Source organism: Thiohalorhabdus sp. (genome assembly GCF_046545655.1).
In the GTDB taxonomy this organism is placed as follows: Bacteria; Pseudomonadota; Gammaproteobacteria; order Thiohalorhabdales; family Thiohalorhabdaceae; genus Thiohalorhabdus.
In genome coordinates this window covers 1-56,760 of the sequence record NZ_JBKGZG010000010.1, presented here as the reverse complement: position 1 = coordinate 56,760, position 56,760 = coordinate 1, and the positions used below count along the sequence as shown (strand labels likewise).

Annotated in this window: 52 protein-coding genes (1 of these 52 only partly in view); 33 read left to right on the top strand and 19 right to left on the bottom strand. The window is 69.5% G+C overall.

The features are described from left to right. Positions 1 to 815 carry the 5' portion of a hypothetical protein gene (locus tag ACLFRB_RS03960; protein ID WP_411067702.1) on the bottom strand. The gene continues 238 nt to the left of window position 1, outside the view, so the window shows 815 of its 1,053 coding nt (coding positions 1–815); the start codon lies at positions 813 to 815; the stop codon falls past the left edge of the window. 328 nt (positions 816 to 1,143) lie between these two features. Here ACLFRB_RS03960 and ACLFRB_RS03955 point away from each other — a divergent pair, with 328 nt between their 5' ends. From ACLFRB_RS03955 to ACLFRB_RS03945, 3 genes are all read left to right on the top strand, one after another. After that, on the top strand, positions 1,144 to 1,551 hold the full coding sequence (locus ACLFRB_RS03955; protein WP_411067701.1) for a PA2779 family protein: 408 nt from the start codon (positions 1,144 to 1,146) through the stop codon (positions 1,549 to 1,551). 4 nt (positions 1,552 to 1,555) lie between these two features. Next, the gene (locus ACLFRB_RS03950; RefSeq protein ID WP_411067700.1) at positions 1,556 to 2,497 is read left to right on the top strand and encodes a PA2778 family cysteine peptidase; all 942 of its coding nucleotides are present in this window, start codon (positions 1,556 to 1,558) and stop codon (positions 2,495 to 2,497) included. Positions 2,498 to 2,576: 79 nt separating this feature from the next. Next, positions 2,577 to 3,086 carry a superoxide dismutase family protein gene (locus ACLFRB_RS03945; protein WP_411067699.1) on the top strand — a complete coding sequence of 170 codons (510 nt, stop codon included), beginning with the start codon at positions 2,577 to 2,579 and terminating at the stop codon, positions 3,084 to 3,086. Here ACLFRB_RS03945 and ACLFRB_RS03940 read toward each other — a convergent pair. Next, positions 3,083 to 3,829: an arginyltransferase gene (locus ACLFRB_RS03940; RefSeq protein ID WP_411067698.1), complete on the bottom strand. Its 747-nt coding sequence runs from the start codon at positions 3,827 to 3,829 to the stop codon at positions 3,083 to 3,085. The two genes, ACLFRB_RS03945 and ACLFRB_RS03940, sit on opposite strands and share 4 nt — an antisense overlap. 164 nt (positions 3,830 to 3,993) lie before the next feature. Here ACLFRB_RS03940 and ilvB point away from each other — a divergent pair, with 164 nt between their 5' ends. The 24 genes from ilvB to ACLFRB_RS03820 all read left to right on the top strand — a co-directional run bounded on the left by ilvB (position 3,994) and on the right by ACLFRB_RS03820 (position 31,734). After that, entirely contained in the window at positions 3,994 to 5,682 is a 1,689-nt protein-coding gene (gene ilvB / locus ACLFRB_RS03935) for a biosynthetic-type acetolactate synthase large subunit (RefSeq protein ID WP_411067697.1), read from the top strand. A gap of 10 nt (positions 5,683 to 5,692) precedes the next feature. Then, on the top strand, positions 5,693 to 6,181 hold the full coding sequence (gene ilvN, locus ACLFRB_RS03930) for an acetolactate synthase small subunit (protein ID WP_411067696.1): 489 nt from the start codon (positions 5,693 to 5,695) through the stop codon (positions 6,179 to 6,181). Between the two features lie 140 nt (positions 6,182 to 6,321). Then, positions 6,322 to 7,338 (top strand): ketol-acid reductoisomerase, encoded by a 1,017-nt coding sequence (gene ilvC, locus ACLFRB_RS03925; protein ID WP_411067695.1) that lies wholly within the window; start codon positions 6,322 to 6,324, stop codon positions 7,336 to 7,338. An 88-nt stretch (positions 7,339 to 7,426) separates the two neighbouring features. Further along, a complete protein-coding gene (gene pssA, locus ACLFRB_RS03920; protein ID WP_411067694.1) occupies positions 7,427 to 8,194 on the top strand; it encodes a CDP-diacylglycerol--serine O-phosphatidyltransferase in 768 nt (255 codons plus the stop codon). A 340-nt stretch (positions 8,195 to 8,534) separates the two neighbouring features. Next, positions 8,535 to 10,064 carry a 2-isopropylmalate synthase gene (locus ACLFRB_RS03915; protein ID WP_411067693.1) on the top strand — a complete coding sequence of 510 codons (1,530 nt, stop codon included), beginning with the start codon at positions 8,535 to 8,537 and terminating at the stop codon, positions 10,062 to 10,064. Between the two features lie 212 nt (positions 10,065 to 10,276). After that, a complete protein-coding gene (leuC, locus tag ACLFRB_RS03910; RefSeq protein WP_411067692.1) occupies positions 10,277 to 11,686 on the top strand; it encodes a 3-isopropylmalate dehydratase large subunit in 1,410 nt (469 codons plus the stop codon). 168 nt (positions 11,687 to 11,854) lie between these two features. After that, positions 11,855 to 12,502 carry a 3-isopropylmalate dehydratase small subunit gene (gene leuD, locus ACLFRB_RS03905; RefSeq protein WP_411067691.1) on the top strand — a complete coding sequence of 216 codons (648 nt, stop codon included), beginning with the start codon at positions 11,855 to 11,857 and terminating at the stop codon, positions 12,500 to 12,502. A gap of 234 nt (positions 12,503 to 12,736) precedes the next feature. Beyond that, positions 12,737 to 13,819: a 3-isopropylmalate dehydrogenase gene (gene leuB, locus ACLFRB_RS03900; protein WP_411067690.1), complete on the top strand. Its 1,083-nt coding sequence runs from the start codon at positions 12,737 to 12,739 to the stop codon at positions 13,817 to 13,819. A 191-nt stretch (positions 13,820 to 14,010) separates the two neighbouring features. Next, a complete protein-coding gene (gene asd, locus ACLFRB_RS03895; RefSeq protein WP_411067709.1) occupies positions 14,011 to 15,123 on the top strand; it encodes an aspartate-semialdehyde dehydrogenase in 1,113 nt (370 codons plus the stop codon). Positions 15,124 to 15,671: 548 nt separating this feature from the next. Beyond that, complete coding sequence (locus ACLFRB_RS03890; RefSeq protein WP_411067689.1) at positions 15,672 to 18,587, top strand: FimV/HubP family polar landmark protein; 2,916 nt, start codon at positions 15,672 to 15,674, stop codon at positions 18,585 to 18,587. 74 nt (positions 18,588 to 18,661) lie between these two features. Next, positions 18,662 to 19,411, top strand: coding sequence for a hypothetical protein (locus tag ACLFRB_RS03885; protein ID WP_411067688.1), 750 nt, complete (start codon positions 18,662 to 18,664; stop codon positions 19,409 to 19,411). Between the two features lie 19 nt (positions 19,412 to 19,430). Then, the gene (gene truA / locus ACLFRB_RS03880) at positions 19,431 to 20,234 is read left to right on the top strand and encodes a tRNA pseudouridine(38-40) synthase TruA (protein ID WP_411067687.1); all 804 of its coding nucleotides are present in this window, start codon (positions 19,431 to 19,433) and stop codon (positions 20,232 to 20,234) included. A 9-nt stretch (positions 20,235 to 20,243) separates the two neighbouring features. Continuing rightward, complete coding sequence (locus tag ACLFRB_RS03875; RefSeq protein ID WP_411067686.1) at positions 20,244 to 20,870, top strand: phosphoribosylanthranilate isomerase; 627 nt, start codon at positions 20,244 to 20,246, stop codon at positions 20,868 to 20,870. Beyond that, complete coding sequence (gene trpB, locus ACLFRB_RS03870; protein ID WP_411067685.1) at positions 20,854 to 22,053, top strand: tryptophan synthase subunit beta; 1,200 nt, start codon at positions 20,854 to 20,856, stop codon at positions 22,051 to 22,053. Before ACLFRB_RS03875 ends, trpB begins: the two co-directional genes overlap by 17 nt. Beyond that, complete coding sequence (gene trpA / locus ACLFRB_RS03865; RefSeq protein ID WP_411067684.1) at positions 22,050 to 22,877, top strand: tryptophan synthase subunit alpha; 828 nt, start codon at positions 22,050 to 22,052, stop codon at positions 22,875 to 22,877. The genes trpB and trpA overlap by 4 nt, the downstream gene beginning before the upstream one ends. Positions 22,878 to 23,010: 133 nt before the next feature. Next, positions 23,011 to 23,874, top strand: a complete 864-nt coding sequence (gene accD / locus ACLFRB_RS03860) for an acetyl-CoA carboxylase, carboxyltransferase subunit beta (RefSeq protein ID WP_411067683.1) — start codon at positions 23,011 to 23,013, stop codon at positions 23,872 to 23,874. Positions 23,875 to 23,893: 19 nt separating this feature from the next. Beyond that, on the top strand, positions 23,894 to 25,174 hold the full coding sequence (locus ACLFRB_RS03855) for a bifunctional folylpolyglutamate synthase/dihydrofolate synthase (RefSeq protein WP_411067682.1): 1,281 nt from the start codon (positions 23,894 to 23,896) through the stop codon (positions 25,172 to 25,174). A gap of 26 nt (positions 25,175 to 25,200) precedes the next feature. Beyond that, entirely contained in the window at positions 25,201 to 26,037 is an 837-nt protein-coding gene (locus ACLFRB_RS03850; protein ID WP_411067681.1) for an SPOR domain-containing protein, read from the top strand. Positions 26,038 to 26,079: 42 nt separating this feature from the next. Next, a complete protein-coding gene (locus ACLFRB_RS03845; protein WP_411067680.1) occupies positions 26,080 to 26,679 on the top strand; it encodes a CvpA family protein in 600 nt (199 codons plus the stop codon). 4 nt (positions 26,680 to 26,683) lie between these two features. Then, positions 26,684 to 28,108, top strand: coding sequence for an amidophosphoribosyltransferase (gene purF / locus ACLFRB_RS03840; protein WP_411067708.1), 1,425 nt, complete (start codon positions 26,684 to 26,686; stop codon positions 28,106 to 28,108). Continuing rightward, on the top strand, positions 28,105 to 29,292 hold the full coding sequence (locus ACLFRB_RS03835) for an O-succinylhomoserine sulfhydrylase (RefSeq protein WP_411067679.1): 1,188 nt from the start codon (positions 28,105 to 28,107) through the stop codon (positions 29,290 to 29,292). Before purF ends, ACLFRB_RS03835 begins: the two co-directional genes overlap by 4 nt. Positions 29,293 to 29,349: 57 nt before the next feature. Further along, complete coding sequence (locus ACLFRB_RS03830; RefSeq protein ID WP_411067678.1) at positions 29,350 to 30,663, top strand: glycerate kinase; 1,314 nt, start codon at positions 29,350 to 29,352, stop codon at positions 30,661 to 30,663. Between the two features lie 45 nt (positions 30,664 to 30,708). After that, positions 30,709 to 31,275, top strand: a complete 567-nt coding sequence (locus tag ACLFRB_RS03825) for a hypothetical protein (RefSeq protein ID WP_411067677.1) — start codon at positions 30,709 to 30,711, stop codon at positions 31,273 to 31,275. A gap of 81 nt (positions 31,276 to 31,356) precedes the next feature. Continuing rightward, positions 31,357 to 31,734, top strand: a complete 378-nt coding sequence (locus tag ACLFRB_RS03820; protein ID WP_411067676.1) for a hypothetical protein — start codon at positions 31,357 to 31,359, stop codon at positions 31,732 to 31,734. Here ACLFRB_RS03820 and ACLFRB_RS03815 read toward each other — a convergent pair whose 3' ends face one another. The 6 genes from ACLFRB_RS03815 to ACLFRB_RS03790 all read right to left on the bottom strand — a co-directional run bounded on the left by ACLFRB_RS03815 (position 31,735) and on the right by ACLFRB_RS03790 (position 39,134). After that, entirely contained in the window at positions 31,735 to 31,956 is a 222-nt protein-coding gene (locus tag ACLFRB_RS03815; protein ID WP_411067675.1) for a lipopolysaccharide assembly protein LapA domain-containing protein, read from the bottom strand. 129 nt (positions 31,957 to 32,085) lie between these two features. After that, positions 32,086 to 32,943 (bottom strand): carboxylating nicotinate-nucleotide diphosphorylase, encoded by an 858-nt coding sequence (gene nadC, locus ACLFRB_RS03810; protein ID WP_411067674.1) that lies wholly within the window; start codon positions 32,941 to 32,943, stop codon positions 32,086 to 32,088. A 175-nt stretch (positions 32,944 to 33,118) separates the two neighbouring features. Further along, positions 33,119 to 36,013 (bottom strand): valine--tRNA ligase, encoded by a 2,895-nt coding sequence (locus ACLFRB_RS03805; protein WP_411067707.1) that lies wholly within the window; start codon positions 36,011 to 36,013, stop codon positions 33,119 to 33,121. 166 nt (positions 36,014 to 36,179) lie between these two features. Further along, complete coding sequence (locus ACLFRB_RS03800) at positions 36,180 to 37,139, bottom strand: hypothetical protein (RefSeq protein WP_411067673.1); 960 nt, start codon at positions 37,137 to 37,139, stop codon at positions 36,180 to 36,182. A gap of 67 nt (positions 37,140 to 37,206) precedes the next feature. Continuing rightward, positions 37,207 to 37,647, bottom strand: a complete 441-nt coding sequence (locus ACLFRB_RS03795; RefSeq protein ID WP_411067672.1) for a DNA polymerase III subunit chi — start codon at positions 37,645 to 37,647, stop codon at positions 37,207 to 37,209. Next, complete coding sequence (locus tag ACLFRB_RS03790; RefSeq protein WP_411067671.1) at positions 37,644 to 39,134, bottom strand: leucyl aminopeptidase; 1,491 nt, start codon at positions 39,132 to 39,134, stop codon at positions 37,644 to 37,646. Before ACLFRB_RS03790 ends, ACLFRB_RS03795 begins: the two co-directional genes overlap by 4 nt. A gap of 324 nt (positions 39,135 to 39,458) precedes the next feature. Here ACLFRB_RS03790 and lptF point away from each other — a divergent pair, with 324 nt between their 5' ends. After that, complete coding sequence (gene lptF / locus ACLFRB_RS03785; protein ID WP_411067670.1) at positions 39,459 to 40,595, top strand: LPS export ABC transporter permease LptF; 1,137 nt, start codon at positions 39,459 to 39,461, stop codon at positions 40,593 to 40,595. Further along, positions 40,592 to 41,659 carry an LPS export ABC transporter permease LptG gene (gene lptG / locus ACLFRB_RS03780; protein WP_411067669.1) on the top strand — a complete coding sequence of 356 codons (1,068 nt, stop codon included), beginning with the start codon at positions 40,592 to 40,594 and terminating at the stop codon, positions 41,657 to 41,659. Before lptF ends, lptG begins: the two co-directional genes overlap by 4 nt. On the opposite strand, the gene ACLFRB_RS03775 is transcribed toward lptG, so the two are convergent. After that, positions 41,644 to 42,111 (bottom strand): RDD family protein, encoded by a 468-nt coding sequence (locus ACLFRB_RS03775; RefSeq protein WP_411067668.1) that lies wholly within the window; start codon positions 42,109 to 42,111, stop codon positions 41,644 to 41,646. The genes lptG and ACLFRB_RS03775 overlap by 16 nt on opposite strands. A gap of 48 nt (positions 42,112 to 42,159) precedes the next feature. On the opposite strand from ACLFRB_RS03775, the gene ACLFRB_RS03770 reads away from it, so the two are divergent. Together ACLFRB_RS03770 and smc are read left to right on the top strand one after the other, a co-directional pair. Beyond that, a complete protein-coding gene (locus ACLFRB_RS03770; RefSeq protein ID WP_411067667.1) occupies positions 42,160 to 42,570 on the top strand; it encodes a metallopeptidase family protein in 411 nt (136 codons plus the stop codon). Between the two features lie 80 nt (positions 42,571 to 42,650). Continuing rightward, complete coding sequence (gene smc / locus ACLFRB_RS03765; RefSeq protein ID WP_411067666.1) at positions 42,651 to 46,172, top strand: chromosome segregation protein SMC; 3,522 nt, start codon at positions 42,651 to 42,653, stop codon at positions 46,170 to 46,172. Positions 46,173 to 46,309: 137 nt separating this feature from the next. Here smc and ACLFRB_RS03760 read toward each other — a convergent pair whose 3' ends face one another. The 9 genes from ACLFRB_RS03760 to ACLFRB_RS03720 form a co-directional block, all read right to left on the bottom strand. Next, complete coding sequence (locus ACLFRB_RS03760; protein ID WP_411067665.1) at positions 46,310 to 48,160, bottom strand: nitric oxide reductase activation protein NorD; 1,851 nt, start codon at positions 48,158 to 48,160, stop codon at positions 46,310 to 46,312. Positions 48,161 to 48,168: 8 nt separating this feature from the next. After that, complete coding sequence (locus ACLFRB_RS03755) at positions 48,169 to 49,161, bottom strand: 4Fe-4S binding protein (RefSeq protein WP_411067664.1); 993 nt, start codon at positions 49,159 to 49,161, stop codon at positions 48,169 to 48,171. A 91-nt stretch (positions 49,162 to 49,252) separates the two neighbouring features. Beyond that, positions 49,253 to 49,657: a hypothetical protein gene (locus ACLFRB_RS03750; RefSeq protein WP_411067663.1), complete on the bottom strand. Its 405-nt coding sequence runs from the start codon at positions 49,655 to 49,657 to the stop codon at positions 49,253 to 49,255. Continuing rightward, positions 49,638 to 50,447, bottom strand: a complete 810-nt coding sequence (locus ACLFRB_RS03745) for a CbbQ/NirQ/NorQ/GpvN family protein (protein WP_411067662.1) — start codon at positions 50,445 to 50,447, stop codon at positions 49,638 to 49,640. Before ACLFRB_RS03745 ends, ACLFRB_RS03750 begins: the two co-directional genes overlap by 20 nt. Before the next feature lie 20 nt (positions 50,448 to 50,467). Continuing rightward, positions 50,468 to 50,752 carry a cytochrome C oxidase subunit IV family protein gene (locus tag ACLFRB_RS03740; RefSeq protein WP_411067661.1) on the bottom strand — a complete coding sequence of 95 codons (285 nt, stop codon included), beginning with the start codon at positions 50,750 to 50,752 and terminating at the stop codon, positions 50,468 to 50,470. Positions 50,753 to 50,756: 4 nt separating this feature from the next. Continuing rightward, entirely contained in the window at positions 50,757 to 51,347 is a 591-nt protein-coding gene (locus tag ACLFRB_RS03735; RefSeq protein WP_411067660.1) for a cytochrome c oxidase subunit 3, read from the bottom strand. Positions 51,348 to 51,538: 191 nt separating this feature from the next. Further along, positions 51,539 to 52,939, bottom strand: coding sequence for a cbb3-type cytochrome c oxidase subunit I (locus ACLFRB_RS03730; RefSeq protein ID WP_411067659.1), 1,401 nt, complete (start codon positions 52,937 to 52,939; stop codon positions 51,539 to 51,541). Positions 52,940 to 52,952: 13 nt separating this feature from the next. Further along, positions 52,953 to 53,378, bottom strand: a complete 426-nt coding sequence (locus tag ACLFRB_RS03725; protein ID WP_411067658.1) for a c-type cytochrome — start codon at positions 53,376 to 53,378, stop codon at positions 52,953 to 52,955. A gap of 196 nt (positions 53,379 to 53,574) precedes the next feature. Further along, positions 53,575 to 54,216, bottom strand: a complete 642-nt coding sequence (locus ACLFRB_RS03720) for a DUF4870 domain-containing protein (RefSeq protein ID WP_411067657.1) — start codon at positions 54,214 to 54,216, stop codon at positions 53,575 to 53,577. A gap of 143 nt (positions 54,217 to 54,359) precedes the next feature. Here ACLFRB_RS03720 and ACLFRB_RS03715 point away from each other — a divergent pair, with 143 nt between their 5' ends. After that, positions 54,360 to 55,394 carry a sodium:calcium antiporter gene (locus ACLFRB_RS03715; protein WP_411067656.1) on the top strand — a complete coding sequence of 345 codons (1,035 nt, stop codon included), beginning with the start codon at positions 54,360 to 54,362 and terminating at the stop codon, positions 55,392 to 55,394. Between the two features lie 54 nt (positions 55,395 to 55,448). After that, a complete protein-coding gene (locus ACLFRB_RS03710) occupies positions 55,449 to 56,042 on the top strand; it encodes a DUF938 domain-containing protein (RefSeq protein WP_411067655.1) in 594 nt (197 codons plus the stop codon). 172 nt (positions 56,043 to 56,214) lie between these two features. On the opposite strand, the gene ACLFRB_RS03705 is transcribed toward ACLFRB_RS03710, so the two are convergent. Further along, positions 56,215 to 56,760: hypothetical protein (locus ACLFRB_RS03705; RefSeq protein WP_411067654.1), on the bottom strand; the 546-nt coding region annotated here is incomplete at its 5' end.

The following is a 56,760-nucleotide window of genomic DNA, read 5'->3' as shown; positions in this document are numbered from 1 at the left end:
CCATGGGCGGTGCGCTGCCGATGGAGGGTGGCGTGCTCGAAGAGGAGGTTGCCGAAATCGTGCCTCACGCTACGGTTCAGGGCCAGCTTGTGGGCGAGCACCTGGGAGGAAAGCGAGGGGTTGTGGTGCTCCAGGGCCGGGCTTTTGTCTGAAATTCCCAGGAGCCCGGCAATGGCCCCGGTCAGCTCATAGCCCCGTTCGGTGGTCTTCAGCGAGCCGTCCCGCTCCCGGTATTCCTCCAGGAAGCCGATGCGGAGGTTGGATTCCCCGAAAACGCGGGCATAGGATTCCACCAGCTGGTCGTAGCATAGATCCGGAAAGAAGTTCCGCTCCCGGAACTTGTAGATGTATTCGAGGAACTCGCCCCATCCCATGGGCAGGCCGTGCTTGACGTATTCGTTGTAAAGGGACTGCAGGAGGTGGTCCTGACGGCGCAGCAGGGCGAATACGGTGGTACCGGGTCCGAAGATCTCCCGCAGGCGCCTTGCCAGGGTCCGCGTGTCGGCCATGTCGGGGGTGAACCGGAAGGACAGCCATTCCAGGGACAGGACGAGGGCCTTTTTCCCCGCGCCTGCGGCTCTGTCCGCATGCTCCCGGATCTTTTTTCGGGCAAGATCCCGCTCCTTTTCGAATACCTCTGCCCGGGCGTACAGCAGGAGGTGCTCGAAAATCCGCTCGGTTTCCGTATCCGCATAGCCGATCTCCCCATCCGACCCCACCCCGAGGTACAGGACTTCCGGGTGCTTGGCGAAAAAATCTTTCTGTAGGGAGGTGGTTACGGTTTTGGGTATGCCGATGTGGATCAGGGTGTTCATGGGGCTTCCCGGGGTGTGGGAATCGGGGGGTGCCTTGCCCCTGTCCGCGAAGGGCACGAAATGTCGGCAAGGGTCATGGAAACCATCCCCACAGGAGTCCCGGACGATGTCAAGGAGATGGGTTGGCCGCCGAATACCAAGGGGAACCCAAAACCTGAAGGGGGCTCACCACCTTCTCTGGGGCCAGGGAGTTGACCGGGGCAGGGGAAGGACGCCAGGGCGACTTGTCCCGGTTTCGGTTTGTCCCTAGGGTCATAGAAGAGCCCCTGCAACACGGGGGCATAGAGAGGTACAAAACCTTCTTCTTTCTCATCGGAAAGGGAAGTCAATGCGGCAGATAGCGAAGCTCGGGCGGATCCTGGCGGCTCCCTTGGCGGTTCTGGTCGTCCTGGCCTCCATACCGGCCTCGGCCGGGGCAGGCCTCGTGTCCACGGAGCAGGTGGTCCAGGATTCCCGGATGGAAGCGGAGCGGGCCCGGGTGCAGTCCTTCCTGGAGCGCAAGGATGTCCGCCAGCAGCTGGAACGGCTCGGGGTAAGCGCCGAGGAGGCGTCCAAGCGGGTGGGCAGCCTCACGGATGCCGAGGTGCGCCGAATCGCGGGAGCCCTGGACCGCGAGCCGGCCGGGGCCGATGGTTTGGGGACCCTGGTTGGTGGGGCGATATTCGTCTTCATCGTCCTGCTGATTACGGATATCGCCGGCTTCACCGACGTGTTTCCCTTCGTCAAGAAGCCCTAGGCCCGTGCCCGGCTGGCGGATCGGGGGCATCCTGGCGGCGGTCCTGCTCTCCGCCTGCGCCCACCTGGAAAGCGACCGCCTCCGGGAGGAGGCCGGCAGGCTCCCCGACCGGGCCCAGGTCGCGGAGGTGCCCTTCTACCCGCAGGAAGCCCACTACTGCGGTCCGGCCTCCTTGGCCATGGTCCTGTCCTGGTCGGGCCACGAGGTGGGGCAGGGGGAGGTGGCGCCGGAGGTGTTCACCCCCGACCGGGACGGCAGTTTCCGTAACGACATCCTGGCCGCCGCCAGGCGGCGCGGGCGTCTGGCCATTCCGGTGAAGGATCTGGAAGGGGTGCTGGCCGAGGTGGCCGCCGGCCATCCGGTGCTGGTCTTCCAGAATCTGGGCCTCGACTGGCTGCCCCGGTGGCACTACGCGGTGTTGGTGGGCTACGACCTCGGCAAGGGGCAGGTGGTGCTGCACACCGGCCGCCGGGAAGCCCGGGAGGTGGCCCTTTCCACCTTCGAGCGCACCTGGGAGCGCGGGGGTCGATGGGCCCTGGTGGTCCTCCCGCCGGGGGAAATGCCGGCCACCGCGGGGCCCTTCGCGGTTCTGGAGGGGGGAGTGGGTCTGGAACGGGCCGGCCGCCATGCGGCGGCCGAACGGGCCTACGCCGCCGTTACGCGGCGCTGGCCCGACCGGGTGGAGGGGTGGATCGGACTAGGGAACGTCCGGTATCACCAGGGCGAGCTGGAAGGCGCGGAGTCGGCCTACCGGGAGGCCGTGCGCCTCGAACCCCGGAAGGCGGAGGCCTGGAATAACCTAGCCCTGGTGCTCGGGCGGTCCGGCCGGACCCGGGCGGCGCGGGAGGCTGCCCGGACCGCCGTCCGCCACGCCGGCGGGGAGCGCAAGGAATACCAGGACACCCTGCAAGAACTGGAAGGTGCCCCGGGAGAAGCGCAAAGATAACCTGAGTCGTCGGTTCCTCCCGGGCGCGGGAGACCGTCGTAGGAGATCAACCCGTGTGGCTCCGGCCAAGGAGGTGGATATGCGCATTACGGAAGGAATGGGATGGACCGCGGTGGCCGCAGTGCTGTTGGGAGGACTCGCGGGGCCGGCTCACGCCGGCGACGCTGCCGCCGAGCTGCGGGACGCGGATGGCCAGGAAATGGGGGAGGTGGAGCTGAAGGAGAGCCCCCACGGGATCCTCGTGCACGCGGACTTGGAGGGGATGCCGGAGGGCACCCACGCCTTCCACATCCATGAAACGGGCCAGTGCGAGCCGCCGTTCAAATCCGCCGGCGGGCATTTCAATCCGGAAGGCAAGGCCCACGGGTTCATGAGCGAGGAGGGCTACCACGCCGGGGATATGCCCAACATCCACGTCCCCGGCTCCGGCGACCTGGAGCTGGAATACTTCGCGCCGGGCGTGAAGCTCGATGAGCTCCTCGACGACGATGGTGGCGCCATCTTGGTACACGAAGGCGCCGACGACTACAAGACCGACCCCGCGGGCGACGCCGGGTCCCGCATCGCCTGCGGCGTGATCGAGGACTAGGACTTGCCGGGGGCGCGGCCACCGCCGCCGCGACCCCGTTCCCCGTGCCCCTCCTCCAGCTCCTGCCAGTAGCTTCCCGTCCAGATCTCCGCTGGCCGAAACCGGTCCTTGTAGGCCATCTTGCCGCAGTCCCGGATCCAGTAGCCCAGGTAGACATGGGGGAAGCCTTCCTCCCGGGCGTGGGCGATCTGCCAGAGGATGGCGTAGGTCCCCAGCGAGCGCCGGCCCTCCTCCGGGGCGAAGAAAGTGTACATGGCGGAAAGGCCGGTGGGCAGGAAGTCGGTTATGGCCACCGCCAGCAGGCGCCCCCCGGGCTCCCGGAGCTCCACCAGGCGGGTGTCCACCGGGGAGGTCAGGCAGGCCCGCTCGAACTCCTTCGGCTCCCGGAAATCCATCTCCCCGCCCGGATGGCGGTTTCTCTGATATCGGCGATAGAGTTCGAAGTGCTCCGGGTCGAGCTCCGCCGGGCGGATCCGCGCATGGAGGTCGGCATTGCGCCTCCAGGTCCGCCGCTGGCCGCGGTCCGCCAGGAATCGGTCGGCGGGGATGCGCAGGGATTCGCAGGCGCTGCAGCCCGGGCAATGCGGGCGGTAGAGCCGCGGGCCGCTGCGCCGGAATCCGTACCGGATGAGCTCGCCGTACAGTTGGCTATCCACCGGCACCCCCGGGTCGTAGACCGCGGAAACCGCCGTCCGGTCGGGCAGGTAGGGGCATTCGTAGGGAAAAGTGGCGTATAATGTCATGCCTGGGATTGGCCGATGGGGCTTGGTTGACACCCTGGCGGACCGGACCTAGGGTGCGTAAAATCGGGAATTTCCTGTCTACGAGCCAACCATGATACCGCAGTAGCCGTTTCCGGGTGGCGGCTCCGGCCCGCCGCCTTCAAGCCTATATACAGGAGCGAGCCTTGAAGCTCACTGGCGCAGATATCGTCGTCCGATGCTTGCAGGAAGAGGGAGTGGATACGGTCTTCGGGTACCCCGGAGGGGCCGTGCTCCACGTATACGATGCCCTGTTCAAGCAGGACCGCGTGCGCCATGTATTGGTTCGCCACGAGCAGGCCGCCATCCATGCGGCCGAGGGGTATTCCCAGGCCACCGGCAAGGTGGGCGTGGGCCTGGTGACCTCCGGGCCCGGGGCCACCAACGCCGTTACCGGCTTGGCCACCGCGCACATGGACTCGGTGCCCATGGTGGTGATCACCGGCCAGGTGCCCACCGCCATGATCGGCAACGACGCCTTTCAGGAGGCGGATACCGTCGGCATCACCCGGCCGTGCACCAAGCACAACTTCCTGGTGAAGGACGTCAGCGAGCTGGCCTCCACCATCAAGAAGGCCTTCTACATCGCCTCCACGGGGCGCCCGGGGCCCGTGGTGGTGGACATCCCCAAGGATGTCACCGCCGCGGAGTATGAGTTCGAGTATCCCCAGGAAGTGCATATGCGCTCCTACAACCCCACCATCAAGGGGCACTCCGGGCAGATCAAGAAGGCCGTGGAGCTTATGCGCAACGCCGAGCGCCCCATGGTTTATACCGGCGGCGGCGTGGTGCTCGGGGATGCCGCCGAGGAGCTGACTCAGCTGGTGCGCAAGCTCAACTTCCCCATCACCAACACCCTGATGGGGCTGGGCGGCTATCCCGGCGACGATCCGCAGTTCGTGGGCATGCTGGGCATGCACGGCACCTACGAGGCCAACATGGCCATCACCCACTGCGACGTGCTGGTGGCCATCGGTGCCCGCTTCGACGACCGGGTCACCGGCAAGATCGAGCGCTTCGCGCCGCACGCCAAGATCGTCCACGTGGACATCGACCCCGCCAGCATCTCCAAGAACGTGGAGGTGGACGTGCCCATCGTCGGGCACGTGCAGTCCGTGCTGGAGGAGATGAACCAGATCGTGGACCGGGAGGGCCCCGGGGACACGGCGCGGTTGCAGCCCTGGTGGGATCAGATCAACGAGTGGCGCGGCCGCGACTGCCTGAAGTACGACCGCGACAGCGGCCTGATCAAGCCGCAGTTCGTGCTGGAAAAGCTCTACGAGGTGAGCGAAGGCAACGCCATCATCACCTCCGACGTGGGCCAGCACCAGATGTGGGCGGCGCAGTTCTACCACTTCAAGCGCCCCCGGCAGTGGCTCAACTCGGGCGGCCTCGGCACCATGGGCTATGGCCTGCCCGCGGCCCTCGGCGCGCAGATGGCCTACCCGGATGCGGCGGTGGCCTGCATCACGGGGGAGGGCAGCATCCAGATGAACATCCAGGAGCTGTCCACCGCCAAGCAGTACCGCCTGCCGGTGAAGGTGATCAACCTGAACAACGGCTACCTGGGCATGGTGCGCCAGTGGCAGGAGCTGTTCTACGAGAGCCGCTACGCGGAGTCCTACGTGGACGCCCTGCCGGACTTCGTGGCCCTGGCCGAGTCCTACGGTCACGTGGGCCTGCGCACCGACAAGCCCGGGGACGTGGAAGGCATGCTCCGGGAGGCCCTGACCACGGACCGGCTGGTGTTCCTGGATTTCGTGGTGGACCCGGCCGAGAACGTCTATCCCATGGTTCCGGCCGGTGCCGGCCTGGACGAAATGGTCCTGGTGTGAGGGGCGCCCCATGCGACGCGTGATATCCGTACTGCTGGAGAACGAGGCCGGGGCCCTGTCCCGGGTGGCGGGCCTGTTCTCCGCCCGGGGCTACAACATCGAGGGTCTGTCGGTGGCTCCCACCGACGACGAGGGGGTCTCCCGGATGACCATCGTCACCTGGGGCGACGATCAGATCCTTGAGCAGATCATCAAGCAGCTCCGCAAGCTCGTGGAGGTGATCAAGGTCACCGACCTTACCGAGGGCGCGCACGTGGAGCGCGAGATGGTGCTGCTCAAGGTGCAGGCCGAGTCGGGCGACGAGCGCGCCGAGGTGAAGCGCATCGCCGACATCTACCGCAGCCGCATCATTGACGTGACCGACACCTCCTACACCCTCGAAGTGACCGGCGACGGCCAGAAGGTGCAGTCCCTGGTGGAGCTGTTCGAGCCCTCCCGGGTCGTGGAGGTGGTGCGCACCGGAGCCATTGCCATCGGACGCGGTGCCCGCGGCATGTGAGCCGCCCTCCAGTGAGCTCCTGACGGGGGTGCGAGGCTCGCACCCCCGTCGCGTTCGGTGCTGCGGGCCCCGCACCGGAACCCGAATCCCCATCCGTAATACACCGCATGTGGTCAGGTCTAGGAAAGGACGCGAGTGCCATGAAGGTTTACTACGATCAGGATGCCGACCTCTCTCTGATCCAGGGCAAGGAGGTGGCCATCATCGGCTACGGCTCCCAGGGCCACGCCCACGCCAACAACCTGAAGGATTCCGGGGTCGCCGTGACCGTGGGCCTGCGGGAGGGCTCCGGCTCCTGGGCCAAGGCGGAGAACGCCGGCCTGCAGGTGGCCAGCGTGGAGGACGCCGTGGCCAAGGCCGACGTGGTCATGGTGCTGGCCCCCGACGAGCACCAGAAGGAGCTCTACTACGGCCAGATCGAGCCCAATCTGAAGGAGGGCGCCGGCCTTGCCTTCGCCCACGGCTTCAACATCAACTACGGCCAGGTAATCCCCCGCAAGGATCTGGACGTGTTCATGGTGGCCCCCAAGGGCCCCGGCCACACCGTGCGCGCCACCTTCGAGCAGGGCAGCGGCGTGCCCAGCCTGATCGCTATCGAACAGGACGCTACCGGCAAGGCGCGCGACATCGCGCTGTCCTATGCCTGCGCCAACGGCGGCACCCGCGCCGGCGTCATCGAGACCACCTTCCGCGAGGAGACCGAGACCGACCTGTTCGGCGAGCAGGCGGTGCTGTGCGGCGGCCTTTCGGCGCTGATCCAGTCCGGCTTCGAGACCCTCACCGAGGCCGGCTACGCCCCGGAAATGGCCTACTTCGAGTGCCTGCACGAGATGAAGCTGATCGTGGACCTGCTCTACGAGGGCGGCATCGCCAACATGCGCTACTCCATCTCCAACACCGCGGAATACGGCGACTTCTCCCGCGGCCGGCGCCTCATCAACGAGGACGTCAAGGAAGAGATGCGCAAGATCCTCGGCGAGATCCAGGACGGCACCTTCGCCAAGGAGTACATCCTGGAGAACCAGGCCGGCACCCCCCGGCTGCAGTCCGCCCGGCGCCTGGCGCGGGAGCATCCCATCGAGGAGGTGGGCGAGCGCCTGCGCTCGCAGATGAAGTTCATGAGCGCCGGCAAGCTGGTGGACCGGGACAAGAACTGAGCCCCGCAGCAAGCACTGCAACGGATCCGGGCCCGCTCCGCCGCCTGCGCGGCGGGGCGCGGCCCGGCTTTTGCGAGGAAACGGAGGCATGAGAACCCGCGCCAACCCCCGCAAGGGGGTGTTCGTGCTGCCCAATCTGCTCACCACGGCGGCCATGTTCAGCGGCTTCTTCGCCCTGATCAAATCCGTGGAGGGCGCCTACGTCCTGGCCTCGGTGGCGATCCTGGTGGCACTGGTGTTCGACGGCCTGGACGGCCGGGTGGCCCGGCTGATCAACGCCGAGACGGACTTTGGCGCCGAATACGACAGCATCTCCGACGTCATCGCCTTCGGGCTGGCCCCGGCGGTGCTGGTGCACCAATGGGCCCTCGGGCCCTTCGGCAACATCGGCTGGCTCGGCGGTTTCCTGTTCACCGCCTGTGCCGGTCTGCGTTTGGCCCGCTTCAACACCCAGAGCGCGGTCAAGGACAAGCGGTACTTTCAAGGCCTCCCGGCCCCGGCAGCAGCGGCCACCCTGGCCACCTGGGTGCTGTTCGTGGTGCAGACACCCATAACCGGGGTCTGGGTGAACTTGGCCTCCCTGTTCGGGGTCTATGCCCTGGCATTGCTCATGGTGAGCAATATCCGCTTCCGCAGCTTCAAGGACGCCGACCTCCGGCACCGGGTGCCCTTCTTCGCGGCGGTGCTGATCGTGGGAGGTCTGATCCTGGTGGCCATCCACCCGCCGCTGGTCCTGTTCGGCTTCTTCTTCCTCTACGCCTTGGCCGGGCCGGTGGATACCATGCGCCAGCTCCGGCGCAAGCGTTCGCAACGCCGGAAGCGGGCCGAGGTTGACAGCCACGGCCGGGAGCAATAGGTTCTATAACTGGCGAAAATTCACGCCCGGGGGATTTGCACCAATGGGAGTGTCAGCGATTCAAGGCGCCGCATCCCCGCGATTCCGGGCCGCCCCTCACGGCGGCTGCGGTCCCGTACGTACTGCTGTCGCGATGCCCTTCCTGCGCCTATCCCGCCCCCTTCCCCTGCGGCTACGCCTCCTACGCGGCTGACCGCACCCCCCGATCCCCCATTTGCGGAATCCGGCCGGGTGCGCCGCCCTCGAAGTCGTGCGCACCGCCTACGCCGTCGATTCGCGCCGTTTCCCAATTTGCCCGTAGCCTGCCACTGAGGCCGGTTGGACGAGCGGAGACTGCCCCATGGCCGACCGAGTACTGATATTCGACACCACCCTGCGCGACGGGGAGCAAAGCCCCGGCGCCTCCATGAATGCCGACGAGAAGATGCAGATCGCCCGCGCCCTGGAACGGCTGCGGGTGGACGTGATCGAGGCGGGCTTCCCGTCCGCCTCCAAGGGCGATTTCGCTTCCGTGAAGGCCATCGCCGACGAGATCCGCGATTCCCAGATCTGCGGCCTGGCCCGGGCGCGGGAGGCGGATATCGACGGCGCGGGGGAGGCGCTGGCGGGGGCCTCCGATCCGCGCATCCATACCTTCATCGCCACCAGCGACATCCATCTGCGCGCCAAGCTCAAGATGAGCCGCGACGAGGTGCACGACATGGCGGTGGCGGCGGTGAAGCGTGCCCGGCGGTATACCGACAACGTGGAGTTCTCCGCCGAGGACGCCGGGCGCACCGATCCGGACTTCCTGTGCCGCGTGGTGGAGGCGGCCATCGACGCCGGTGCCACCACCATCAATATCCCGGATACGGTGGGCTACGCCATCCCGAACGAGTTCGGCGACCGCATCCGCATGCTGCGCGAGCGGGTGCCCAACGCGGACCGCGCCACCTTCTCGGTGCACTGCCACAACGACCTCGGTCTGGCCGTGTCCAACTCCCTGGCCGCGGTGGAGAACGGCGCCCGCCAGGTGGAGTGCACGGTGAACGGCCTCGGCGAGCGCGCCGGCAACGCCGCCATGGAGGAGGTGGTCATGGCCCTGCGCACCCGGGCCGACCACTTCGGCGTGGACACCCGCATCGAGACCACCGAGATCGTGCCCACCAGCCGCCTAGTGGCCACCGTCTCCGGCTTCGCGGTGCAGAACAACAAGGCCATCGTCGGCGCCAACGCCTTCGCCCACGAGTCGGGCATCCACCAGGACGGTGTGCTCAAGGAGCGCGAGACCTACGAGATCATGACCGCGGAGAGCGTGGGCTGGTCCCGCAACCGCATGGTCCTGGGCAAGCTCTCCGGGCGCAACGCCTTCCGCACCCGGCTCCAGGAGCTGGGGGTCCACCTGGACGGCGAGCAGTTCGAGGCCACCTTCGAGCGGTTCAAGGCCCTCGCCGACCGCAAGCGGGAGATCTTCGACGAAGACCTCCTGGCGCTGGTGAACGACGAGGTGACCCGGATCGCCGAGCGCTACAAGCTGGCCCGGCTCCACGTCTGCTCCGACACCGGGCAGGCGCCGGAGGCGGAGCTGACCCTGGAGGTGGACGGCACCGAGCGCTCCGCCACCACCTCCGGCGACGGCCCGGTGGACGCCGCCTTCAAGGCGGTGGAGGCCATTACCGAGGTGGATGCCGAGCTCAAGCTGTACTCGGTGAACGCCATCACCGGCGGCACCGACGCCCAGGGCGAGGTGACCGTGCGCCTGGAGCGCGGCGGCCGCATCGTCAACGGCCAGGGGGCGGACACCGACATCGTCACCGCCTCCGTCAAGGCCTACGTGCATGCGCTGAACAAGCTGGTGGGTGAGCCGCCGGCCAAGCATCCGCAGCTCTGAGGCGCGTCCGGGGCCGATAGGCTGGGCTCCGGCTCCGCGGTGCACTTTCGGGAAATTGAGCCGCAGAGGCGCGGAGATCGCAGAGAACGGCGAACAATGATTTTGCGCCTCTTTTTCTCCGTGCCCTCTGCGTACTCTGCGGTAAATTTTCGGCGCCGGTAGCCCGCCTCGCTGCCGGTAGCTCCTGAGCAGTTAGAAAACGGAAAACGAAAATGTCCGGAAAGACCCTTCTCGACAAGCTCTGGGACGCCCACGTGGTGGAGACCGACGACAACGGGGTCTCCCTGCTCTACATCGACCGCCACCTGGTGCACGAGGTGACCAGCCCGCAGGCCTTCGAGGGCCTGCGCCTGGCCGGGCGCCCGGTGCGGCGTCCGGAGCTCACCTACGCGGTGCCCGACCACAACGTGCCCACCACGGACCGCTCGGGCGGCATCAGCGACCCGGTCTCCGCCAAGCAGGTGGCGGCCCTGGACCGCAACTGCGAAGAGTTCGGCATCACCGAGTTCAAGATGAGTGATCCGCGCCAGGGCATCGTCCACGTGGTGGGGCCCGAGGAGGGCATCGTGCTGCCGGGCATGACCGTGGTCTGCGGCGACAGCCACACATCCACCCACGGGGCCTTCGGCTGCCTGGCCTTCGGCATCGGCACCTCCGAGGTGGAGCACGTTCTGGCCACCCAGACCCTGCCGCAGCGCAAGCCCAAATCCATGCGGGTGACGGTGGACGGCCCGTTGCCCACGGGGGTGACCGCCAAGGACGTGATCCTGGCCATCATCGGCAAGATCGGCACCGCCGGCGGCACCGGCTACGCCATCGAGTTCGCCGGCCAGGCCTTCCGCGACCTCTCCGTGGAGGGGCGCATGACCGTGTGCAACATGGCCATCGAGGCGGGCGCCCGCGCCGGCATGGTGGCGGTGGACGACAAGACCATCGACTACTTCCGCGGCCGGCCCTACGCGCCGGAAGGGGAGGTCTGGGAGGCCGCCGAGGCCTACTGGCGGACCCTGGTCTCCGACCCGGATGCGGAATTCGACGCCGAGGTGACCCTCGACGCCGGCGAGCTCATCCCCGAGGTGACCTGGGGCACCTCCCCGGAGATGACCGTGCCGGTGAGCGGCCGGGTTCCAGACCCGGAGCAGGAGGCCGATCCGGTGAAGCGCGCCGCCATGGAGAACGCCCTGGCCTACATGGGCCTGGAGCCCAATACCCCCATGCGCGAGATCGCCGTGGACAAGGTGTTCATCGGCTCCTGCACCAACGCCCGCATCGAGGACCTGCGCGCCGCCGCCGCGGTGGTGGACGGCAAGCGGGTGGCCGACGGCGTGGAGGCCATGGTGGTGCCCGGCTCCGGCCTGGTGAAGCGGCAGGCCGAGGAGGAGGGCCTGGACAAGGTGTTCACCGCCGCCGGCTTCGAATGGCGCGAGCCCGGCTGCTCCATGTGCCTGGCCATGAACGACGACCGCCTGGCCCCCGGCGAGCGCTGCGCCTCCACCTCCAACCGCAACTTCGAGGGCCGGCAGGGCCGGGGCGGGCGCACCCACCTGGTGAGTCCAGCCATGGCGGCCGCCGCGGCCATCACGGGGCACTTCGAGGACGTGCGCGAGGTCACCGGCGAATAGAAAGCGCCAAGCAGCCAAGGACGCCAAGAAGGCGAGAGGAAGGTAGGAATTCGGAATTGGCCGGTGTCCAGCGGGCCGTCAGGAAAATTTTCGGGCCGTTTCCCTTTTCGCCGTTCTTGGCGCCTTGGCTTTTTCTCCAGTTTTTGCCGTTATTGAGGGAGTAGAATCTTGGAGCCTTTTACCCGCATGAAGGGCCTGGTGGCGCCGCTCGACCGCGCCAACGTGGACACCGACGCCATCATCCCCAAGCAGTTCCTGAAGTCCATCGAGCGCACCGGCTTCGGGGCCAACCTGTTCGACGAGTGGCGCTACCTGGACGAGGGCGAGCCCGGCAAGGACAATAGCGTCCGCCCGGAGAACCCCGATTTCGTCCTCAACCAGGACCGCTACCGCGGCGCCACCGTGCTGCTGGCGCGGGAGAACTTCGGCTGCGGCAGCTCGCGCGAGCACGCTCCCTGGGCGCTGGCGGACTACGGCTTCCGGGTCATCATCGCGCCGAGCTTCGCCGACATCTTCGCCAACAACTGCACCAAGAACGGCATCCTCACCATCACCCTGGACGCCGCCACGGTGGACCGTCTGTTCAAGGAGGTGGAAGCGCAGCCCGGCTACGAGCTCGACGTGGACCTGGAAGCGCAGACCGTTACTACGCCTGCGGGGGAGGCGATCCCCTTCGAGGTGGACGAGCACAAGAAGCACATGCTCATCAACGGCCTCGACGAGATCGGCCTCACCCTGGAGCGCGCCGAGGCCATCGCCGCCTTCGAGGCGGAATACCGCAAGCGCGCCCCCTGGGTGCTCGAGGTGCAGGGATAGAGAGGAAGCACCGGGAATACCGCAGAGACGCGGAGAACGCGGAGGAAGGCAAAACGAGCCCGGGTAGGGCCGCTTGTAGGAGCGGTCTCCAGACCGCGGCGTCATGGCCGGGCTGGGCCCGGATCGCCGCGTGGACGCCGTTCCTACGAAGACCTCCGATCCAGGCCCGCCTTTGCCGTTCTCTGCGCCCTCCGCGTCGCGGCGGTGGATCAACCGCTTGAAGAGAGGAATCCAATGACGCACAAGCTCGCCGTACTGCCCGGCGACGGCATCGGCCCCGACATCGTCCGCGAGGCCTGCAAGATCCTCGAGGTGCTGCGCGCCGAGTTCGGCCTGGACGTGGAGTGGGAGGAGGCCCCGGTGGGCGGCACCGCCTACGATCAGAGCGGCCACCCCCTGCCCGAGGCCACCCTGGAGCTGGCCAAGGGCGCCGACGCCGTGCTGCTCGGCGCCGTGGGCGGACCCAAGTGGGAGGCCCTGGACTATTCCGTGCGGCCCGAGCGGGCCCTGCTCGGCCTGCGCAAGGAGCTGGGCCTGTTCGCCAACCTGCGCCCGGCCAAGGTCTTCCCCGAGCTGGCGGAAGCCTCGGCGCTCAAGCCGGAGGTGGTCGCGGGCATCGACATCATGGTGGTACGCGAGCTCACCGGCGGCATCTACTTCGGCGAGCCTCGCGGCGTGGAGGAGCTCGCCGACGGCCGCCGCAAGGGCGTCAACTCGCTGGTCTACACCAGCGACGAGATCGAGCGCATCGCCCGGGTGGCCTTCGACATCGCCCGCAAGCGGTCCGGGCGGGTGTGCAGCATCGACAAGGCCAACGTGCTCGAGGCCACCGAGCTGTGGCGCGAGGTGGTCAGCGACGTGGGGCAGCGGGAATTCCCGGATGTGGAGCTGTCTCACATGTACGTGGATAATGCGGCCATGCAGCTGGTCCGGGCACCCAAGCAGTTCGACGTCATGGTGACCACCAACATGTTCGGCGACATCCTCTCCGATGAGGCGAGCATGCTCACCGGCTCCATCGGCCTGCTGCCGAGCGCCTCCCTGAGCGCCGAGGGCGCCGGCATGTACGAGCCCATCCACGGCTCGGCGCCGGACATCGCCGGCACCGGCAAGGCCAATCCCCTGGCCACCATCCTGTCGGTGGCCATGATGCTGCGTTACAGCCTCGACGAGGGGGCGCTTGCGGACCGCGTGGAGCGGGCCGTGGAGCGGGTCCTGGCGGATGGCCTGCGCACCCCGGATATCGCCGCCGAGGGCGAGCAAGCCATCGGCACGGCCGAGATGGGCGATGCGGTGGTGGCCGCACTGCGCGGTTAGAGCACCGTCTGTAGGAGCCCGCTTCAGCGGGCGATTGCCTGGGTAGCCACTCGCGCTTGCAGCGGGCCGCTCGCTAAAGCGAGCTCCTACAGGGGGAACTGGCATCTGGGACGGATCGGGCGACACGGCGCCCGGTCGGGCCACCATAGAAGGCAACCAAAACAGGAACGGACGCAATGGCGGCAGGCAGTGTGAAGCGGATCGGGTTCGTCGGCTGGCGGGGCATGGTGGGCTCCGTGCTCATGCAGCGCATGCGCGAGGAGGGCGACTTCACCGGCATCGAGCCGGTGTTCTTCTCCACCTCCCAGGCCGGCCGGCCGGGCCCGGACGTGGGCGTGGAGGTGCCGGCCCTGCAGGACGCCACCGACCTCGATGCCCTGCGCGAGATGGACGCCGTGGTCACCACCCAGGGCGGCGACTACACCGAGGAGGTGTACGGGCCCCTACGGGAATCCGGCTGGGACGGCTACTGGATCGACGCCGCCTCCACCCTGCGCATGGCCGACGACAGCGTCATCATCCTCGACCCCGTGAACCGCGATCGCATCGACGCCGCCCTGGAGCAGGGCACGAAGACCTTCGTCGGCGGCAACTGCACGGTGAGCCTCATGCTCATGGCCCTGGGCGGGCTGTTCCGCGAGGGCCTGGTGGAGTGGATGACCTCCATGACCTACCAGGCCGCCTCCGGTGCCGGTGCCCAGAATATGCGCGAGCTGATTGCCCAGATGGGCGCCCTGCGCGACGCCGCCGGGGCCCGGCTGGACGACCCCGCCGCCGGCATCCTGGAGATCGATCGGGCGGTGACGGAGCACATGCGCGCCGGGGATTTCCCCGACGACAACTTCGGCGTGCCCCTGGCCGGCAGCCTCATTCCCTGGATCGACAAGCCCATGGACAACGGCCAGAGCAAGGAGGAATGGAAGGGGTCCGAGGAGACCAACAAGATCCTCGGCCGCCAGGGGGCGCCCGTGCCCATCGACGGCACCTGCGTGCGCATCGGCGCCATGCGCTCCCACGCCCAGGCCTTCACCGTCAAGCTCACCCGCGACGTGCCCACCGACGAGGTGGAGGGAATCATCGGCTCCGCCAACGATTGGGTGGAAGTGGTGCCCAACGACAAGGAGCCGTCCATGGAGCGCCTCACGCCGGCGGCGGTGACCGGCACCCTGGGGGTGCCGGTAGGCCGCCTGCGCAAGATGCGCATGGGCGGCGAGTACCTCAACGCCTTTTCCGTGGGCGACCAGCTCCTGTGGGGTGCCGCCGAGCCCGTGCGGCGCATGCTGGGGATCCTCGCTCGAGCCTAGCGGGTCCCGACACTGATCAGAACCTGCCTGCCGGCCCCTGGGCAGCCGCCCGGGGGCCGTTTTTGTTTCGGCACCGATGCTGCATGCGTGGTGCTTCGTTTCCATGTCGCGGATCCGCCAAAACCGTTGTTAGATAAATTTTCCGTGAACCGGGCAGCTCTCCTCGGTTTCCTAAACCCCTGCCTCTATCCAATGCGCCGGGAGCGCGGGCGGTCGCGAGGTGTGCCGGAGCCTCTTTGCGAGGGGCCTGGAGGGGTGGACCGACGGGGGGAACGCCGCACCCAGGCGGGCCGTGTGTTGCCCGGGGGGTGACGAACTGGGGGCTGTCCTCGACAAAAGCGGAAATCTTTGGTTTGTTGCTAGCTGCATTGGAAAAGGGGCTGCATTCCACATAATCCCAATCGTCGAGTTGCTCGCAAGGGAGGGTTTGCGGTAAAAAAGCCCCGTCAGGCCCGAACAGGAGACCCTTCATGCCGAAATCCGCCCAGACAGGGCGCCTGTGCAGCCCATCTTGGGCCCGTGTGTCAGCCACCGGGAGGGTCGGTCCCTTGGCCAGCCTTTTCCTGGGGCTGGTGGCCGTGTCCGAAACGGCGGTGGGTCTCGGGCTGGGGAAGCTCGAGGTCGAGTCGAGACTCGGGAAACCACTCCACGCGGAAGCGCCGGTCCACCTGAGCGGCCAGGAGTCCGCCTCTTCTCTGGAAGTGGCCCTGGCCTCCGCCGAGGATTACCAGGTGGTGGGCAAGACCCCGTCGCCGGTCGTGGGGCAACTGGAGGTGCGGCTGGTGGATGGGGAGTCTCCACGCATCGTCCTGCTCAGCTCGGAGCCCCTTGATACCCCTCTATTCGATGTCATGGTCCGGATTGGGGACGGGGACAATCAGGTCCTGAAGATGTTTACCGTTGCACTCGACCCGGCTCGGGCGGCCCCGCCCGAGGCGAAGGACTCTGCCCCGCAATCCGCTGCGGAGGAGCCGTCCCGAGAACCTGAAACGGAATCCCGCCCAGGCCAATCCCCGGAAGCGGAAGAAGCCTCCGCATCCCAGGGCGGAGAGCCAGGGGTGGAGCGCCCCGACGTGGAGGTGACAGAGGGCTGGACGAAACGGGACCGGTACGGCCCGGTGCGTTCCGGCGACACCCTGGCTACCATCGTCCAGCGGGTTCGCCAGGACGGCTCGGTGCCCTTGGAGGCGGCGTTGGTGGCGGTTTGGAAGGACAACCCTGAGGCCTTTGTGGACGGCAATATGAACCTGCTTCGTCGGGGGGCATTGCTGGACCTTCCCGAAGAGGAACGTATCCGCCGGATTTCCGCGGAGGAGGCGGAAGAGCTGATCACCGAGCAGCGCCGCGAGTGGGAAGATTTGGGGCAACCTGGTGCCGACCCCAACCCCGGGCATGAGCGCTATCACCTCCAGGTGGGCCTGGACCGAGACGATAACAATGAGTCTTCCGCTCCCACGGAGCCGGACCCCGCTGAATCCGAGGAGGAGCCCGAGCAGGAAAAGGGGCGAAAGGGGGAAGAAGAGGCCGAACAGCCCGAACAGCCCGAAAAGGGGGAGGATTCCGAGGACCCTGAAAAAGAGGAAGCCTCCGTGGAGACGGAGGATCCGGAGGGTGCAGAGGAGCTCGAGGAGTTCATGCCCGTTGCCGGGGATTCCTCAGATGATGGGGGAAGCCTCCAGGAGGCCGCCGTAGAGGCCGGCAAGGATCTTGCCGGGGAAGGGGCTTCCGGGGAGCAGCCCGGCCTGGAGGTGGGCGAGGAGGTGCAGGCCGATCTGGAGGAGCTGCGCGGGTCCCTGGAGGAGCGGCGCAGCTCCATGCAGACCACCATCGACTCCCTGGAGGAGCGCCTCACCTCCCTGAATGAACGCCTGGATCAGCAGAGCTCCCTGATCGACAAGCAGAGCGAGGCCATGTCCGACATGGCCGATCGCCCGGGGGACGGTGACGGCATGCCGAGCCGGGACCGGTACATCCTCTGGGGGCTGGCCGGAGTGAACCTGCTCATGCTCCTCGCCATCCTGGCCCTGTGGCGGAAGGTGAGTGGGGGGCCGGGGGGTGCCCCGCCGCCTTCTGCGGACGGAGGGCTGGATGGATCCGACGGGTCCATGGAGGATCTCGATCCCCTGACCCGGGCCAACGCCCAGGCGGCGGCGGGGGAGCTCAAGCAGGCCCGCTCCACCCTCTGGCAGGCCCTGGCCTTGGAGCCCCGGAACTGGGCCCTGTACGGGCGTCTCCTGGACCTGTATGAGGAGGAATGGGACGGGGACCAGTTCGAGGAGGTGGCCCGCCGGCTCTTCTCCCAGCTGGGCGGTGCCCATCCGGATTGGCAGGAGGAGATTCGCGACAGGGGCCGGCAGCTCAAGCCCGAAAGCACCCTGTTCGCCGGCCTGGGCGATTCCTCACCGGGGCAGGGGGCGGAGGCGGACGCCCCGGAGGCCGCAGCCCCTTCCTTTGACATGGACGACTTCGACCTGGGCCTGTCGCCGGAGGAGGATGGGGCCAATTCTGCGCCGCCTTCTCCGGCCCCGGACTCGGAGCCTGACGGCAATGCGGCTGCTTCGATGGGGGAGGCGGAGCCGGAAGACGATCTGGTTTTCAGCTTTGATGACGAGCCCCAGGCCACCCCCGGGGAGTCGGTTCCCAATCCGGATTCGGGGGCAACGAAGGAGGGTTCTGGCGGCGGGACTGAAGGGTCGGGTGCCCCCCTGGAAGAGGATCTGAGTCTCTCTCTTGGGGGAGATTCAACGGAGCCTTCCCCTGATGCCACCGGTTCCGATGCGGGCTCCGGGGGGGCCAGGGAGGATGACGCTCTGTCCCTGGACCTGGATGCTGGCGACGGGTCGGAGGAGCTTGCCTCCGACCTCTCCGGGGCCCCGGACGCAGAGGGTGTCCGGGAGCCCACTCCTTCGCGGGTAGGCTCGGAGGAGGCGGATAATGGGGGTAACGAGCTGGATTTCGATCTCGGCCTCGACGATGAAAGCGGGGATTCCGGGTCGGCTGGGGAAAAGGAGCTGGAATGGGCTGCCCCGGAGGGCCCGTCTGGAAACGACCTGAATGCCTCGGTGGGGGAGGCTGATGACGGTGGTCTCGAATTCGATCTCGGTTCGCTGGAAGAGGATGGCCCTGCCTCTTCCCATTCGGCCTCCGCGCCCAGTGGCGGGGAGAATGACATGGATCTTTCGCTCTCAGACCTGTCCGGGGAGGGGGCGGTCAGCGGAGACCAAGAGGAGTCCTGGCTGGATCTCGATTCCCCTGGCGGTAACGAGACCGCTGGAACTGGGCCTGTGGCGGCTGAAGGCGGGGGAGCGGAGGACAATGAGATCGAGATTAAACTGGACCTTGCCCGGGCATGGATCGATATGGGCGACCCGGAATCGGCCCGGGTACTGCTCCAGGAGGTGGAATCCCAAGGGGAGACCGAGCAGCAGGAGCGTGCCCGCCAGCTCCTGGCCTCCTTGTCCTGAAGCCGGCCGACCTCTGCTAGCGGCGCCCCGTTCCGGCGGGGCGCCGCTTATTTGGATGCGGGGAGAAGTGCGTCGTGGATGATCGCGGCACTGCCAACGGCGACGAGAGCCGGCACGCGGGCGGCAAGGTCCTGGCCGTGCTCCTGCTGGCCTTTGGGCTGACCCTTGGCGGGGGGCTGCCCGAGGTGCTGGCCACGACGCTCCCCGTGGCTGTGGCCCTGGTCCGCTCCCCGGGTGCCGGAGGGGCCTTCCTCCGCCTACTGCGGCGGCTCCGGGTGGTCTTCCTCTTCATCCTGATCCTGCACGGCTGGTTCGCGCCCGGCGTCCCGCTCCTCCCAGCCGTGGGTGTCTGGTCTCCCAGTCGGGAGGGCTTGGTGGAAGGGGCGCGGCTGATGGGGGTGGTGGGGCTGATGGCGGCCATGGTGGCCGCCCTGGTCCGGACTACCCCGGTTCCCGACCTTGCCGGGGGGGTAGCCTGGGCTCTCCGGCCCCTGGGGCACCTCGGGGTGCCGGTGGAACGGTTCGGCCGGCTCCTGGCCTGGACAGTGGAGCGGGTGGAGCCCGTGCGGCGGGAAACGAGCGCGGTTCGTCAGGCCCTGCGGCTGCGCCGCCCTTCCGGGCGGGGGTTGACCGCTAGGCTCGCTCAGGAGGCGGCCGCGGCCCGGGTGGTGCTGCGGCGGGCCCGGGAGGCCGCCGACCGCAACGCGGAGGCCCTGTACTTGCGCCGGGCCGGCGGCGTCCGGCCCCCCGGTGTGCCGGGGCGTGCCGACTGGGGTCTGATGGCAGCCGCCGGGACCTGGGCGCTGCTGATGGCGGCGGTCTGACCGCCAACGGGGAGACGGAATGCCACAGCGCATCGCCCTTCTGCTGGAGTTCGACGGAGCCCGCTTCCACGGCTGGCAGCGTCAGGCCAATGCCGTCGGCGTCCAGGAGGCTCTGGAATCGGCCCTGTACCGGGTGGCCGACGGGCCCGTGCGCACCGTCGCCGCTGGACGCACCGATTCCGGCGTACACGGCCTCGGCATGGTGGCCCACTTTGACCCGCCCGTTGAACGGCCGACCCATGCCTGGGTGCAGGGGGCCAACGCCCACCTGCCGCCGGGGGCGGCGGTGGTGGAGGCGGTGCCGGTGGCGGCCGGTTTCGACGCCCGACGTACGGCCAGGGCCCGCACCTATCTGTACCGGCTGCTGGCGCGGCCCGCCCGGCCGGGCCTGGAGCACGGCCGGGTAACCTGGGTGCGCGGGCCACTGGACGTCGAGGCCATGGCCGCCGGCGCGCGCCATCTGGAGGGACGGCGGGACTTCTCCGCCTTCCGCGCTTCCGGCTGCCAAGCGGCCCAGCCCGTGCGCGAGGTACAGCGCATTGCGGTCCGTGCCCTCGACGAAGAGGTGCAGGTGGCGGTGCGTGCCGACGCATTCCTGTACAATATGGTGCGCATCATGGTCGGCTCCCTGGCGGAGGTGGGGCGGGGGCGCCGGGATCCGGCCTGGATCGGAGAGGTCCTGGCGGGAGGGAGTCGTGACCGAGCGGGCCCGACGGCTCGCCCGGAAGGCCTGTACTTCGCCGCCGTACACTACCCCCCCGGGTGGGGGGCGCCGTCGCCACCGGTTCACGGGCCGGGCGGCTTCGACCCGAGGAACTTTTGAGCGAGCGCCGTGGCCCGAACGCGTGTCAAAATCTGCGGGATCACCCGCCCGGAGGAGGCCCGCTTGGCCGCCGCGGCCGGGGCTGACGCCATCGGGCTGGTGTTCCACCCCCAAAGCCCCCGGGCGGTGAGTCCGGAGGGCGCGGCGGCCATCTGCGCGGCTCTGCCGCCCTTCGTCACCGCTGTGGGCCTGTTCGTGGACCCCGGGCGCGAGCATGTGGAACGGACCCTGGCCGCCTGCCCCTTGGACCTCCTGCAGTTCCACGGCGGCGAGGGACCGGATTTCTGCGCCGCCTTCGGCCGCCGCTACCTGAAGGCGGTGCGGGTGGATTCGGACACCGACGTGGCCGCGGCGGCGGCGCGCTACGGCGCCGACCGCCTCCTGCTGGACGCCTTCGTCCCGGGGCTGGCCGGCGGCACCGGACGCACCTTCAACTGGTCGCTGATCCCCGCTGACCTAGCGCCCCGCGTGGTACTCGCGGGCGGTCTGGATCCGGACAACGTGGGCGAGGCGGTTCGGGCCGTGGGCCCGTACGCGGTGGATGTCAGCAGCGGCGTCGAGGAGCGCCCGGGAGTCAAGTCGGCCGCCCGGGTGGAGGCCTTCATGCAAGGAGTCCGGAATGCGGACCGAGGATAACCTGCCGGACGAAAGCGGCCACTTCGGGATCTACGGGGGGCGCTTCGTCTCCGAGACCCTGATGGCGCCCATCCTGGAGCTGGAGCGCGCCTATCTGGAGCTGCGCGATGATCCGGCCTTCCAGGCCGAGCTGGCCGCCGAGCTGCGCGACTACGTGGGCCGGCCCACGCCCGTCTACGAGGCCAAGCGCCTCTCCCGGGAAACCGGCGGCGCGCGCATCTTCCTCAAGCGCGAGGACCTCACCCACACCGGCGCGCACAAGATCAACAACACCATTGGCCAGGGGCTGCTCGCCCGCCACATGGGCAAGCGGCGCGTCATCGCCGAGACCGGGGCGGGGCAGCACGGCGTGGCCACCGCCACCGTGGCCGCCCGCCTCGGCCTGGAGTGCGTGATCTACATGGGCGCCGAGGACATGCACCGCCAGGCCATGAACGTCTACCGCATGCGCCTGCTGGGGGCGGAGGTGCGCGCCGTGGAGGCGGGCTCGCGCACCCTCAAGGACGCCATGAACGAGGCCATGCGCGACTGGGTCACCAACGTGGTCGACACCTTCTACGTCATCGGCACGGTGGCCGGCCCCCATCCCTATCCCATGCTGGTGCGCGACTTCCAGGCGGTGCTCGGCCGCGAGGCGCGGGCGCAGATCCAGGAGCAGCTCGGCCGCCTGCCCGACGTCCTGGTGGCCTGCGTGGGCGGCGGCAGCAACGCCATGGGGCTGTTCTATCCGTTCCTGGACGACGAGCAGGTGGCCATGGTCGGCGTGGAGGCGGGCGGCTATGGCCTGGCCACCGGCCACCACGCCGCGCCGCTCACCGGCGGCGTGCCCGGCATCCTGCACGGCTCGCGCAGCTACCTCATGCAGGACGACCACGGCCAGATCCTGCCCACCCACTCCATCTCCGCGGGGCTCGACTATCCCGGGGTGGGTCCCGAGCACAGCCATCTCAAGGACCTGGGGCGGGTGGCCTACGAGACCGTGGACGACGAGGAGGCGCTGGCCGCCTTCAAGCAGCTCACCGCCACCGAGGGCATCCTGCCCGCCCTGGAGTCCAGCCACGCGGTGGCCGCCGGGGTGCGGCTGGCGCGCACCATGGGCCCCGAGCAGGCGGTGCTGGTGAACCTCTCCGGGCGCGGGGACAAGGACATCCACACGGTGGCGGAAACGGAAGGGTCGTCGTGAACCGCATCGATACCACCTTCGACCGGCTGCGGCGGGAGGGCCGCAAGGGGCTGGTGACCTTCCTCACCGCCGGCGACCCGGCCCCGGACCAGACCGTGCCCCTGCTGCATACTCTGGTGGCGTCCGGGGTGGACGTGCTCGAGCTGGGGGTGCCGTTCACCGACCCCCTGGCGGACGGCCCGGTGATCCAGCGCGCCTCCGAGCGGGCCCTGGCCCATGACATCAGCCTGGAGGACGTCCTGGAGATGGTACGCGCCTTCCGGGCCGAGGACCCCGATACCCCCGTGGTGCTCATGGGCTACGCCAACCCCGTGGAGCGCATGGGTCCGGCCCGCTTCGCGGAGCGCGCCGCCGAGGCGGGGGTGGACGGCCTGCTCACCGTGGACATGCCGCCGGAGGAGGCCGCCGAGTGGGCGCGGCCCCTGCCGGAAGCTGGGGTGGCCCCCATCATGCTGGTGGCGCCCACCACCGCCGAGGAGCGGCTGGAGAAGACCGTCGAGCTGGCCCGCGGCTTCATCTACTACGTTTCCATGACCGGCGTGACCGGGGGCGGGGGCCTGGACGTGGCCTCCGTGGAGGAGCACGTGGCGCCCATCCGCGCCCGCACCGACCTGCCCGTGGCGGTGGGCTTCGGCGTGCGGGACGCGGACTCCGCCGCCGCAGTGGCGGGCGCCGCCGATGCGGTGGTGGTGGGCAGCGCACTCATCCGCACCGTGGAAGCGCACATCAGACATTCGGACGACGGGGCCCTGCGCGAGGCGCTGGCGGCGCAGGTCGCCGACCTCCGTCGCGGGGTGGATCGCCACGGGGCCGCCCCGGACTGAGCCCGGGCTTCGTCGAACCAGGCAGCGGTGGGGCGGCGCGGAAGGTCCCACCACAAGCATCGTCGGTCCACCGAGCCGGCGGGCGCGCCACGCGCCCGGGCCGTGGCCGCCAAAGGGGAAGGACGGTCGTACCATGAGCTGGTTTCAGAAGATCATGCCCCCCAAGATCAAGGAAAAGCAGAGCAAGGGGGGGACCACGCCGGAGGGCCTGTGGGACAAGTGCCCGAACTGCCAGGCCATCCTCTACCGCAAGGATCTGGAGCGCGCCTACCAGGTCTGCCCGAAATGCGACCACCACCACCGCCTTAGCGCCCGCCAGCGACTGGACTATTTCCTGGACCCGGAAGGGCGGGAGGAGATCGGGGCCGGGCTGACCGCCAACGATCCCCTGCGCTTCCGGGACTCCAAGAAGTACCGCGACCGTCTGGCCCAGGCCCAGAAGCAGACCGGGGAGAAGGACGCCCTGGTGGCCATGCGCGGCACCCTGCTGGGCCAGGGGGTGGTGGCCTCCGCCTTCGACTTCCAGTTCATGGGGGGCTCCATGGGCTCGGTGGTGGGCGAGCGGTTCGTGCGGGCGGTGGACCGGGCCCGTGAGGACCGGGTGCCGCTGGTGAACTTCTCGGCCAGCGGCGGCGCCCGCATGCAGGAGGGCCTCTACTCCCTCATGCAGATGAGCAAGACCTCCGCTGCCCTGGCCAAGCTGGACGACGCGGGCCTGCCCTACGTCTCCGTGCTCACCGATCCCACCATGGGCGGCGTGTCCGCCAGTTTGGCCATGCTCGGCGACGTGATCGTGGCCGAGCCCAAGGCCCTGATCGGCTTCGCCGGTCCCCGGGTGATCCAGCAGACCGTGCAGGAGACCCTGCCCGAAGGCTTCCAGGAGGCGGAGTTCCTCCAGGAGCACGGCGCGGTGGACTTCATCGTCGATCGCCGCGAGATGCGGGAGGCCATCGCCGACCTCCTGGCCACCCTCGGCCACCTCCCCGCCACCGGCTGAGGCCGGAAGCGCCCCGACGGTGGCGGAATCCCCGGAACTGCGGGCCTGGCTGAAGCGGATCGAGGCGGGGCATCCCGCCGACATCGCCCTCGGCCTCGATCGGGTCAGTGCGGTGGCGGGGCGGCTGGGTCTGCTGCCGGCGCCGGTGCCGGTGGTGCTGGTGGGGGGAACCAACGGCAAGGGGTCGGTGGTGGCCTTCCTGGAGGCCGCCCTCCAGGCAGCCGGGCACCGCGTGGGCGCCTACACTTCGCCCCATCTGTTCCGCTTCAACGAGCGCATCCGCATCGGGGGCCGGCCCGCCAGCGATGCCACGCTCCTCCCGGCCTTCGAGGCGGTGGAGGCGGCGCGCGGCGATACCCCGCTCACCTATTTCGAATTCACCACCCTGGTGGCCATGACCGCCTTCCGCGAGGTTGTGGACGTGGCCGTGCTGGAGGTGGGGCTGGGCGGGCGTCTGGATGCGGTCAACCTCTGGGATCCCCTCCTCAGCGTGGTGACCTCCATCGATCTCGATCATCAGGCCTTTCTCGGAACGAACCGGGAAGCCATCGGCGCCGAAAAGGCGGGGATCTTCCGTCCCGGTGTCCCGGCGGTCTGCGGGGATGCCCGGCCCCCGTCTTCCCTGCTGGCAGCTGCCGGTGACGTTCTCTGGTTCCAGGGCCGGGACTTCGCTGCCGCGCCCGGAGAGAAAGGGGAGTGGCGGTGGGTCGGGCCCGGGGGCACCCTGGGCCCGCTCCCCGAGCCGCGCCTGGCCGGGGCGTATCAGCTCCGCAATGCCGCCACCGCCGTGGCCGCCGGCCTCCGCCTTCCCGAGCCTTTCTGCCTCGGCGAGGCCCATTGGCGGGCGGCCCTGTCGCGGGTGGCCCTCCCGGGCCGGGGGCAGTTGGTGCCGGGCCCCGTTCCCGTCTGGCTGGACGTCGCGCACAACCCCGCGGCCGCGAGGGGCCTTGCCGATCTGTTGCGGGCGTCCCCGGTTTCCGGACGCACTCTGGCAGTGTTCGGCGCCATGCAGGACAAGGACGTCTCTGCCGTGGCGGAGTCCATGGCCGCGGTTACCGACCGGTGGTACCCTTGCGATATGCCCGGGAACCGAGGCATGGCGGGAGAGGAGCTGGCCCGAACCCCGCCGGTATCAACCATGGAATGCCGGGGGCCGTTCCCGGATACCGCCTTCGCCCTGGAGGCGGCAAGTGGGGATGCGCGGCCGGACCGGGACCGGATCGTGGTCTTCGGCAGCTTTCTGATGGTGGCTGCCGCCCTGGAGGCGTTAGAGAATGGGTTCGACCGGGATGGGCGGTAGCCGCCCCCGGAGGAAGGGTCGCTGCAATGAGCGCGGGTCATGGACGGGGTTCGGAAGAGGGCGGGAGAGGATCCCGCTTCTATAAGTTCGTCGGCGGCCTGGTGGTCGCCCTGGTGGTGGCCGTGGTGGTCCTGCCCCTCTGGTTTGGCGGGGAGCAGCCGAACGAGGCCCGCGTCGTGGAAATCCAGCCGGGAGAGGCCGATTCCGAAGGGGGGGACGCGCCCGGCACCAACGGGGAGTCTGACCCGTCTGGGGGAGACGCGGTAACCCATCCCCTGGGAGAGGAAGAGGGCGGGGACGCTGGCGAGGGGGACGACGGCCAGGAGAAATGGTGGCGGGCGGCTGAGGAGGGGGACGAGCCCTCCTCCAACGACTCGCCTGCTGCCACCCTGGAGCGGGTTCTACCGGACTCGGCGAACGAGGGCTCCGAGGGCGACCGGGGCCAAGCGGAAGCCTCCGACGAGGGGGAGGCCGAATCCACCGACCGTAAGGAACCGTCGGAGCCTGAGCCAACGGACCAACGGGCGGCGCAGGAGACCGACGCCCAGGAGGGTGGGGAGGACGGGGAGGACGGGGAGGACGGGGAGCAGGCCCCCGGGGGCCTGGATGCCCCCTTCTGGGGAGTCATGGTGGGCTCCTTCCAGGATTCGGGCAATGCAAGCGGGCTCCGCGACCGCCTCCGCGAAGAGGGGTATGAGGTGTCCGTGGTAACCACGAAGGTGGATGGGCAGCGGTGGCACCGCGTGGTCGTTGGCAGGGGGGAGACCCGCGAAGACGCCCAGGATCTGGTGTCGCCCCTGCAGGATGCGGGCTTCGAGGATCTCCTCGTCATTGAAGTCGAAGAAGGCTCGGCTTCCTCGTAATCCACCGCCCACCGGAACCGCCGAGCAAAGGACCGCCTTCCCGTGACGCTCCTGGACGTTCTCTGGCTGGTGATCATCGGGGGCTCCGCGGCCATCAGCCTGTGGCGCGGGTTCGTTAAGGAGGTGTTCTCCCTGGCCGCCTGGGTACTGGCGGTGATGGTGGCGGCCCGCTTGGGCTCTCCTCTGGCCCGGGCCCTGGGGGAGACCATCGCCGATCCCCAGGTGCGTGCCGTCGCCGCGTTCCTGCTGCTATTCTTCCTCACCCTGCTGGCGGCTTCCCTGGTGGGGGTTTTTGCCTACCGGCTGGTGCACTCCGCGGGTCTCAAGCCCACCGACCGGAGTCTGGGTCTGTTTTTCGGGCTGCTGCGGGGAGTCGTGGTGGTGGGGGTTGTGGTCCTAGTGGTGCGGGGGACGCCGCTGGGGGAATCGCCTGTGTATGAGCAGGCCTACTTGCGCCCGGGGCTGGACCCGGTGGCCAATTTCCTGCACCGCCTCCTTCCGGCGGAGTACGGGGCCTACTTCGATGCCAGCATGTTGCCCCTGGAAGACCTCCAGGAGCGGGCCCGGGACGCGGGGAAGGACGCCCTGGACCGGGAAGGCCTGGAACGCGTAATCGAAAACAGTCTGGAAAGCGGTGAGTGACTACATGAACCACGCGGTGACCATCGACGACGACGCCTTCCACCACGAGTGCGGCGTCTGCGGGGTCTTCGGCCACGAAGAGGCGGCCAACCTCACCTACCTGGGGCTCTACGCCCTGCAGCACCGGGGCCAGGAGGCCGCCGGCGTCACCTCCTGCGACGGCACCCTGTTCCACACCCACCGCGGCATGGGCCGGGTGGCGGACGTCTTCGGCGCCGAGGACATGGACCGCCTCAAGGGGCGTCACGCCATCGGCCACGTGCGCTATTCCACCTCCGGGGCCTCCGTGGAGCGCAACGCCCAGCCCCTGGTGATCGATTACCAGCACGGCGGCCTGGGCATGGCCCACAACGGCAACCTGGTGAACGCCGCCCAGCTCCGTCAGGACCTGGAGCGCCAGGGCTCCATCTTCCAGACCGAGATGGACACCGAGGTGATCATCCATCTGGTGGCCCGGGCCCTGGGGACCAGCGTGGAGGAGCGGCTCGCCAACGCCCTGCGCGAGGTGCGCGGCGCCTACACCCTGGTGGCCCTGACCGAATCCCGGCTGGTTGGGGCCCGGGATCCTCTGGGCTTTCGCCCCCTGGTCCTCGGCGAGATCGACGGCGCCTACGTCCTCGCCTCCGAGACCTGCGCCCTGGACCTCATCGGCGCCGAGCTGATCCGCGACATCGAGCCCGGGGAGATGGTGGTGATCACCCGGGACGGCGTCCGCTCGCTCTTCCCCTTCGAGCCCCAGCCACGGCGCATGTGCGTGTTCGAGTACATGTACTTCGCCCGCCCCGACAGCACCCTCGACGGCATCAACGTCTACAACGCCCGCAAGGCCATCGGCCGCGAGCTGGCGCGCGAGCACCCGGTGGAAGCGGACGTCGTGGTGCCGGTGCCCGACTCCGGGGTGGCCGCCGCCATGGGCTACGCCGAGGAATCGGGCCTGCCGCTGGAGCTGGGCCTGATCCGGAACCACTACGTGGGCCGTACCTTCATCGAGCCCAAGCAGGCCATCCGGCATTTCGGCGTAAAGGTGAAGCTCAACGCCGTGCGCGATGTCCTGAAGGGCAAACGGGTGATCCTGGTGGACGACTCCATCGTCCGGGGCACCACCAGCGCCAAGATCGTGGGCATGGTGAAGGCCGCCGGGGCGAGGGAGGTGCACATGCGCATCAGCGCCCCGCCTACCATCGGCCCCTGCCACTACGGCATCGACACCCCCGACCGCGACCAGCTCATCGCCGCCACCCATAGCCAGGAGCAGATCCGCGCCAGCCTGGGCTGCGAGACCCTGGCCTACCTGAGCCTGGATGGGCTCTACCGTGGGATGGGCGGCCGCGCTCCGGGCTACTGCGACGCCTGCTTCTCCGACGACTACCCGGTGGCCCCCGAGGGGAAGGCCCAGCAGATGAGCCTGCTGCGGGAGGAGGCGGGATGAGCGAGGAGGACGCCCATTTCGAGACCCGCGGCATCCGCGCGGGCATCCACCGCACTGGGGAGAAGGAGCACAGCGAGGCTCTGTTCCCCACCTCCAGCTTCGTCTTCGACAGTGCCGAGGAGGCCGCCGCCCGCTTCGCCGGCGAGAGTCCCGGCAACATCTACTCCCGTTTCACCAACCCCACGGTGCGTGCCTTCGAGGAGCGGTTGGCCAGCCTGGAGGGCGGCGAACGGGGCGTCGCCTTCGCCTCGGGGATGGGAGCCATCACCGCCACCCTCATGGGGCTGCTGAATGCCGGCGACCACGTGGTGGCCTCCAACAGCCTGTTCGGCTCCACCACCGGCCTGCTCAACAACATCTTCTCCCGCTTCGGCGTGACCACCACCTTCGTCGACCCCGCAGACGGGGAGGCCTGGTCGGCGGCGGTCACCGAGCACACCCGCATGTTCTTCCTGGAAACTCCCTCCAACCCGGGCATGGCGGTGGCGGACATCGCCGACCTGGCCAGGCGCGCCCACCAGGCGGGTGCATGGCTGGTGGTGGACAACTGCTTCTGCACCCCCGCCCTGCAGCGCCCCCTGGCGCTGGGTGCGGATCTGGTGATCCACTCGGCCACCAAGTACCTGGACGGTCAGGGCCGTTGCGTGGGCGGGGCGGTGGTGGGGCCCGAGGCGCTGGCCGGGGACAAGGTGTTCCCCATCCTCCGCACCGCCGGCATTACCATGAGCCCCTTCAATGCCTGGGTCTTCCTCAAGGGTCTGGAGACCCTGTCGCTGCGCATGGAGCGCCACTGCGACAACGCCGAGCAAGTGGCCGCTTACCTCGCCGAGCGCCTGGGTGCCGAGCGGGTCCGCTTTCCGGGGCTGTCCAACCACCCCGGCCACGAGCTGGCCAAACGCCAGCAGGACCGCTTTGGCGGCCTGCTGGCCTTTGACCTGCCTGGCGGGCGCGAGGGCGCCTTCCGCTTCATCAACGCCCTGAAGATCCCCTCCATCACCGCCAACCTCGGCGACACCAAGACCACCGTCACCCACCCCGCCAGCACCACCCACGCCCGGGTCTCCGAGGCCGAGCGCCAGGCCGGCGGTGTCACCGAAGGCCTGGTGCGGATCTCCGTGGGCCTGGAGAACGCGGTGGACCTGCGGGCGGATCTGGAGCAGGCCCTTTCCCGGGCCGGACTGTAGCCGTTTTGTAACTGTCCTCGGGAAGACACACGGGCCGACCTCGGTGGAGGGAAGGCGATGACCCTGCGGGAAGACGCGGAAGCGGCCTTCCGGGCCGGCCTGGCGGCCGCCGGGCCGGAGTCCCGGGTTGTCGAATGGCTCCGGGCGCATCCGGAGGCGGCCCGCCCGACCGGCCGTCTGGTGGTGATCGCCGCCGGCAAGGCCGCCTGCCCCATGGTGTCCGGGGCCCTGGCTGCGCGTCCGGTGGCTCCCGGGGAGGTGCTGGCGGTTACCAAGGACGGCCACGGCACGGACTGCCCGGCAGGTATTCGCCTCCATGAGGCGGGTCATCCCCGCCCCGACGACCGGTCCCTGGCGGCGGGCGCGGCGGTCTTGGAGCGCGTAGAGGGCCTGGGTGCGGAGGACGAGCTGCTCCTCCTGGTATCCGGAGGGGCCTCCTCCCTCGTCGATGCCCTTCCGGAGGGCATTTCGCCGGAAGACTGGTACGTCGCCAACGAGGCCCTGGTGGGAGCGGGCCTCCCCATCCAGGCCATCAACGCCGTGCGCAAGCACTGCTCCCTGCTCAAAGGGGGGCAGCTGGCCCGGGCCGCCGCGCCCGCGCGGGTCACCGCCCTCCTCCTGTCCGATGTGATCGGTGACGAGCCCGCCGTTATCGGCTCCGGACCCGCCGCCCCCGACCCCACCACCTTCGGCGAGGCTCTGGCCGCCCTGGACGGTCTCGCGGGCATACCGGACTCCCTCCGTTCCCACCTGGAAGCGGGTCGGGCCGGGCATCGGCCCGAGACGCCGGAGGGGCTGCCCAACAGTCGTAATGTGGTGGTGGGAAGCAACCGTCAGGCCCTGGAAGCCGCGGCGAGGGTGCTGCGGGATCGGGGCTACGGGACCCTGATCCTGACCGGCCGTCTCCAGGGCGAGGCCCGGGAGGTGGCCCGGGCGGTGGCGGCGGTGGCCCTGGAGGCGGCCGGCACCGGTTCTCCGGCCCCGCCCCCCGTGGCCCTGTTGTGGGGCGGGGAGACCACGGTGGCCCTGGGACCCAACGCGGGCGAGGGGGGCCGCAACCAGGAGATGGCCCTGGCCATGGCGGAGGACCTGGCGGGGGTCTCGGGGGTCGGGGTCCTGTGCGGGGGCACGGACGGCACCGACGGGCCCACCGACGCCGCGGGAGGCTGGGTGGACGGGACCACTTGGCACCGGACCCAGGCTGCGGGGTGGTCCGTTCCCCGGGCGCTAGCCGTCCACGACAGCGGCCCCCTGCTGAAGGCCCTGGGGGACCGCATCGTGACGGGACCGACAGGGACCAACGTGATGGACCTCTGTCTGGCTCTGGTGTCTTCCGAGCCCTGGACACTGTCGGACAGTTCGGCAAACTAGGGCGCCAGGATGGCTGAAACGCGGATTGCCCCAAAGGAGAGGAACATGGCGCGTACCGGACGGTGGATCATCGGGCTGTTGTTGGCCGGGCTGTTGGCGGGGTGTGGCGGGACCGACTTCCGGGCCCAGCCGGCCCCCGACAGTCTTCCGGACAACTGGCGCGGGATCGTGAGTGAGGCCAACAAGGACCCCTGGGCGGTCCTGGGCTTCGGGCGTTCGGAGGAGGAGGGCAGTCCGCTTTCCGGGCGGAGCGGCGCCGATAGCAAGGCGCGTGATGATCTGGCCAGCCGCATGGCGGAACGGCTGGACCAACTCCAGGAACCCCTCGAGGAGGCCCTGGCCGAGGAGGAAAAGGACGGAGGACTGGAGTCCTCGGAGGTGGAGGCCCTGCTGAAGAGGGCCGGGGATGTCGCCATCAATGCATCCCACATTGCCCGGCGGCATCGTGAGGAAAGCGGCACCTGGCAGGCATTGGCTGTGGCCGATCTGGAGAAGGGGCTGCGTGAGGTAGGCTCCCGCCGGGACCTTTCGCAAAGGGTCCAGGAGAAGCTCATGAAGGAGGCGCGCAAGGCCCTGGCTAGCCAGGAAGAGTCCGAATCGGAGGAGGACTAGGCTCTCGGGAGGAGGACTAGGCTCTGGGCCCGGGGCTTTCCCGGCCTTGGTCCGGCGCCGGGGAGTTGGTAGCGTGAAGCCATGAAGCTCGATCCTGGGGGCCGGCGCCCTCCCCCGGAGGCGGGGGGCGCCTTTCTGGCCCAGCCCTCCGCCCCCCTCTGGAAGCGGGTTCCCTCGCGCGACCCCGAAGGCCGGCCCTTGGCCGATTTCATGATGCTCATCCCGGGGCTGCGCGACCGCCCCGAGTCAGATCTGCGTGCTACGGTCGCCGAGATCGAAGCCGTCTTCGCCGCCTACCGGCCCCTGGTGGTCTTCGCCGACCTGAACCTCCGCCTGAACCTCCTCTGGGTCTCGCTCCGTCCCGCCCCGGGCATGTGCCTGGAGGTGGCCGCGGCCATCAAGAGCCGGGTCCCGGAGGCCCTGTTGGTGGCCAACCGCCGCGAGGCCATGGGCCGTTAGCTAGCTCCAGATCCGCTTCTGCTTGCGGCCGCGGTGGGCGAGCTGGGCCCGGCCGAGCCAGCCGATGGCAACCCCCACCAGAAGGACTATGAGCACCAGCAGCCCGCGGGACAGGGTGAATTCCCAGACCATGAAGTTGATGTCGACGATGGTGGTGTTCTGTAGCACGAAGATCAGCACCAGCACCAGGAGGATAATGGCCAGTAGTAGCTTGTAGTGCATCGCGCGCCTCGGCTTGGGTCGGGGGATCCGCTGAACGGGTATCCGCATCCGGCCCCCGGCGATCCCGGGGGGTTGCCGAGTATGGAAGCATTGCGGGGCCGGGGCCGGCAAGAGGCGGCCAAGGATCCGCTATCCGCTGGTCTGGTCGCCGAAGCGCATGGACAGGTCGAGGCTGGCCAGATCCCGGGTCAGGGCACCGGAGCTGATGGCGTGAACGCCGGTCTCCGCCACCTCGCGGACGTTGGCCAGGTCGATGTTGCCGCTGGCCTCCAGGAAGCAGCCGCCGCGGTTCCCGGCCACAGCGGTGCGCAGGTCCGCCAGGGAGAAGTTGTCCAGCAGCACCGCATCCGCCCCGGCCGCCAGGGCGGCGCGGAATTCCTCCAGGCTCTCCACCTCCACCTGGATGCCCACCGTGTGCGGTGTCGCCTCCCGGGCGGCCCGGACTGCCGGCTCCACCCCGCCGGCCCAGGCCAGGTGGTTCTCCTTGAGCAGCACGCCGTCGAACAGCCCGTGGCGGTGGTTGTGGCCGCCGCCCACGCGCACGGCGTACTTCTGGGCGCTGCGCAGGCCGGGCAAAGTCTTGCGGGTATCCAGGATCCGCACCGCGGTGCCGGCCACCGCATCCACCATCTCCGCGGTGGCGGTGGCGGTTCCGGACAGGGCCTGGAGGAAGTTCAGGGCCGTGCGCTCCCCGCTCAGCAGCGGCCCGGCCGGTCCGCGCAGGGTGGCCACCGTACCGTCCGCCGCCAGGTGCGTGCCTTCCTCCACCTGCCAGCGGATGGCCACCCGGCCGTCCAGCTGGGCGAAGGCCTCCTCCACGAAGGGGCGTCCGCACAGGATGCCTTCCTCGCGGGCGACAATGGTGGCCTCCACGTCCCGGTCCACCGGGACGGCGGCGAGGCTGAGGTCGCCGGGCCCGAGGTCCTCCGCGAGGGCACGGGCCACGGCGTCCTGCACTACCGCGGGAGGAAGGGGCACGGTGTGCATGGAAGAAGGCTCCTTCTAGGGTTGGAAACCACGGAGGTCACGGAGTACACGGGGGAACGGCTGCCATGCAGCCCGGGTAAATCGTGGGGCAGGTGGTGGGCCGTTGGTTTCTCCGTGCCCTCCGCGACCTCCGTGTTCCATTATTGGGGATTCGGAGCGGGGGGCTGGTCTCCCCCTATCCCTTTAGGGACGCCAGCCGGTCGCGCTGATCCTGGAGCTGCTGCTGGCGATCCTCGAATTCCGCCAGCTTCTCCTGCTCCTTGGCCACCACGTCCGCCGGGGCCTTGTCCTTGAAGCTGGGGTTGTCCAGCTTCTTGCGGCTGCGCTCCAGGTCGCCGCCCACCTTCTCCAGCTCCTTGTCCAGACGCTGGATCTCCGCCTCCACGTCGATCAGGCCCTCCAGCGGGACGAGCACCTGGAGGTCGCCGGCCAGGCCGGTGGCGGACTGGGGCGGCTCCGTGCCCTCCGGCACCCACTCCACGGACTCGGGCCGGGCCAGGGCGTCGATGAGGGCGCGATGCGCCTCCACCCGCTGGCGGTCGCGCTCGCCGCCGCCGCGCAGCAGCAGGGGAATGGCCTGGTTGGGGTTGATGTTCATCTCGCCGCGGATGGAGCGCACCGCACCGACGAAGGCCTCCAGCCACTCGAATTCGGCCTCGGCGTCGGAGTCCATGCGGCCTTCGTCCGCCTCGGGGTAGGGCTGGCGCATGATGGTGGCGCCCGCCTTGCCGGCCAGGGGCGCCACCTTCTGCCAGATCTCCTCGGTGATGAACGGCATGAAGGGGTGCAGCAGGCGCAGGCTCGCTTCCAGGACGCGGATCATGGTGCGCCGGGCGCTCTCCGCCGCAGCGGCGTCGTCACCGTTCAGGGCGGGCTTCACCAGCTCCAGATACCAGTCGCAGTAGCTGTGCCAGATGAAGTCGTAGACCGTATGGGCGGCGTCGTTGAAGCGGTAGGCGGCCATGGCCTCGGCCACCTCCGCCTCCGTGCGCTGCAGGCGGGAGACGATCCAGCGGTCCGCCCAGCCTGGCGCGGTGTCCTCCGCGGGCGGCTCGGTGACGTTCATCAGGTTGAAGCGGGCGGCGTTCCAGAGCTTGGTGCAGAAGTTGCGGTAGCCCTCGATGCGGCCCAGGTCGAACTTGATGTCCCGGCCCATGGTGGCCAGCGAGGCGAAGGTGAAGCGCAGGGCATCGGCGCCGAAGGCGGGGATGCCCTCGGGGAACTCCTTGCGGGTCATCTTCTCGATGGCCTTGGCCTTGGCCGGCTGCATCATGGCGCTGGTGCGCTTCTCCACCAGCGCCTCCAGGTCGATGCCGTCGATGAGGTCCAGGGGATCGAGGACGTTGCCCTTGGACTTGCTCATCTTGTTGCCCTCGGAGTCGCGCACCAGGCCGTGCACGTAGACCTCCTCGAAGGGTACGTCATCCATGAACTTCAGGCCCATCATGATCATGCGGGCCACCCAAAAGAAGATGATGTCGAAGCCGGTGACCAGCACCGAGGTGGGGTAGAAGGTTTCCAGCTCCTTGGTCTTCTCCGGCCAGCCCAGGGTGGAGAAGGGCCACAGCGCCGAGGAGAACCAGGTGTCCAGCACGTCGGGGTCCTGGATCAGGTGGGTACTGCCGCAGTGCGGGCACTGCGCCGGCTGTTGCCCCCCTTCCCCGGGGACGATGGGGGTGGCACCGGAGCCCACGTGGATGTGCTCCGCCTGGTTGATGGCCTCCTCAAGCAGCACCCCGTGGGCCTTGAGGTCGTTGGGCGTGCCGCCCTGGCCGAGGTCGCCCAGCCCGTGGAGCATGAGGTGGTCGCCGTCGCACTCGGCGCAGTACCACACCGGTACCCGGTGGCCCCACCAGATCTGGCGGGAGATGCACCAGTCCTCCAGGTTGTACATCCACTCGTAGTAGGTCTTGGCCCAGTTCTCCGGCACGAAGCGGATGGCACCGTTCTCCACCGCCTCGATGGCGGGCTTGGCGAGCGGGCCCACCTTCACGAACCACTGGTCGGTGAGGAAGGGCTCGATGACCGTGCCGGAGCGGTCGCCGCGGGGCACCATGAGGTTGTGGTCCTCCACCGCCTCCAACAGGCCCTGCGCCTCCAGATCCGCCACCACCCGCTCCCGGGCCGCGTAGCGATCCAGACCGCGATAGGCCTCCGGGGCGTTGTCGTTGATGCGGGCGTCCTCGGTGAGGATATTGAGCATGGGCAGGTCGTGGCGGCGGCCCATCTCGTAGTCGTTGAAATCGTGGGCCGGGGTGATCTTGACGCAGCCGCTGCCGAACTCGGGGTCCACGTACTCATCGGCGATCACCGGGATCTCGCGCTCCGCCAGGGGCAGACGGATGGTCTTGCCGATGAGATTGGTGTAGCGCTCGTCCTCCGGGTGCACCGCCACCGCCTGGTCGCCGAGCATGGTCTCCGGGCGGGTGGTGGCCACGGTAACGTGGCCGGAGCCGTCACTGAGCGGGTAGCGGAAATGCCAGAGGTGGCCGGCTTCCTCCTCGGACTCCACCTCCAGGTCGGAGATGGCGGTGTGCAGCACGGGGTCCCAGTTCACCAGACGCTGGCCGCGGTAGATGAGCCCCTCGTGGAACAGCCGCACGAAGACCTCGTTCACCGCCCGCGACAGGCCGGCGTCCATGGTGAAGCGCTCGCGGGACCAGTCGCAGCTGGCGCCCATACGACGCAGCTGTTGGGTAATGACGTTGCCGGAGGTCTCCTTCCACTCCCAGACCCGCTCCACGAAGGCCTGCCGCCCCAGGTCGTGGCGGGTCTGCCCCTCCTGCTCCAGCTGGCGCTCCACCACCATTTGGGTGGCGATGCCGGCGTGGTCGGAGCCCGGCTGCCACAGAGTGCGGTGGCCGCGCATGCGGTGGTAGCGGGTCAGGGCGTCCATGAGGGTGTCCTGGAAGGCGTGCCCCATGTGCAGCGTGCCCGTGACGTTGGGCGGCGGGATCATGATGGCGAAGGACGGCGCTTCGGCCTCCAGGTCGGGACTGAAGTAACCGCTTTCCTCCCAGTGGGTGTACCACCGGGTCTCCACCTCCTTGGGGTCGTAGGTCTTGGGCAGGGAATCGGGTTGCTGCGTCATGGAATCCTCGTCGGGGCGCCCACGCCATTGAATGCGGGTTGCGGTCCGGGTCGGGGAGAGGGCCCCGGATCCGGACGGAGAAACCAAAAAGCCCCCGATCCGGCGGATCGAGGGGCTGGAAAACGGCTCAGGGGGCGGTCCGGCGCTATTCCCCCCGCTTGATGCGCTCGATCTCCGCCTCGGCCAGCTCGCGCAAAAGCTCGGGTAGGCGCTGCTGCAGATAGCCCTCCAGGGTCTCCCGGATCATCGGTTCCAGGGCGGCGGCCAGGGCGGAGTCCAGGTCGGCGGTGGCCTTGGCCACCTGCTCGCTCACGGTCTGCTCCACCGTCTCCCGCAGCGCGGCCTCGTCCACTTCCGGCGCGGGAGGGACCGCTGGGGAAGGCTCGGAAGCCGATGCCGGAGCTGCCGAGGCCGGACCGGCTTCCGGTGTCGGGGCCTCCGCGGCATCAAGGGCGGGCTCCCCGGGGAGCTCCAGGTCGCCGGCCTCCGTGGCCGGTCCGGGGACGATGGGGGAGGGCTCTTCGGCAGCGTCTCCGGTGGCCTCGGTGGCTGTATCCCCGCCGAACGGGAAGGGCCCGGCGTCGCTTCGGGAGGGGGCCTCCGGGGCGGAAGAGGCGGGCTCCTCGTTGAGGGGGAATGCCGGGCCCTCGGCGGGAGCCTCGGTCCCGGAGCCGCCGGGATCGAGCTCGGGACCGGAGGCCTCCGGGGCCTCCGCAGCGTCTCCCCTGGGCTCCCGCTCCTCGAACAGGCCATGGACCGTCGAGGTGGCTGCGGGGGGCTCTTCCTGCTGATCGTCGAGGCCGTCGAGCTGGAGATCCTCCAGGCCGTCGGAGTCGCCTTGGGGGTCCTCCTGCCCGGCGGAGTCGAAGGACTCGGCGGACGATGGAGCCGGATTCTCTTCCACCACCTCGGTGAGCAGGAGCTCCTCCCCATCGTCCGGGTCCTGTCGGGACCCGGACTCGGCGGGGGATTCCGAGGCTGCGGCCTGGTCCTCCTCCAGGATGCTGCGAAGGCTGGTCAGGATCTCGTCCATGCTGATGTCCGAGTCGGCACCCTGACCCGGTTGCTCGGGGGAAGCCGATTGGTTGCGTTCTTGATCCGCCATGCTCGATTCCTTGGAACCGCGATCCGGGAAGTGGGGCGATCAGTATCGGGCCGGGAAACGCCGGCTGTCAATTGACCCGCAGGTCGTGGGCGTGCAGATCGAAGCCGCCCTCCCGGTAGGCCCGGTACCGGCTGCGCGCCGCCTCGCGGCCTGCGGGGTCGGGGGGGACGAACTCGGCCACCCGCCGGAAGCCGGACAGGCATTCCATGGGGGGCGGGCTCGCGCAGACCAGGACCTGGGCGCCGCCGGGATCGGCGCAGTCGGGGGCCAGAACCACCGGTTCCGGGGCCTCCGGGTCCAGGCGCTCGCGACGGGCGTGGGGGACGAAGCTGCCGGCCCGGTAGGTCCACAGGCGGGTATCCAGGTCGCTCAGCAGGGCCTCGGAGCCCGCCAGCAGCAGCACCCCGTAGCCCGAGCCGTACGCCTTGCCCGCCACCATGCAGGCGGCGCGCGGCACGAGGTCCTCGCCTTTCCCGCTGAGGCGAAAGAAGTCCACCCGGGTGGTCATCCGGCGGCGCGCTCCACCAGGTACTGGCTAATCATGCGGACCGGATGGCCCGTGGCGGACTTGTCGTCCCCGCTTTTCCAGGCCACCCCGGCGATGTCCACGTGGGCCCACTCGTAGTCCTCGGTGAACTTGGACAGGAAGCAGCCGGCGGTGATGGTCCCCGCCTCCCGGCCCCCCACGTTCTTCATGTCGGCGAAGTTGCTCTTTAGCTGTTCCTGGTAGTCGTCCCAGAGGGGCAGCTGCCAGCCCCGCTCGCCGGTCTCGTCGCCGGCGTCCATGAGCTCGCGTACCAGGCGGTCGTTGTTGCCCATCAGCCCCGCGGCGTTCTTGCCCAGGGCCACCAGACAGGCGCCGGTGAGGGTCGCCATGTCGATCACCACCCGCGGGTCGTAGCGCTGGATCCAGGTCAGGGTGTCCGCCAGGACCAGCCGGCCCTCCGCGTCGGTGTTGATAACCTCGATGGTCTGGCCGGACATGGAGGTGAGGATGTCGCCGGGGCGGTAGGCCTGCCCGTCCGGCAGGTTCTCCGCCGCCGCCGCCACACCCACCACGTTGATGGGCAGCTGCAGCTCGGCGATGGTGCGCATGATGCCGAACACGCCGGCGGCGCCGCACATATCGTACTTCATCTCGTCCATGGCCGCGGCGGGCTTGATGGAGATGCCGCCGGAATCGAACGAGATCCCCTTGCCCACGAGGACGTAGGGCTTGTCGCCCTTGACCCCGCCCTGGTATTCCATGGCCATCAGCCGGGGCGGGTTCGCCGAGCCCTTGCCCACCGCCAGGAAGGCCCCCATGCCTTCCTCCTCCATCTGCTTCTCGTCGAGCACGGTGAGCCCCAGGTTCCACTCCTTGGCGAGCTCCCCGGCGCGCTCGGCCAGATAGGCGGGGGTGGCCACGTTGGGCGGCTGATTGGCCAGGTCGCGGGCCTCCATGACCCCGTTGGCGTAGGCGAGGCCCCGGTCCACCGCCACCTGGCCGTCCCGGAGGTCGCTACGGCGGGGCACGCAGAAGGTCAATCGCCGCAGGGGACGGCGCGGCTTCTCCGCCTTCGACTTGTACTGGTCGAACCGGTAGAGCGCGAGGGCCCCGGATTCCGTGGCGGCCCGCACCTTCCACTCGATCTCCCGGCCCTTGACGTGGAGCTCGGGGAAGTAGACCACCGCCTCCATGGAGCCGGTGCCGTCCAGGTGCTTGACCAGGGCCTCCACCGTCTCCCGATAGCGCTTGTCGTCGAGGTCGCGCTCCTTGCCCATGCCCACGAGGAGGACACGATCCGGTAGGATATTGGGCAGGTTGTGGAGCATGAGGAACTGCCCCTGGCGCCCTTCCAGGTCTCCGCGGCGAAGGAGCTTCGTCAGATAGCCGTCCGTGGCCCGATCGATGTCCCGGGCCGCCGGGGAGAGCCGCCGGGGCTCGAAGACGCCCACTACCACGCAGGCGGTTCGCTGTTTCTCGGGGCTGCCGCTCTTGATGAAGACTTCCATCGCCTGACTCCTTCGCTGACCCGGAAAGATGGCAAGGGGCTTCCACCCCGCCTCCGGGCGGGACGGGCCTTTTCGGGAAAATTGGAGATTTCAGTTTATCTTCCCTGGAAAGACCGGTAAAGGTCTGTTTTGTTGAATTCTGTCCAGTAATCCGGCGGTTGAGCCTTTGTCCATGTCCCGGTCTTCATTTTCGGCTATTAACCCTTCCTGCGCTGGGGTTGCTCCGCGGCCGCCCGCTACCGCTTCCGGGGAGGCGAGCGCGGCCTGGTGGCCCCGGGTGGGCGTCGTCCTCCTCGGAACCGGGGCAATGGAAGGGATTGCCCCATGAAGGTGCTCCACCGTTACGTAGGGATGGAAGTGGTGGGGCGGGCCTTCCTGATCCTTGTCCTGGTGACCTTCCTTATGCTGCTGGCCAAGGGCCTGGATTTCCTGAAGGATATGGCCCAGGGCGAGCTCCCGGGGGAGGCCATCCTGGCCCTCCTGGGGCTGGCGGTGCCCAAGATCCTGAGCCTGGCCCTGCCGCTGGCCCTCTTTTTCGGGCTATTGACCACCATCTCCCGGCTGTGCATGGACAGCGAGATGGACGCCCTGGGCGCGGCGGGAGTGGGCCTGTACAACCTGCTGCCACTCGTGGTGGTCATCGCCCTGGTCGGGGCCGTACTGGAATCGGGGCTGACCCTGTGGGCCGAGCCGGCCGGTGAGGCGCGTCTGGAACGGGCCACCGCCGAGTTCCAGCGCCAGGCCCTGACCAGCCTGGTGCAGCCCGAGGAATTCAACGAATTCCCCGGGGGGCGGGTGCTCTACTTCGATCGCCGGGGGCCGGAGGGCCATATGCGTCCGGTGTTCTTCCACGACGGCGATGCCGATCCCGCCGCCACCATTACCGCCGAGCAGGGAGAGCTTCGCTATCAGGAGGACGGCCGGGTGGAGGCCGTATTCCGTGACGGGCTGCGTTTCCAGGCCCGCCTCGCGGGAGAGGAGTACGGGCGGGTCATGCATTTCGACCGCTACCGGGTGCGCAAATCCCTGGCCGAGGTGGAGTCCGGGGATCTGGGCCGGGAGGCCATGCCGACCCCGGCCCTGCTCGCCGGCTCCCGGGAGGGAGAGGACGCCATTCCCAACCGCACTGAGCTGTTCCGGCGCCTGGCGCTGCCCCTCAGCCTGCCCATCCTCCTGCTGCTGGCCCTTCCACTGGGGGTGGAAAACCGCCGGCAGGGCCGGTCCTTCGGCGTGCTATGGGGAGCCATGCTGGTGCTCGCCTACCACAACGGCCTGATCGTGGTAGAGGAGTGGGCGGGCCGGGGCGAGGTGCCGCCCCACTGGCTGCTGTGGGCCATGCCGGTGCCCACCCTCCTCCTGGCGCTTCATCTGCTCCGACAGCGGGTCCATTCCCGTCCCCTGCTGCCTGCGCCAGGGGGGCTGCTTCCCCGGCCCCGGCGGGCTCGGAAGGACACCCCATGAAGACCGTGGACCGCTTCCTCCTGGTGGGCTTCTTCGGCCGCACCGGTCTGATGCTGTTCCTCCTTACGGGCATCTACCTGCTCTCGGAAACCCTGAATTATAGCGGCAAGCTGGGGGAGGGCGGGTTCGGCGTGGGGCAGCTTCTCGTCTACCTGGCCATGCGGGCGCCGGGGATTCTGGTGGAGATGGCCCCCTTCGGGGTGCTCCTGGGAACGCTGGTGCTGCTTAGCGAGCTGGCGCGCAACGCCGAGCTCACCGCTCTCCGGGCCGGTGGTCTGAGCATGCCGCGGGTGGCCCGGCCGCTGCTGCTGGGCGGGGCGGTGGTGGCCGTGGTGACCTTCGTGCTGAACGACAGCGTGGCGGGCCAGCTGACCTACATGGCCGACCGGTACGTGGACGAGCAGGTGAAGGGCTCCCGGCAGGGGCGCTGGCTCCCCGGGGGCGGGATCTGGTTCCAGGACGGCCGCTGGGTGGTCTCCGCCTCCCGGGTGGCCCGATCCGGGCAGGAACTGCGCCGGGTGCGGATCTTCCAGCGCGACGAGACCGGCATGCTGCAGGCCATGGTGGAGGCGCGAACCATGGTGCACGAGGACGGCGGCTGGCGGCTGCACCGGGCCCGGGGGGTCTCCACGGAGGAGCTTGCCCCGACGCCCAAGGAGGGGGGGGTGATGCCCTTCCGCATCCAGCCCTCGGTGCTTGCCGATCTCGGCAAGACCCCGGAGCGTATGCCGTTCACGGATCTCTGGGAATACGTGGGCGACCTGAGGGAGCAAGGCCAACCGGTTCGGGGCCTCGCCTTCAGCCTGTGGCAGAAGATCACCATGCCCCTGGCCGCCCTGGTCATGGTGCTGGTGGCCACCCCCTTCGTGACCCTGAACACGCGCGGCGGCGGTCGGGTAGGCCGGCTGCTGGCGGGCATCGCCCTGGGGTTTGCATTCCATGCCAGCAACGTGCTCACCGGTCAGCTCAGCGCGGCCGGAGCGCTGCCGGCGGTGATGGCGGCCTGGCTGCCGGTGGCCGTCTTCGGTCTCGCTGGCGGGGTGCTGCTTTACCGAGCGCGCTGAGTGTCCTTGGGCAGGCGCTGCAGGCGGGTCCCCGAGAGGCGGCCGTGCCAGGTGCGGCGCTGCGGATCCACCAGGGACCAAAGGACCCCTAGCCCGACGGCCAGCCAGGCGGGCAGGGCGATCAGGAAGCGCAGCAGGGCACGATCCGGGGGCACGGGCTCCCCGGCCTCGGTCACCAGTCGGATCCGCCAGGCCCGCATGCCGATGGTCTGGCCGCCCCGGGTCCAGGAGATCAGGAAGTAGCCCAGGGGCAGGAGGACCCAGAGAGTGAACAGCAGCGCGCGGCCGGCAGGCCCGGGGCCGCGCAGGTTCTCTGTGGTGCCCCCCATGAGCAGGGTGAACAGAATGCCCGCCCCGAGGATCAGGCTGAGGCAGATCAGGGCGTCGTACAGGGCGGCCCCCAGGCGGCGCAGCAGGGACACACGGGATTCGGGATCGGGCGCGGCGGGCATGGCTGCTCCGGGTTTCCGTATCAGGGGCATTGAGTCTACCATCCGCCCATGGGTATCGAGAGCGACGACATGGATTGGTTCGCCGAGCAGGTGGAGGCGGCCATCGCGGAGCTCCCCCCGGAATTCCGGGGGGCGGTGGAGAACGTGGCCATCCTGGTGGAGGAGGAGGCCGACCCGGAAACCAGTCGGGAGATGGAGCTCGGCCATCCGCTGGAGCTGCTCGGCCTGTACCGCGGGCTGCCCCTGCCGGAGCGGGGCAGCCACTACGCCGGTGCCGAGCCCGACCAGGTCTTCCTCTATCGGCGTGCCATCCTGCTGTATTCGCGGGATCACGGGATTGAGGTGGCCGACTGCGTGCGCAACACGCTGATCCACGAGCTCGGCCACTACCTGGGCTACGACGACGACGATCTGCACCGCATCGAATACGGCGAGCCCCCGGAGGGGGCGCCGGATTGAGGGGCATCGCTCCCTGAGGCGAACGCTGCCTGGCTCGGCACGGGCAAACCGCACCCCAAAAAGGAGGGGCCTCCCCGCCCATGAAGCTGCGGCGCATCAAGCTATCGGGCTTCAAGTCCTTCGTGGACCCCACCACCATCCCCCTGCCGTCCCGCATCACCTCCGTGGTGGGGCCCAACGGCTGCGGGAAATCCAACATCGTCGACGCCGTGCGCTGGGTCCTCGGCGAGGGCTCCGCCAAGCACCTGCGCGGCGGCCACATGACCGACTTCATCTTCAACGGCTCGGACAACCGGGCCCCGGTGAGCCGGGCGGTGGCGGAGCTGGTCTTCGACAACCGCGAGGGTGTCCTGGGCGGGCCCTACGCCGCCTACGACGAGATCAGCGTCAAGCGGGCGGTGGACCGGGACGGAAACTCCGAGTACTACCTCAACGGCAGCCGCTGCCGGCGCAAGGACATCACCGACCTATTCCTCGGCACGGGCCTGGGGCCGCGGGCCTACGCCATCATCGAGCAGGGCATGATCTCCCGCACCGTGGAGGCGCGTCCCGAGGAGCGCCGCTTCATGCTGGAGGAGGCCGCCGGCGTCACCCGCTACAAGGAGCGCCGCAAGGAGACCGTGCGGCGTATCGAGCAGACCCGCGAGAACCTGGACCGCGTGGAGGACCTGCGTGGCGAGCTGGCGGACCGCCTGGAGAAGCTCGGCGAGCAGGCCGAGCGGGCCCGGGAGTACAAGGCCCTCAAGCAGGAGCAGCGCGAGGTGGACCACCATCTCCTGGGGGCGCGCTATCGCGATCAGCAGCGGGTCCTGGAGGCCAAGCAGGGTGAGGTGCGCCACCTGGAGACGGAGCTGGAGGCCGCCCGCAGCAAGGTGACCGAGGCCGAAGCCGAGGCGGAGCGCCAGCGGGTGGCCTATGAGGAGGCCAACGAGGCGGTGAACGAGGCCCAGGGCCGCTACTACGCCCGTGAGTCGGAGATCGCCGCCCTGGAGCGGGAGCAGGACCACGCACGCCAGGAGCGCCAGCGCCTGGAGGAGGAGCGGGACGCCGCCGGCGCCGAGATCGCCGAGCTGGAAGAGCGCCTCGCCGAGCACCGCACGCGCATCGAGGAGTCCACCGGGGAGCAGGAGGGGCTCAAGGAGGAGGTGGAGCGGCTGGCCGAGCGCCACGAGCAGGCCGCCGAGGCCCTGGAGGCGGCCCGGGAGCGCCTGCGCGCCGCCGAGGAGGCCGAACAGCAGGCCCGCGAGGCGGTCCAGGGCCCCGCCCAGGAGGCGCGCCTCCAGGAGGAGCGGGTCCAGCAGGCGGAGCGGCGCCTGGAGGCCATCGGCGAGCGCAAGGCCGCCCGGGAGGGGGAGCGGGACGACCTGGAGCGCCAGGCGGGGGAAGTGGACACGGAGAGCGCGGAGACCGGGCGCGCTAGAGCCGAAGAGCGGCGCGATGCCGTCCGCGAGGCGCTGGAGGCCGCCGAGACCGCCCTGCGGGACCGGGAGCGGGAGCGCGACGAGGCCGCCGACGCGGTCAGCGAGCGGCGCCACGAGCGCGAGCGGATCGCCGCGCAGCTGGAGTCCCTGCGGGCCCTGGAGCGCCGCGGCGAGGACCTGGATGCCGCCTCCCGGGAACTGCTGGAGCGCGTGGGCCACGACCGCGAGCGCCTGCTCGGCGGTCGCCTGCGCGTGGAGCCGGGCTGGGAGTCCGCCGTGGAGGAGGTCCTGGCCGAGCGCCTGAACGCCCTGGTGGCGCAGGGCACGGAATGGCAGGACCTCCTGGACTGGATGCGGGAGCGCGAAGGGGGCCGCTTCCCGGCGGTGCGGCCCACGACGGAGGATGAAGGCGCCGAGGCCGCCGGAACCCTCCTGGACCGGGTGGAATGCGAGGCCGGACTGCGTCCGGTGGTGGCGGAGTGGCTGGCTGGCGTGCACGCCGCCGAGGACCTGGATGCGGCCCTGGCCCGGTCCGGCGACCTGCCCCCTGGGGCCTACTTCGTCACCCCCGCCGGCGACCGGGTGGGGCGCGACTGGGTGGTGGTAAACCGCGGCGAGCGGGACGCCAGCACCTCCTGGCTGCAGCGCCGCCGGGAGATCGAGGGCCTGGAGGAGCGCCTGGCCACCGAGGAGGGCCGGGTCACCGAGGCGGAGGAGCGCCTGGAGGCGGCCAAGGCGGCCCACGAGGAGGCCCGCGAGGGCCTGGAGGCGGCGCGCGCCGAGGTGGAGCAGGCGGAGGAGGCCGTACGCGATGCCCGCGAGGCGGAGAGCCGCCAGCGGGCGGAGGCCGACCGGCTCGCCGAGCGGCGCGAGCACCTGCGCAGCGAGCTGGAGCAGCTCGCCGAGGAGGAGGAGAGCGAGCGGCTGGCCAAGGAAGAGGCCGCCGAGGCGGCCGCCCAGGCCCGCGAGCGCGAGCGCGAGCTGGGCGGCTCCCTGGAGGCGTACCAGCGCGAGCGCAACGAGGCCCAGGCCGCCGCGGCCGAGGCCGAGACCCGGGAGCGGGAGGCCCGCGAGGAGCTGGGCCAGGTCCGCTCCCGGCTGCAGAGCCTGGAGGCGGCGCGCGCCGAGGCGGAGCGCCACACCCAGTGGGCCACCGAGGAGCTGGACAAGCGGCGCCGGCGCCTGGGGGAGCTGGAGGAGCGCCTGGCGGAGCGCGGCGCGCCCGCCGAGGAGGTACAGGAGCGCCTGGAAGCGGCGCTAGAGGCGCGCGCCGAGGCGGAGCGGGAGCTCGCCGAGCGGCGGAAGGTGGCCGAGGAGGCGCAGGCGGCCCTGAGCCGGGCCCAGGAGGCCCGCACCGAGGCGGAGGCCGAGGTGGAGCGGCGGCGCAACAACCTGGAGGAGGAGCGCCAGAACCTCAACAAGGCCGAGGTGCGCCTGGAGGAGGCCGAGGCCCGCATCCAGGAGGCGGGCACTACGCCACGGGACTGCCTGGCCGCCCTGGCCGACGACGCCGACGCCAAGGCCCTGGAGCGGCGCCGCGGCGAGCTGCAGAAGGCCATCGACGCCCTGGGGACGGTCAACCTGGCCGCCATCGAGGAGCACGAGGAGGTGGAGCAGCGCAAGGCCCACCTGGACGAGCAGGCGGCCGACCTGGAGGAGGCCCTGGAGACCCTGGAGAGCGCCATCCAGCGCATCGACGCGGAGACGCGCAACCGCTTCCGGGAGACCTTCGAGGCGGTGGACGCCAACTTCCGCACCCTGTTCCCGCGCCTGTTCGGGGGCGGTCGCGCCTATTTGGCCATGACCGACGAGGACCCTCTAGAGACCGGAGTGGATGTCATGGCCCAGCCGCCGGGCAAGAAGGTGGCCTCCATCAACCTGCTCTCCGGCGGCGAGAAGGCCCTGACCGCGGTGGCCCTCACCTTCGCCATGTTCCAGCTGAACCCGGCGCCCTTCTGCGTCCTCGACGAAGTGGACGCGCCCCTCGACGACGCCAACGTGGGCCGCTACGGCGACCTGCTGCGGGAGATGTCGGACACCACCCAGTTCATCGTCATCTCCCACAACAAGATCACCATGCAGGCCTCCGACCAGCTGGTGGGCATCACCATGGCCGAGCCGGGCGTGAGCCGCATGGTGTCCGTGTCGGTGGAGGAGGGCGCGGAGCTGGCCCAGGCCTGACACCCGGGCCCGGGTGGCTGGAAAAGGTCCAGGTAGGGGCCCGCTTCAGCGGGCGATTGGGCAAGCGGGCACCGGTGCTCCGGAAGGACTCGCCCGCTAAAGCGGGCTCCTACAAGTGCACTCCTTCGGACCGTTTTCTACTGCGTGAGGTGGGCGTAGAGCTGCGGCAGCCGGCGGGGCAGCTCCTCCGGAGTGCGGATCACTACGAACCCCTGGCTGCCGAACAGGTGGGGCAGGTAGTCCTCGGCGTCGCGATCGATGGTCACGCAGAAGGGCTGCAGCCCCGCCGCCCGGGCCTCCCGCACCGCCATCCGGGTGTCCTCCACCCCGTAGCGGGCCTCGTACTGGTCCATGTCGTTGGGCTTGCCGTCGGTGAGCAGCAGCAGCAGGCGCTGCTCGGCGGGGCGCTTCTCCAACAGGTGCGTGGCCTGCCGCAGGGCCGCGCCCATGCGTGTGTAGAACCCCGGCTTGATGGCGGTCAGCCGGCCGCGTACTTCCCCCCCGTAGCGCTCCCCGAACTCCTTCAGGACGTGAAAGCGCACGTGCTCCCGCTTGCGCGACGAGAACCCGTACAGGGCGAAGGCGTCGCCGGTCGCCGCCAGGGACTCGGCGAAGAGGAACAGGCTGTCGCGGATGACGTCGATGATCCGGGCCTCGCGGTTCACCCAGGTGTCGGTGGACAGGGAGAGGTCGGCGAGCAGCAGGCAGGCCAGCTGGCGGTCGCCGGGGCGCAGGTCCTGGTACAGGGCGGGCTCGCCGCTGGCCTGTCCGGCCGCGCGTTCGGCGGCGAAGCGCTGGTAGGCGTCCAGGTCGATCTCCGTGCCGTCGGGCTGGGCCTTGTTCCAGGTACGCACGGGGTTCAGCTGCTGGAACTGGGCGCGCAGCCGTCGGGCGGTCCGGCGCAGGTGGGGGGGGAGGGGGGTCGACTCGGCCTCCAACGCCACCAGGGGCTGCAGCCGGCAGTGATCGGGCCGGTGGGTCCCCCGCCGGTAGTCCCATTCGGGCAGGAGGATCCCCGATCCCAGCGGGGTGTCGTCGTTGGCCGCGCTCGGCAGGTCGAGGTCGAAGCGCAGGCGCGAGGCGGAGCGGCGGTTGTCCCGCGCCAGGGAGAGCAGGTCCAGGTCGTCGGCCGCCGAGGCGGCGTTGTCCAGGTCCTCGTCCTCCTCGGTGGGGCGGTCCACATTCAGGAATTCGGACCAGCTCAGGATGCTGTCGAAGGGGAACAGGAGCAGCCCGCTGTTCCGCTCGGGCATGGCCACCTGCTGGCCCCGGCGCCGCCGGCGGTCCTCCAGGGCCCGGGTCTCGCCCTCGCCCTCCGGGTCCGCCGGTTCGCCGTCGTCCCCTCCCGGCGCCCGGGGTTCGTCCCAGTGGGGTGGGTGCGGGTGCAGCCAGAGGGCCACAGGGTAGGGGGGGCGCCGGGCCGCGGGGAGGGCCAGGGGCCGGCGCGGCTCGATCAGGGCTTCCCCGATGGCCCGCTCCGCGGCGGCCTCGTCGGTGGGCAGGCGCCGAGGGTCGGGGCGCAGCGGCAGGTAGGCCTCCACCAGGCGGGCGTAACGCGTCCGCATCCCGGGCAGACGCGCCAGGGCGCGGGTGGTCAGCCAGGGCCCCCGCGCCCAGCCCGCCGGACCCTCCGTGGTGCGGTCCAGGGCCGCCAGGGCGGCGAGCCACAGGTACAGGTCTCGGTTGCGCTCCGGCTCGGGGAAGAGGTCGATGCGTTCCGGCAAGCGCAGTGCCTCGGCGTCCGCCCAGGCCAGCTCCACCCGGCGGTGGCTGCCCGCGACCCGCTGCAGGAGGCTGCGCCGGGCGTCATGGGGCTCGGCGCCGGCGGCCTCGATGGACAGGCCGGGATCGCCCCCGAGGGCGCGGAAGAGCAGGCCGATGCGGGGGCGGAGCCCGTCCAGGGTCACCGCCGCTTCCGGGTAGGCGGTTCGCGCGGCGCCCTTGATCAGGCGGTCCCAGACCTTGCCGACTTCCTCTTCGGGATCCATGGGCTTCCTCAGTCTTCGTAGACGATGCGCGGGCCCGCGGCGGTCCGGTCCGAGCGGAAACAGTCCGGGGGCACCGCGGGGCGGCGGCCGAAATCGTGGGCGGAGACGTCCAGGGCGCAATCCCCGTCCACCCACCGCAGCAGGGAGCCCGCGGGATTGTCCGCCTGGACGGTCTCGCAGGCGGTGATGCACTGGGCGCACTGGGTGCAGGCGAACATGTGGCGCTTGATGGTGCGCGGGTTCAGCCGCATGGGGCAGGCGTTGTCGCAGGCGGCGTTGCAGGAGGCGCAGGCCGAGGCCCGCGCGCGGTCGAAGCCCACCACCATGGCCCGGCGGTTGGCCATCCAAACCAGGCTCTGGAACAGGCCCACCGCGCAGCCGTAGCGGCAGAAGAAGTGACGCGCGGCGAGGAAGTCGATCAGGAACAGGGTGGTGGCCACACCGATGAACAGGGCCTGGTTGCGGGTCAGATCCGCCGTGACTAGGTTGCCGTACACCGTCGCCGGCGGCAGCAGGTAGGTGAGCAGCACCACGGCCCACAGGAGGGCGAAGCCGACAGCGACCAGCAGGGTCAAGGGCCACAAACGGCGGTCGCTCCGGCGCAGGCTACCGTCGGCCTTGCGCGCTGGAAGGGGCTTGCGTTCCCACAGGCTAGGGCGGCCGATGGTGCGCTCCATGAGGCCGTTGACGGTCTCCACCACCGAGAAGTGCGGACACAGCCAACCGCAGTACAGGCGGCCCCAGCGCCAGGCCACTAGCAGGAACAGGGCGGCCCCGCCGAACACCGGGAGGAAGAAGCGCCAGAACAGGTTCCAGCCCGCCTCCAGGGCGCTCGCCTCGCCAGCCACGAAGGGGCCCAGGCCCAGGGTCCAGTCCTGGCCGAACAGGATGGCGTGGCCCTGGGTTAGGTCGATGCGGAAGAGGTCGAGGGCCGGGGCCAGCACGAACAGGGCGAAGAAGCCCAGCCGGGTCAGTCGCCGGTGATCCTGCAGCGTGCCCATCGCTTTCCTCCCGTACGGGGTCCAGATCTGGACCCAAGCATAATCCCGACCGTTCGGGTCGGGCGTTGACCGCGGTCAACGCCCGGCCGCGTCACTCCGCCCCGCAGCGCGGACCGATGAGGGGATAACGGAAGGGGCGGCCGGCCATGGCACGGGTCAGGCCGATGACCCCGAGCAGGATGAACATGGAGTGCACGCAGGTGACGTACAGGACCAGGAGCACCCAGGTCCCGGCCCGGTCGAAGCCGCCGATCGCGACGATGAGCAGGGCCGCCGCACCGATCAGGATCCCCGCCCAGACGCTGGCCGCCACCGCCTGGCGCAGGTGGCAGGCGGCCAGCGGGGAGGCCGTTCGGCCTCGGGTGAGGAACAACCACAGTAGGAGGCCGAAGCCGAGCACCGGGGCCGGCAGGAGGTTGGCCAGGTAGAGGGCCTCGGCCCAGACGGCCAGCCGGCGGTCGTTGGGGGCGGAACGCTCAGCCGCCGAGGACCGCATGCACCACCTCCATGAGCCCGTCCAGGGTCTCGACGTCGTCGCTGAGGGGCTCCACCAGCGCGTTCTCGCAGGCGGCCACCGGATCGAAGCCGTCGCGGATAAGGGTGGCGGCGTGGACCACCAGACGGGTGGAGGCGGCCTCCTCGATGTCGTGGTCCTCCAGCCGGCGCATGCGGTTGGCCAGCTCCACCAGCTGGTCGGTCCGCTCGGCGTCCAGCCCCGTCTCGGTGACCACGATGTCGCGCTCAGCCGCCGGCTCGGGAAAACCGAAGCGCAGCCCCACGAACCGCTGGCGGGTGCTGGTCTTCATGCCCTTGAGCAGGTTCTGGTAGCCGGGGTTGTAGGACACCACCAGCATGAACTCCGGTGGGGCCTGCAGGGTCTCGCCGGTGCGGTCGATGGGCAGGATGCGGCGGTCGTCGGAGAGGGGGTGGAGGACCACGGTTGTGTCCTTGCGGGCCTCCACCACCTCGTCCAGGTAGCAGATCCCGCCCTCGCGGACGGCGCGGGTCAGGGGGCCGTCCGACCAGTAGGTGGCGCCGTCGCCGATCAGGTGGCGGCCCACCAGGTCGGCCGCCGACAGGTCGTCGTGGCAGGCCACGGTGTACAGGGGCCGGCCCAGCTCCGCGGCCATGTGCTCCACGAAGCGGGTCTTGCCGCAGCCGGTGGGCCCCTTGATGAGCACCGGAAGCTGGTTGCGGTGGGCGTGGCGGAACACCTCCGCCTCCCGCCCCTGGGGGCGGTAGAAGGGGGTGTCCGGGGTGGCGGCGGCGAAGGCTTGCGTTGGCATCGGGATCCTCCGGGATGGGGTCAGCTTCCGGCCAGCAGGAAGGCGGTGGCGATCAGGCCGCCCACGGCCGCCAGCCAGGCGCCGACCACCAGGCGCCAGAGCGGCTGCACGCGGGCCAGCTCCATGTAGCGCCAGGCGATCAGGCGCCCCTTGAGCAAGGCGACCCCCAGGGCGCCGAAGATCAGGACCGGGCCCTCCACATGGAGCTCGCCGATGGCGTAGGTGACCCCGGTGAGGGCCAGCAGGAGGAGCCAGGTGGCCGTGGGGGCGGGCTCCGGGACGGTGGAACGGGCAAATCGTTTCATGGGGTTACCGCATCACGTAGACGAGTGGGAACAGGATCAGCCACACCAGGTCCACCATGTGCCAGTAGGCGGCCCCCGTCTCCACGCCGGTGTGCTCGGCGGCGGTGTAGGCGCCGGCGCGGGCCTTGGCGGCCACCGCCGCCAGGATCACCATGCCCATGATCACGTGCATGTAATGGAAGCCGGTGAGCGACAGGTAGAACATGTAGAAGGTGTTTGTGGAGAGCCGGATGCCTTCCCCGTAGTGGTGGACGAGCTCGGCGCCCTTCACCAGCAGGAAGGCCCCGCCGGCGGCCAGGGCGGCCAGCAGCCACCCCTGGCAGGCGGTGGCCCCGCCGCGGCGGATGGCGCCCACCGCCCGTACCGCGAAGTAGCTTCCGGTGAGGAGCAGGGCGGTGTTGATGAGGCCGCCGGTACGGTCGAGGTTCGCCTGATACTGGTTGAAGAGCTCGGGGTGGGCCGCGCGGGCGAATGCGTAGGCGGCGAAGAAGACCCCGAACACCAGCAGCTCGGCCAGGATGAACACCCACATGGCCAGGTCGCCCGGCGGGTGCCGGCGCAGGCCGGCGGCCACGGGCTGCGGATCGGTGCGCATGGGCGCTTCCCTTGTGGGATCCACCGCGGAGCCGCAGAGGGCGGCGGGGTCCGGCCACGGCGGAGGCCGGAAATCGCCGCTCGGGGGGAAGGCGAACCATTGCGGCCCCGTCGCACCCCTGCGGCTTCGCGGTGGATCCGTCCCAAGAAGGGCCCGGAGGGGCAGACGCCCCTCCGGACGTGGCGGTAGTATCAGCTGGCCGCTTGAGCGGCGGCCTTCTTGGTGGCCGGCTCGCCCTTGGCGAAGAAGCTCGCCAGGTAGACGATCAGGCCGGTCAGGAACACCAGGCCAGTAAGCACCCGGGCCCAGTAGAACAGGGCCACCTCCTCCTGGACCTGCATGAACGGCATGGGGTCGGCGCCGTAGCGCTGCAGCCAGACCTGCAGGATGCCGGCCGCCGTCAGGAACAGGACGATGAAGGTCATTGCAACGGTCATCAGCCAGAAGGACCACATCTCCATCACCTGGGCGCGGTCGCTGGCTGCGTCTCCCTGGCCGCGCAGGTGCGGCATGGCGTAGGAGATCATGGTCAGTACCACCAGGACGTAGGCGCCGTAGAAGGCCAGGTGGCCGTGGGCGGCGGTGATCTGGGTGCCGTGGGTGTAGTAGTTCACCGGGGCCAGGGTGTGCATGAAGCCCCACACCCCTGCGCCCAGGAAGGCCATCACGGCGGTGCCCAGCGCCCACAGGGTGGCGGCCTGGTTGGGATGATCCCGCCGGCGCCGGTTCACCACGTTGAAGGCGAACACCACCATCATGAAGAAGGGGATCGGCTCCAGGGCGGAGAAGATGGAGCCCCACCACTGCCAGTACTCGGGGGCGCCGATCCAGTAGTAGTGGTGGCCGGTGCCGATGATGCCGGTGATCAAGGTCACGGCGATGATCACGTACAGCCACTTCTCGATCACCTCGCGGTCCACGCCGGTGATCTTGATCAGCACGAAGGCCAGGATGGAGGCCATGATCAGCTCCCACACGCCCTCCACCCACAGGTGCACCACCCACCACCAGTAGTACTTGTCCAGCACCAGGTTGTCGGGGTTGTAGAAGGCGAACAGGAACAGGCCGGCGAGCCCCAGCAGGCCGATCAGCAGCACCGAGGACACCACGGTCTTGCGGCCCTTCAGGACGGTCATGCCGATGTTGTAGAGGAAGCCCAGGGCTACGACGACAATGCCGACCTTGGTGATGGTGGGCTGCTCCAGGTACAGCCGGCCCATGGTGGGCCAGTACTCGTTGCCCGTGATCTTCGCCAGGTTGCTGTAGGTCATGGTCAGATAGCCGACCACCGTCAACAGCACCGCCACCACGAAGATCCAGAACAACGCGATGGCCAGCCCGGGGCTGTGCAGCTCGGTCTCCGACTCCTCGGGGACGAGGTAGTAGGATGCCCCCATGAAGCCCAGCAGCAGCCAGACGATTAGGGCGTTGGTGTGGACCATCTTGGCGGTGTCGAAGGGGATGGCGGGGAACAGGAAGTCCCCGATCACGTACTGGGTGCCCATGATCAGGCCGAAAACGATCTGCACCACGAACAGACCGAGGGCGGCTACGAAATAGGGCTTGGCGACGGATTGCGAGGCGTACTGCATGGTCGGCACTCCTTTACCCTTCCACGTTCGGCGGCCAGTCGGCGGTGTCGATCTCGTCGGCCCACTTCAGGAAGGCCACCAGGGCGTCCAGCTCCTCCTCGGTGAGGTCGAAATTGGGCATCTGCCGGCGTCCCGGAGCGCCGGTGGGCTGGGCCTTGATCCAGCTCTTGATGAACTCGGGACCGCGGCGGGTGTAGACGTTGCCCAGCTCCGGGGCGTAGAAGGAGCCCTCCCCGTGGAGGGTGTGGCAGCCGGTGCAGTTGTTCTCCTCCCAGACCTCCTTGCCGTGCGCCACCTCCTCGGTAAGCTCCGCGGTGTTTACGCGTTCGGGGATGGTGCCGTGGGTGTCGAAGGTCAGGGCCAGGAACAGGAGGAGGAAAAACAGGCTCCCCCCGTAGAAGATGTTCCGGGCCATGGACTTGGTGAAGGCCTCGCTCATGATGGGTCCCTCCCGGTATCCGGCGGCGGGAAATCAGCTCGGCACGGCATGGAAACGCCCTCCTTCGTATCGGGTTTTCCGGTATCCTCCGTGCACCTTTCGGGGCGGTCCATGATCCTGATCAATTCAATCAACTTTCCAGCGGCACAGAGCGAGGAGGCTGATGGAAAAGGGGATTTCGGGTGACGCCCGGGGGTCAGGTAAGCAGGCGGATGGTCAGGGGATAGCGGAAGGGCTGGTGGCGGTGGGCGCGCAGGGCGGCATAGAGCACCAGGATGGTATCCAGGAAGAACAGGCCCAGGATAACGGGGTAGGCCACCGACGGGCTGGCCATGGCCAGCGCGGCCAGGGCGTAAAGGGTGATGCTGATCTGGAAGTTCACCGCCTCGCGGCCCGCCCGGTCCACCTCGGGAGCCACACCGCGGCGTCCGAGCCAGGCGAACAGGGTGCCCAGGAGGTTGCCAAGGGGAACGAAAAGGCCGGCGAAGGCGGCGAGGTGCACCAGGGCGGCCCATTTGCCCACGTCCGTGCCATGATCCGGCGCGGACGCCGGGTCGTTGGCCAAGGGATCCATGGGGCGGGGCTCCTCCGCGACCGTTGGCTCCTCCTCCGGCTCGGGGTGTAGCTCCCCGGAGTAATCCTGTTCCAGGATGGAGTGGGCGCGGGCCGCGTGGGCCTCGGGGACCTGGACCTTGATCCCGCCGAGGGCCACGCCGTAGAGCCAGTCCGTCTGGATCAGATGGTCGTCGGCGATCTCGGCCGGAATGCCCTCCGCTTCGAGGCGCCCCTTGGCGATATGGGCGAGGGCCTGGTTATCGAAGGTGGCAATGGTGATCACGTGGAGCGCTCCGGGCAGGGCTGTGGGTAGGCGGATCGCGGTTACGCGGACCGCGGGGGAGGGCCGCTCCGTCCTTAGTGGTGGACTCTGGACGGGGGCAAGCGTTCGCCGGTGGCTGGCGCAGGCCGGTGGCGGGGGCGAAGGTGGGTAGCCAGGTCTGGCCCCTGGGCCTCAGCCTGGCCGTCTTCGGCCTGGGCGCCCTGGTGATCGCCGTGGTGGGCGTGCGCCTGGCGGGGCTCGCCGACCGCTTGGCGGACCGCACCGGCCTCGGCGAGGCCTTCGTGGGGGCGGTCTTCCTCGGGGCCAGCACCTCCCTGCCGGGGATTATCGCATCGGTAACCGCGGCGGCAAACGGCTACCCCTCCCTGGCCATGTCCAACGCCCTCGGCGGCATCGCCGTCCAGACCGCCTTCCTGGCCGTCGCCGATCTGGCCTACCGGCGGGCCAACCTGGAGCACGCCGCCGCCTCCTTGCCCAACATGATGTGGGGTGTGCTGCTGGTGGTTCTCCTCGGCGGCCTGCTGGTGGCCGTCCTGGGGCCCGAGACGAGCATTCTGGGCGTGCATCCCGTCAGCCCCATCCTGCTGGTGGCCTATGGATACGGTGCCTACCTGGTGGCCGAGAGCCGGGAGGAGCCCATGTGGCATCCCCGCCGGACCGCCGCCACCCGCACCGACCAGCCCGACGCGGAGAACCTGGAGCGTGGCTCCCTCCTTGGCCTGTGGGGGGCTTTCCTGGCTGCCGCCTTGGTGGTTTCCGTGGCCGGCTGGGGGGTGACTCGCGCGGGGGAGTCCCTGTCGGAGCTGACGGGCATCAGCCAGAGCGTGGTGGGGGCCCTGATGGTGGCGGTGGCCACCAGCCTGCCGGAGCTGGTGACCTCGGTGGCGGCGGTGCGGCGCGGTGCCCTCACTCTGGCCGTGGGGGGCGTGCTGGGGGGCAACGCCTTTGATACCCTCTTCGCCGCCGTCGCGGATATGGCCTACCGCCAAGGCTCCATCTACCACGCCATGGGCCCTCGCGAGCCGGCCCTGGCCGCGCTGGCCATGCTCATGGCCGGGGTGCTGGTGCTCGGCCTGCTGCGTCGCGAGCGCCTGGGGCCGGGACGGATCGGCTTCGAGAGCGTGGTGGTGCTGTCCCTGTACCTGCTGGGGGCCCTGATGCTGGGCGCCGGTGCCTAGCCCGGTTCCCGACGGCCCCCATCCCCTTTCCCCATCCCCCTTAGGAAGGATCCCATGAAAAAGCCGTTCTCCCAGGCTTGTGAGAACAACAAGGACCCGATCCTGGAGGTGCTCGCGGAGGTCTTCCGGGAGGCGGGGACCGTACTGGAGATCGGCAGCGGGACCGGCCAGCACGCGGTGCACTTCGGGCGCCATCTGCCCCATCTCACCTGGCAGCCCACCGACGTTGCGGACAACCTGCCGGGGATCCGGGCCTGGCTGGCGGAGGCGGACCTGCCCAACGTGCGCGTGCCGCTGGTGCTCGATCTGGACGCGGAGCCGTGGCCGGTGGGGCAGGCGGACGGGGTGTTCTCCGCCAATACCGCCCACATCGTGAGCTGGCCGCAGCTGGAGCGGATGTTCGCGGGGGTGGCGGGGATCCTCGGGGAGGGGGCCGCCTTCTGCCTGTACGGGCCCTTCGCCTACGGCGGGGAGCACACCAGCGGCAGCAACGCCCGCTTCGACGCCATGCTCCGTCAGCGGGACCCGGCAAGCGGCATTCGGGACCTGCGGGAGCTGGAGGCCCTGGGCCGGCGCGTGGGACTGCATCTGGAGGCCGACCACGCCATGCCCGCCAACAACCGGACCCTGGTGTGGCGGCGGGTCTAGCGCCCGTTGCGGGAATTCCTAGCCAAGGGAAACGCCCGGGAGGCGGGGCAAGAATGGAGTGCGCCTGAAGGGATGCCCACAGGGCAGGCACCCTTGAAGCCCGGAGGCCTTGCCCCGCCTCCCGGACTGCAACCGAAATCGTGGACAGGAATTCCCGCGACGGGACTCCGGGCTACCAGTTGTAGCCGAGGGACATGGACAGCTCGATGATGCCGTTGTCCTCGCGGATCTCCGTGCCGGCCTTGCCGATGTACTTCAGCTCCAGGGCGAAGGCCGTGTTCTGCGAATCGCCGTTGATGATGCCCATGCCCACCTGCCAGAAGGTTTCCTGGACGCTGTCCGTTTCGCCGGCGGCGGTGTCCCCCTCGGCGGTCAGGCGCCCCCCGCCCGCCAGGAAGTAGGGCACCTCGTTGCGGTCGTTGGCGGGCAGGCCGTAGTAGAGGTCCACTCCGACCCGGTCGAGCTCCAGCTCGTCGGAGAAGGACCGGTCATCGGCGGCTATCGGGGAGGAGACGTCCAGGGTGCTGTGCATCCAATTGACGCCCAGGCCGAGACGGTTGCTCTCGGGGGAGCCGCCGAAGTACTTGATGGTCGCGCCGTAGGCCCATTCCTGGTCGGGCAGCTCGTTGCGCTGGCCGAGCCAGAAGTCGTAGCCCACCACCGCGGCAGTGTGGAGGATGGAGCCGCTGCCGCCTTCCTCCTCCTGCTGGCGATCCTG

Coding starts and splice junctions, on each gene's coding strand:
- pssA (WP_411067694.1), top strand. CDS start 7,427: ATGAGAACCCGCGCCAACCCCCGCAAGGGGGTGTTCGTGCTGCCCAAT.
- ACLFRB_RS03770 (WP_411067667.1), top strand. CDS start 42,160: ATGGGTATCGAGAGCGACGACATGGATTGGTTCGCCGAGCAGGTGGAG.
- nadC (WP_411067674.1), bottom strand. CDS start 32,943: ATGCACACCGTGCCCCTTCCTCCCGCGGTAGTGCAGGACGCCGTGGCC.
- lptF (WP_411067670.1), top strand. CDS start 39,459: ATGAAGGTGCTCCACCGTTACGTAGGGATGGAAGTGGTGGGGCGGGCC.
- ACLFRB_RS03915 (WP_411067693.1), top strand. CDS start 8,535: ATGGCCGACCGAGTACTGATATTCGACACCACCCTGCGCGACGGGGAG.
- ACLFRB_RS03725 (WP_411067658.1), bottom strand. CDS start 53,378: ATGAGCGAGGCCTTCACCAAGTCCATGGCCCGGAACATCTTCTACGGG.
- ACLFRB_RS03745 (WP_411067662.1), bottom strand. CDS start 50,447: ATGCCAACGCAAGCCTTCGCCGCCGCCACCCCGGACACCCCCTTCTAC.
- ACLFRB_RS03735 (WP_411067660.1), bottom strand. CDS start 51,347: ATGCGCACCGATCCGCAGCCCGTGGCCGCCGGCCTGCGCCGGCACCCG.
- ACLFRB_RS03850 (WP_411067681.1), top strand. CDS start 25,201: ATGAGCGCGGGTCATGGACGGGGTTCGGAAGAGGGCGGGAGAGGATCC.
- ACLFRB_RS03940 (WP_411067698.1), bottom strand. CDS start 3,829: ATGACATTATACGCCACTTTTCCCTACGAATGCCCCTACCTGCCCGAC.
- ACLFRB_RS03730 (WP_411067659.1), bottom strand. CDS start 52,939: ATGCAGTACGCCTCGCAATCCGTCGCCAAGCCCTATTTCGTAGCCGCC.
- ACLFRB_RS03820 (WP_411067676.1), top strand. CDS start 31,357: ATGAAGCTCGATCCTGGGGGCCGGCGCCCTCCCCCGGAGGCGGGGGGC.
- smc (WP_411067666.1), top strand. CDS start 42,651: ATGAAGCTGCGGCGCATCAAGCTATCGGGCTTCAAGTCCTTCGTGGAC.
- ACLFRB_RS03755 (WP_411067664.1), bottom strand. CDS start 49,161: ATGGGCACGCTGCAGGATCACCGGCGACTGACCCGGCTGGGCTTCTTC.
- ACLFRB_RS03740 (WP_411067661.1), bottom strand. CDS start 50,752: ATGAAACGATTTGCCCGTTCCACCGTCCCGGAGCCCGCCCCCACGGCC.
- ACLFRB_RS03945 (WP_411067699.1), top strand. CDS start 2,577: ATGCGCATTACGGAAGGAATGGGATGGACCGCGGTGGCCGCAGTGCTG.
- lptG (WP_411067669.1), top strand. CDS start 40,592: ATGAAGACCGTGGACCGCTTCCTCCTGGTGGGCTTCTTCGGCCGCACC.
- ilvN (WP_411067696.1), top strand. CDS start 5,693: ATGCGACGCGTGATATCCGTACTGCTGGAGAACGAGGCCGGGGCCCTG.
- ACLFRB_RS03955 (WP_411067701.1), top strand. CDS start 1,144: ATGCGGCAGATAGCGAAGCTCGGGCGGATCCTGGCGGCTCCCTTGGCG.
- truA (WP_411067687.1), top strand. CDS start 19,431: ATGCCACAGCGCATCGCCCTTCTGCTGGAGTTCGACGGAGCCCGCTTC.
- ACLFRB_RS03825 (WP_411067677.1), top strand. CDS start 30,709: ATGGCGCGTACCGGACGGTGGATCATCGGGCTGTTGTTGGCCGGGCTG.
- ACLFRB_RS03710 (WP_411067655.1), top strand. CDS start 55,449: ATGAAAAAGCCGTTCTCCCAGGCTTGTGAGAACAACAAGGACCCGATC.
- leuC (WP_411067692.1), top strand. CDS start 10,277: ATGTCCGGAAAGACCCTTCTCGACAAGCTCTGGGACGCCCACGTGGTG.
- ACLFRB_RS03750 (WP_411067663.1), bottom strand. CDS start 49,657: ATGCGGTCCTCGGCGGCTGAGCGTTCCGCCCCCAACGACCGCCGGCTG.
- accD (WP_411067683.1), top strand. CDS start 23,011: ATGAGCTGGTTTCAGAAGATCATGCCCCCCAAGATCAAGGAAAAGCAG.
- ACLFRB_RS03835 (WP_411067679.1), top strand. CDS start 28,105: ATGAGCGAGGAGGACGCCCATTTCGAGACCCGCGGCATCCGCGCGGGC.
- ACLFRB_RS03830 (WP_411067678.1), top strand. CDS start 29,350: ATGACCCTGCGGGAAGACGCGGAAGCGGCCTTCCGGGCCGGCCTGGCG.
- leuB (WP_411067690.1), top strand. CDS start 12,737: ATGACGCACAAGCTCGCCGTACTGCCCGGCGACGGCATCGGCCCCGAC.
- ACLFRB_RS03815 (WP_411067675.1), bottom strand. CDS start 31,956: ATGCACTACAAGCTACTACTGGCCATTATCCTCCTGGTGCTGGTGCTG.
- ACLFRB_RS03790 (WP_411067671.1), bottom strand. CDS start 39,134: ATGGAAGTCTTCATCAAGAGCGGCAGCCCCGAGAAACAGCGAACCGCC.
- ilvC (WP_411067695.1), top strand. CDS start 6,322: ATGAAGGTTTACTACGATCAGGATGCCGACCTCTCTCTGATCCAGGGC.
- ACLFRB_RS03760 (WP_411067665.1), bottom strand. CDS start 48,160: ATGGATCCCGAAGAGGAAGTCGGCAAGGTCTGGGACCGCCTGATCAAG.
- trpB (WP_411067685.1), top strand. CDS start 20,854: ATGCGGACCGAGGATAACCTGCCGGACGAAAGCGGCCACTTCGGGATC.
- purF (WP_411067708.1), top strand. CDS start 26,684: ATGAACCACGCGGTGACCATCGACGACGACGCCTTCCACCACGAGTGC.
- ACLFRB_RS03800 (WP_411067673.1), bottom strand. CDS start 37,139: ATGGCGGATCAAGAACGCAACCAATCGGCTTCCCCCGAGCAACCGGGT.
- ACLFRB_RS03795 (WP_411067672.1), bottom strand. CDS start 37,647: ATGACCACCCGGGTGGACTTCTTTCGCCTCAGCGGGAAAGGCGAGGAC.
- ACLFRB_RS03775 (WP_411067668.1), bottom strand. CDS start 42,111: ATGCCCGCCGCGCCCGATCCCGAATCCCGTGTGTCCCTGCTGCGCCGC.